Annotated in this window: 52 protein-coding genes (2 of these 52 running past the window's edge); 31 read left to right on the forward strand and 21 right to left on the reverse strand. The window is 62.6% G+C overall.

Annotation, left to right across the window (positions count from 1 at the left end; translation table 11 throughout):
• The 3 genes from AF337_RS26445 to AF337_RS26455 form a co-directional block, all read left to right on the forward strand.
• Positions 1-783: the 3' portion of a VOC family protein gene (locus tag AF337_RS26445; protein WP_193393662.1), read on the forward strand. Its footprint begins 183 nt before the window's first position; the window shows 783 of its 966 coding nt (coding positions 184-966); its start codon lies beyond the left edge, outside the window; the stop codon is at positions 781-783.
• Between the two features lie 144 nt (positions 784-927).
• On the forward strand, positions 928-2,094 hold the full coding sequence (locus AF337_RS26450) for an AI-2E family transporter (protein WP_049734450.1): 1,167 nt from the start codon (positions 928-930) through the stop codon (positions 2,092-2,094).
• 18 nt (positions 2,095-2,112) lie between these two features.
• On the forward strand, positions 2,113-3,405 hold the full coding sequence (locus AF337_RS26455; protein ID WP_049734451.1) for an NAD(P)/FAD-dependent oxidoreductase: 1,293 nt from the start codon (positions 2,113-2,115) through the stop codon (positions 3,403-3,405).
• Positions 3,406-3,448: 43 nt separating this feature from the next.
• Here AF337_RS26455 and AF337_RS26460 read toward each other — a convergent pair whose 3' ends face one another.
• Entirely contained in the window at positions 3,449-4,237 is a 789-nt protein-coding gene (locus AF337_RS26460) for a polysaccharide deacetylase family protein (RefSeq protein ID WP_049734452.1), read from the reverse strand.
• A gap of 100 nt (positions 4,238-4,337) precedes the next feature.
• Complete coding sequence (locus AF337_RS26465; protein ID WP_049734453.1) at positions 4,338-4,727, reverse strand: DUF930 domain-containing protein; 390 nt, start codon at positions 4,725-4,727, stop codon at positions 4,338-4,340.
• A 254-nt stretch (positions 4,728-4,981) separates the two neighbouring features.
• Between AF337_RS26465 and AF337_RS26470 the strand changes: the two genes are divergently transcribed.
• Both AF337_RS26470 and AF337_RS26475 read left to right on the forward strand, forming a co-directional pair.
• Entirely contained in the window at positions 4,982-7,090 is a 2,109-nt protein-coding gene (locus AF337_RS26470) for a S9 family peptidase (protein WP_049734454.1), read from the forward strand.
• A 270-nt stretch (positions 7,091-7,360) separates the two neighbouring features.
• On the forward strand, positions 7,361-7,879 hold the full coding sequence (locus AF337_RS26475; RefSeq protein WP_049734455.1) for a DUF1697 domain-containing protein: 519 nt from the start codon (positions 7,361-7,363) through the stop codon (positions 7,877-7,879).
• 63 nt (positions 7,880-7,942) lie between these two features.
• Here the strand turns inward: AF337_RS26475 and AF337_RS26480 are convergent, their stop codons facing one another.
• Positions 7,943-9,394: an MFS transporter gene (locus AF337_RS26480; protein WP_049734456.1), complete on the reverse strand. Its 1,452-nt coding sequence runs from the start codon at positions 9,392-9,394 to the stop codon at positions 7,943-7,945.
• A gap of 237 nt (positions 9,395-9,631) precedes the next feature.
• Between AF337_RS26480 and AF337_RS26485 the strand changes: the two genes are divergently transcribed.
• Both AF337_RS26485 and AF337_RS26490 read left to right on the forward strand, forming a co-directional pair.
• Positions 9,632-11,134, forward strand: coding sequence for a protein adenylyltransferase SelO (locus AF337_RS26485; RefSeq protein ID WP_049734581.1), 1,503 nt, complete (start codon positions 9,632-9,634; stop codon positions 11,132-11,134).
• 175 nt (positions 11,135-11,309) lie between these two features.
• On the forward strand, positions 11,310-13,649 hold the full coding sequence (locus AF337_RS26490) for a glucose/quinate/shikimate family membrane-bound PQQ-dependent dehydrogenase (RefSeq protein WP_049734457.1): 2,340 nt from the start codon (positions 11,310-11,312) through the stop codon (positions 13,647-13,649).
• 247 nt (positions 13,650-13,896) lie between these two features.
• Here AF337_RS26490 and bla read toward each other — a convergent pair whose 3' ends face one another.
• From bla to dmeR, 3 genes are all read right to left on the reverse strand, one after another.
• Positions 13,897-14,802, reverse strand: a complete 906-nt coding sequence (gene bla / locus AF337_RS26495) for a class A beta-lactamase (RefSeq protein WP_049734458.1) — start codon at positions 14,800-14,802, stop codon at positions 13,897-13,899.
• Positions 14,803-14,929: 127 nt separating this feature from the next.
• Positions 14,930-15,943: a CDF family Co(II)/Ni(II) efflux transporter DmeF gene (gene dmeF, locus AF337_RS26500; RefSeq protein WP_049734459.1), complete on the reverse strand. Its 1,014-nt coding sequence runs from the start codon at positions 15,941-15,943 to the stop codon at positions 14,930-14,932.
• Positions 15,944-15,966: 23 nt separating this feature from the next.
• Positions 15,967-16,239 (reverse strand): Ni(II)/Co(II)-sensing transcriptional repressor DmeR, encoded by a 273-nt coding sequence (gene dmeR / locus AF337_RS26505; protein ID WP_049734460.1) that lies wholly within the window; start codon positions 16,237-16,239, stop codon positions 15,967-15,969.
• A gap of 236 nt (positions 16,240-16,475) precedes the next feature.
• Here dmeR and AF337_RS26510 point away from each other — a divergent pair, with 236 nt between their 5' ends.
• Positions 16,476-16,970 carry a GNAT family N-acetyltransferase gene (locus tag AF337_RS26510; protein ID WP_049734461.1) on the forward strand — a complete coding sequence of 165 codons (495 nt, stop codon included), beginning with the start codon at positions 16,476-16,478 and terminating at the stop codon, positions 16,968-16,970.
• Between the two features lie 12 nt (positions 16,971-16,982).
• Here AF337_RS26510 and AF337_RS26515 read toward each other — a convergent pair whose 3' ends face one another.
• From AF337_RS26515 to AF337_RS26525, 3 genes are all read right to left on the reverse strand, one after another.
• Positions 16,983-17,897 (reverse strand): c-type cytochrome, encoded by a 915-nt coding sequence (locus AF337_RS26515; protein WP_049734462.1) that lies wholly within the window; start codon positions 17,895-17,897, stop codon positions 16,983-16,985.
• A 190-nt stretch (positions 17,898-18,087) separates the two neighbouring features.
• A complete protein-coding gene (locus AF337_RS26520; RefSeq protein WP_049734463.1) occupies positions 18,088-18,528 on the reverse strand; it encodes a c-type cytochrome in 441 nt (146 codons plus the stop codon).
• Between the two features lie 139 nt (positions 18,529-18,667).
• Entirely contained in the window at positions 18,668-19,702 is a 1,035-nt protein-coding gene (locus tag AF337_RS26525) for a LacI family DNA-binding transcriptional regulator (protein WP_049734464.1), read from the reverse strand.
• Between the two features lie 160 nt (positions 19,703-19,862).
• Here AF337_RS26525 and AF337_RS26530 point away from each other — a divergent pair, with 160 nt between their 5' ends.
• From AF337_RS26530 to AF337_RS45665, 6 genes are all read left to right on the forward strand, one after another.
• The gene (locus AF337_RS26530; RefSeq protein WP_049734465.1) at positions 19,863-21,437 is read left to right on the forward strand and encodes a sugar ABC transporter ATP-binding protein; all 1,575 of its coding nucleotides are present in this window, start codon (positions 19,863-19,865) and stop codon (positions 21,435-21,437) included.
• Positions 21,437-22,447, forward strand: a complete 1,011-nt coding sequence (locus AF337_RS26535; RefSeq protein WP_049734466.1) for an ABC transporter permease — start codon at positions 21,437-21,439, stop codon at positions 22,445-22,447. Before AF337_RS26530 ends, AF337_RS26535 begins: the two co-directional genes overlap by 1 nt.
• A gap of 101 nt (positions 22,448-22,548) precedes the next feature.
• The gene (locus tag AF337_RS26540) at positions 22,549-23,472 is read left to right on the forward strand and encodes a sugar ABC transporter substrate-binding protein (protein ID WP_049734467.1); all 924 of its coding nucleotides are present in this window, start codon (positions 22,549-22,551) and stop codon (positions 23,470-23,472) included.
• A 110-nt stretch (positions 23,473-23,582) separates the two neighbouring features.
• A complete protein-coding gene (locus AF337_RS26545) occupies positions 23,583-24,587 on the forward strand; it encodes a Gfo/Idh/MocA family oxidoreductase (RefSeq protein ID WP_049734582.1) in 1,005 nt (334 codons plus the stop codon).
• Positions 24,584-25,543, forward strand: a complete 960-nt coding sequence (locus AF337_RS26550) for a sugar phosphate isomerase/epimerase family protein (protein WP_049734468.1) — start codon at positions 24,584-24,586, stop codon at positions 25,541-25,543. Before AF337_RS26545 ends, AF337_RS26550 begins: the two co-directional genes overlap by 4 nt.
• An 88-nt stretch (positions 25,544-25,631) precedes the next feature.
• The gene (locus tag AF337_RS45665) at positions 25,632-25,916 is read left to right on the forward strand and encodes a MurR/RpiR family transcriptional regulator (protein WP_082336871.1); all 285 of its coding nucleotides are present in this window, start codon (positions 25,632-25,634) and stop codon (positions 25,914-25,916) included.
• A 41-nt stretch (positions 25,917-25,957) separates the two neighbouring features.
• Here the strand turns inward: AF337_RS45665 and AF337_RS26555 are convergent, their stop codons facing one another.
• On the reverse strand, positions 25,958-26,593 hold the full coding sequence (locus AF337_RS26555) for a LysE family translocator (RefSeq protein WP_049734469.1): 636 nt from the start codon (positions 26,591-26,593) through the stop codon (positions 25,958-25,960).
• A 130-nt stretch (positions 26,594-26,723) separates the two neighbouring features.
• On the opposite strand from AF337_RS26555, the gene AF337_RS26560 reads away from it, so the two are divergent.
• Positions 26,724-27,416, forward strand: a complete 693-nt coding sequence (locus tag AF337_RS26560; RefSeq protein ID WP_049734470.1) for a helix-turn-helix transcriptional regulator — start codon at positions 26,724-26,726, stop codon at positions 27,414-27,416.
• A gap of 199 nt (positions 27,417-27,615) precedes the next feature.
• Here AF337_RS26560 and AF337_RS26565 read toward each other — a convergent pair whose 3' ends face one another.
• Both AF337_RS26565 and AF337_RS26570 read right to left on the reverse strand, forming a co-directional pair.
• Positions 27,616-28,353, reverse strand: a complete 738-nt coding sequence (locus tag AF337_RS26565; protein WP_049734471.1) for a metallophosphoesterase — start codon at positions 28,351-28,353, stop codon at positions 27,616-27,618.
• Between the two features lie 136 nt (positions 28,354-28,489).
• Positions 28,490-29,092, reverse strand: coding sequence for a superoxide dismutase (locus tag AF337_RS26570; RefSeq protein WP_003569477.1), 603 nt, complete (start codon positions 29,090-29,092; stop codon positions 28,490-28,492).
• Positions 29,093-29,302: 210 nt separating this feature from the next.
• On the opposite strand from AF337_RS26570, the gene AF337_RS26575 reads away from it, so the two are divergent.
• The 3 genes from AF337_RS26575 (at position 29,303) to AF337_RS26585 (ending at position 31,179) form a co-directional block, all read left to right on the forward strand.
• Positions 29,303-29,629 carry a hypothetical protein gene (locus AF337_RS26575; RefSeq protein WP_049734583.1) on the forward strand — a complete coding sequence of 109 codons (327 nt, stop codon included), beginning with the start codon at positions 29,303-29,305 and terminating at the stop codon, positions 29,627-29,629.
• A 106-nt stretch (positions 29,630-29,735) separates the two neighbouring features.
• Positions 29,736-30,389, forward strand: coding sequence for a class I SAM-dependent methyltransferase (locus tag AF337_RS26580; protein ID WP_049734472.1), 654 nt, complete (start codon positions 29,736-29,738; stop codon positions 30,387-30,389).
• A gap of 58 nt (positions 30,390-30,447) precedes the next feature.
• Entirely contained in the window at positions 30,448-31,179 is a 732-nt protein-coding gene (locus AF337_RS26585; protein ID WP_049734473.1) for a sulfite exporter TauE/SafE family protein, read from the forward strand.
• Positions 31,180-31,194: 15 nt separating this feature from the next.
• Here AF337_RS26585 and AF337_RS26590 read toward each other — a convergent pair whose 3' ends face one another.
• Complete coding sequence (locus tag AF337_RS26590) at positions 31,195-31,536, reverse strand: nuclear transport factor 2 family protein (RefSeq protein WP_049734474.1); 342 nt, start codon at positions 31,534-31,536, stop codon at positions 31,195-31,197.
• A gap of 115 nt (positions 31,537-31,651) precedes the next feature.
• Here AF337_RS26590 and AF337_RS26595 point away from each other — a divergent pair, with 115 nt between their 5' ends.
• Complete coding sequence (locus AF337_RS26595) at positions 31,652-32,887, forward strand: multidrug efflux MFS transporter (protein ID WP_049734475.1); 1,236 nt, start codon at positions 31,652-31,654, stop codon at positions 32,885-32,887.
• A gap of 2 nt (positions 32,888-32,889) precedes the next feature.
• On the opposite strand, the gene AF337_RS26600 is transcribed toward AF337_RS26595, so the two are convergent.
• On the reverse strand, positions 32,890-33,501 hold the full coding sequence (locus AF337_RS26600) for a TetR/AcrR family transcriptional regulator (protein ID WP_049734476.1): 612 nt from the start codon (positions 33,499-33,501) through the stop codon (positions 32,890-32,892).
• A 128-nt stretch (positions 33,502-33,629) separates the two neighbouring features.
• Here AF337_RS26600 and gstA point away from each other — a divergent pair, with 128 nt between their 5' ends.
• Positions 33,630-34,313, forward strand: a complete 684-nt coding sequence (gstA, locus tag AF337_RS26605; RefSeq protein WP_049734477.1) for a glutathione transferase GstA — start codon at positions 33,630-33,632, stop codon at positions 34,311-34,313.
• 9 nt (positions 34,314-34,322) lie between these two features.
• Here the strand turns inward: gstA and nadE are convergent, their stop codons facing one another.
• From nadE to AF337_RS26625, 4 genes are all read right to left on the reverse strand, one after another.
• Positions 34,323-35,156 carry an ammonia-dependent NAD(+) synthetase gene (nadE, locus tag AF337_RS26610; protein WP_049734478.1) on the reverse strand — a complete coding sequence of 278 codons (834 nt, stop codon included), beginning with the start codon at positions 35,154-35,156 and terminating at the stop codon, positions 34,323-34,325.
• A 127-nt stretch (positions 35,157-35,283) separates the two neighbouring features.
• Positions 35,284-36,489 (reverse strand): adenylate/guanylate cyclase domain-containing protein, encoded by a 1,206-nt coding sequence (locus AF337_RS26615; RefSeq protein WP_049734479.1) that lies wholly within the window; start codon positions 36,487-36,489, stop codon positions 35,284-35,286.
• Between the two features lie 29 nt (positions 36,490-36,518).
• Complete coding sequence (locus tag AF337_RS26620; RefSeq protein ID WP_049734480.1) at positions 36,519-38,138, reverse strand: MDR family MFS transporter; 1,620 nt, start codon at positions 38,136-38,138, stop codon at positions 36,519-36,521.
• Positions 38,139-38,210: 72 nt separating this feature from the next.
• Entirely contained in the window at positions 38,211-39,452 is a 1,242-nt protein-coding gene (locus AF337_RS26625) for an HlyD family secretion protein (RefSeq protein ID WP_049734481.1), read from the reverse strand.
• 138 nt (positions 39,453-39,590) lie between these two features.
• Between AF337_RS26625 and AF337_RS26630 the strand changes: the two genes are divergently transcribed.
• Positions 39,591-40,493, forward strand: a complete 903-nt coding sequence (locus AF337_RS26630; protein ID WP_049734482.1) for a LysR family transcriptional regulator — start codon at positions 39,591-39,593, stop codon at positions 40,491-40,493.
• Entirely contained in the window at positions 40,481-41,188 is a 708-nt protein-coding gene (locus AF337_RS26635) for a hypothetical protein (RefSeq protein ID WP_225881132.1), read from the forward strand. Before AF337_RS26630 ends, AF337_RS26635 begins: the two co-directional genes overlap by 13 nt.
• A 151-nt stretch (positions 41,189-41,339) precedes the next feature.
• On the opposite strand, the gene AF337_RS26640 is transcribed toward AF337_RS26635, so the two are convergent.
• Positions 41,340-42,227 (reverse strand): branched-chain amino acid aminotransferase, encoded by an 888-nt coding sequence (locus tag AF337_RS26640; protein ID WP_049734483.1) that lies wholly within the window; start codon positions 42,225-42,227, stop codon positions 41,340-41,342.
• Between the two features lie 249 nt (positions 42,228-42,476).
• On the opposite strand from AF337_RS26640, the gene AF337_RS26645 reads away from it, so the two are divergent.
• The 5 genes from AF337_RS26645 (at position 42,477) to zwf (ending at position 48,777) form a co-directional block, all read left to right on the forward strand.
• The gene (locus tag AF337_RS26645) at positions 42,477-43,520 is read left to right on the forward strand and encodes a zinc-dependent alcohol dehydrogenase family protein (protein WP_049734484.1); all 1,044 of its coding nucleotides are present in this window, start codon (positions 42,477-42,479) and stop codon (positions 43,518-43,520) included.
• A gap of 342 nt (positions 43,521-43,862) precedes the next feature.
• Positions 43,863-44,330: a cupin domain-containing protein gene (locus AF337_RS26650; RefSeq protein ID WP_049734485.1), complete on the forward strand. Its 468-nt coding sequence runs from the start codon at positions 43,863-43,865 to the stop codon at positions 44,328-44,330.
• A gap of 470 nt (positions 44,331-44,800) precedes the next feature.
• Entirely contained in the window at positions 44,801-46,075 is a 1,275-nt protein-coding gene (locus AF337_RS26655; protein WP_049734486.1) for a hemolysin family protein, read from the forward strand.
• A 111-nt stretch (positions 46,076-46,186) separates the two neighbouring features.
• Entirely contained in the window at positions 46,187-46,957 is a 771-nt protein-coding gene (tam, locus tag AF337_RS26660) for a trans-aconitate 2-methyltransferase (RefSeq protein WP_049734487.1), read from the forward strand.
• A 302-nt stretch (positions 46,958-47,259) separates the two neighbouring features.
• The gene (gene zwf / locus AF337_RS26665) at positions 47,260-48,777 is read left to right on the forward strand and encodes a glucose-6-phosphate dehydrogenase (RefSeq protein WP_049734585.1); all 1,518 of its coding nucleotides are present in this window, start codon (positions 47,260-47,262) and stop codon (positions 48,775-48,777) included.
• Positions 48,778-48,789: 12 nt separating this feature from the next.
• Here the strand turns inward: zwf and AF337_RS26670 are convergent, their stop codons facing one another.
• Positions 48,790-49,104, reverse strand: coding sequence for a hypothetical protein (locus AF337_RS26670; protein ID WP_049734488.1), 315 nt, complete (start codon positions 49,102-49,104; stop codon positions 48,790-48,792).
• A 147-nt stretch (positions 49,105-49,251) separates the two neighbouring features.
• The gene (locus AF337_RS26675; RefSeq protein WP_049734489.1) at positions 49,252-49,647 is read right to left on the reverse strand and encodes a hypothetical protein; all 396 of its coding nucleotides are present in this window, start codon (positions 49,645-49,647) and stop codon (positions 49,252-49,254) included.
• A gap of 199 nt (positions 49,648-49,846) precedes the next feature.
• On the opposite strand from AF337_RS26675, the gene AF337_RS26680 reads away from it, so the two are divergent.
• The 4 genes from AF337_RS26680 to AF337_RS26695 all read left to right on the forward strand — a co-directional run.
• Complete coding sequence (locus AF337_RS26680) at positions 49,847-51,412, forward strand: helicase HerA-like C-terminal domain-containing protein (RefSeq protein ID WP_049734490.1); 1,566 nt, start codon at positions 49,847-49,849, stop codon at positions 51,410-51,412.
• Between the two features lie 354 nt (positions 51,413-51,766).
• Positions 51,767-53,359: an ABC-F family ATP-binding cassette domain-containing protein gene (locus AF337_RS26685; protein ID WP_049734491.1), complete on the forward strand. Its 1,593-nt coding sequence runs from the start codon at positions 51,767-51,769 to the stop codon at positions 53,357-53,359.
• 460 nt (positions 53,360-53,819) lie between these two features.
• Positions 53,820-54,422 carry a hypothetical protein gene (locus tag AF337_RS26690; protein WP_128146184.1) on the forward strand — a complete coding sequence of 201 codons (603 nt, stop codon included), beginning with the start codon at positions 53,820-53,822 and terminating at the stop codon, positions 54,420-54,422.
• A gap of 563 nt (positions 54,423-54,985) precedes the next feature.
• Positions 54,986-56,354: the 5' portion of an ABC-F family ATP-binding cassette domain-containing protein gene (locus AF337_RS26695; RefSeq protein ID WP_049734493.1), read on the forward strand. Its footprint extends 152 nt past the window's final position; 1,369 of the gene's 1,521 nt are visible here — the first part of the coding sequence; its start codon is at positions 54,986-54,988; the stop codon falls past the right edge of the window.

Genomic DNA, 56,354 nt, shown 5'->3' on the forward strand with positions numbered 1-56,354 from the left:
CTTGTTTCAGGCTTCTATCAATCGATGCTCGGCCTGAAGGTCATCGAGAAGACGGCGAGCGGGCAAGTGTTGGGGGTCGGCGATCTGCCGCTGCTGACGCTGACGACCGCCAAAGATGCCGCCATCGCGCCGCGCAATGCCGCCGGTCTCTTCCACACCGCCTTCCTGATGCCGGATCGGGGCGAACTCGCACGCTGGCTGCGCCATGCGGCTCACAACAATGTCGTGCTCGACGGCGCCTCGGACCACCTCGTCAGCGAGGCGATCTATCTGTCCGACCCCGAAGGCAACGGCATCGAAATCTATGCCGACCGGCCGCATGAACAATGGAAGTTCCAGCAGGACGGCATGGTGGAGATGGCGACGCTGCGCCTCGACCTGCAGGCGCTCTATGACAGCGCACCTGACGAGCGCTGGGGCGGCATGGCTGATGGAACGGCGATCGGCCACCTGCATCTGCAGGTCGGCGATATTCCACAAGCGGACGCCTTTTACCGCGACGTGCTCGGACTCAAGCTGATGGCGAGCCGTCCCGGCGCAAGTTTCTTTGCGACCGGCGGCTACCATCATCATATCGCCGCCAATATCTGGAACAGCCGGGGTGCTACGGCACGCGCCGACAATATGACCGGGCTTTCGGACTACAAGCTCCGGTTCAACGACAAGGCGACGCTGGATGCGGCGATCTCCAAGCTCGATGCGCTGGAGATCAAGAGCGAGACGCGCGATGGCGGTACCTTCCTCAGGGACCCCTGGGGGATCGGCCTGACGCTTTCGGCGTAATTTCCGTGCCATGACAGTCGTTCACGCGGGATAATGCCATCCGCGTGAAGACACGCGGCAAGCGCCCTGGCGGCCCCCACGGAACCGGAACCGCGTCGGCGCGTTTCCGTCACGAAGCAATGGGGCTTCGGGGAACCTCACCGCATGGGCATCGCCAATGGCATCCGCAAACAGGCCAAGAAGATCGCGATCGGCGAACGCCGCACCAGCGCCTGGGCGCAGACGCTGAGGGAGGCAGCCGAAGAGCTGCCGGCGGCACCGCTGCATCGGCTGGAGAAGGACGGGCTGGATATCAGCATGGCCTGGGCGATCATCGGCATCTTCGGCATTCTGGGGCTGGCCGCCGTCTACCTGATGTCGCTGATCCTGATCCCGATCACGCTTGCCGTCGTCGTCGGCATGATCCTCGGCATGGCGGCGGAAAAACTCAGCCGGATGGGCGTGCCGCGGCTTGCCAACGCCGTCATGCTGTCGAGCAGCGTGGCTCTGGTGATCTTCCTGCTGATCAACTCGCTCGCCGGCCCGCTGATGACGCTTGCCAATGAGGGGCCGGCTTTTGCCGAGCGGACCATCAACCGCGTCATGCCTTATCTCGAGCGCATCGAATGGCTGCATATCACCCCGGCGACGTTCGAAAGCGGGCCGATGTCGATCGGCGCATTGCTCGAAAACACCGGCAACGTGCTGCATGTGGTGACAACAAGCCTGACGCCGGCGCTGGTGCAGGGGCTGATCTTCTTTGCGGCGCTGCTGCTCTTCCTCGCCAGCCGGGTCAACCTGCGCAAGACCGTCATCATGACCTTCCGTACCCGCACGCAGCGGCTGGCAGCGATCCGCGTCATCAATGCCGTCGAGCAGGTGCTCGGCTTCTATTTCGCCACCGCCTCGCTGATCTATGTCGGGCTCGGCGTCGTCATGACGATCATCGCCTATGCGGGCGGGCTGGCGGCGCCGGTGCTCTGGGGCTTCTTCGCCTTCCTGTCGAGCTTCATTCCCTATCTCGGCATCACGCTGATGACGTTTGCGGTCGCGGTCGCCGGCATCCTCACCCATGATGACCTCGTCATCGGGCTGATGCCGGCCGCGGCCTTCTTTACCGTGCATCTCGTCATGGAAAACCTGATCTTCCCGGCGGTGATGGGACGGCGGCTGGAAATCAATCCCTTTATCGTCTTCCTCGCCATCCTGTTCTGGACATGGATGTGGGGGGCCGTCGGCGCCATGCTGGCCCTGCCGCTGTCGCTGATCGTCATCACCATCATCGAGGAATTGCTGATCGAGGAAAAGCCGCAGCCGCAATTGCCGAAATGAGCAACCGGGGAGACGTCCGTGGCATCTGATCTCGATCTCGAGGACTCCGATCACGACCAGATGGTCAGCGGCCGCTCTCTCTGGGGGGAAAGCGGGGTTCGGCCGGAATGGCGGCCGATCGAGCAGAGTTTTTCCGCCGACGTCGCCGTGATCGGCGGCGGCATCACCGGCGCATTGGTTGCCGAACATCTGACGGCGCGCGGCTTTTCCGTTGTCATCATCGACCGAGAGCAACCCGGTTTCGGCAGTACCGCGGCGAGCACGGCGATGCTGCAATGGGAAATCGACAGCACGCTCACCGAGCTGGAGGATTATTACGGCTTCGAACGCGCCGCCGGCATCTACCGCCGCAGCGGAGCAGCGGTCGCCGGCCTTTCCAAGCTGATCGCCGCACACGGGATTGCCTGCGGCTTCCGGCCGCGCAACACGCTCTATCTCGCCGCCAACCAGGAAGGGGCGCGCGATCTGCTGGAGGAGCGCCAGTTGCGCCGCCGGGCCGGTCTGCCCGGCGTCTACCTCGAACATCCCGATCTCTTCACCCAGTTCGAATTGGACCGGGACGGCGCGATCTATTCGCCGGGTTCGGCCGAGGCCGATCCGCTGCTGCTGACCTGGGCATTGCTCGAAATGTCCGTCCGCCGCGGCGCGCGGCTGGTCAACGCTTCCGTCACGGCGCTTCACAGCGAAGGCGATCACGTCACCGCGGAGACGGACGCAGGCCATGTCATCGAGGCGCGGCGCGCCGTGCTTGCGACCGGCTATTCGATGCCGGGCATCGATATGCCGAAGCTGCACCGCACCAGTTCGAGCTGGGCGCTCGCCACCGTACCCCAGGACCCCGAAAATTTCTGGCGCGACAGGGCGCTGATCTGGGAGGACAGCCACCCCTATCTCTACATGCGCACGACCGAGGATGATCGCATCGTCGCCGGCGGCGAGGATGACGGCACGGCCGATCCCGAAGCCCGCGACCACAAGCTGCCGGCAAAGATCATGGCAATTCGCGAGAAGATGAAGCGGCTATGGCCGAAAGCCGATACGCGGGTGGAACACGCCTGGTGCGGAACCTTCGGCGAAACCGCCGACGGCCTGCCGCTGATCGGTCCCGTGCCCGGCATGCCGCATGTCCTTGCCGCCTACGGCTACGGCGGCAACGGCATCACCTTCTCCTATCTCGCCGCCCAGATGATCGGCGCCATGCTGGCCGGCATGCATCGCGACTGGTTCGAGGATTTCGCGCTCGACCGGGATGGGCCGGGCCTGCGGCGGTTTGGGGAGGATAGGCTGGGGGCTGGGAGTGAGTTGAGGTAAAGGCTTGGGATTAACGAGCGTGCCGTGGCAGCCCTTACAGAATTTACTCCGTCGTCCGATCGTCGCCCATATCCTCGACGTCCTCCAGACGAACAAATTCCGTGCCCTTCGCCTTCAGATCAACTAGCGCCTTCGCTACCCCCTCGCCTGCCGCATGGGTCGGCTGGTTGATGTGGGAGATGACGACATCGCCGTCCTTGGCCGAGGCGATGCGTTTTTCGGTGATCACGGCGCCGAGCAGCGAGCCGCCATCGCCGTTTACCGAATAACCGGCGATGCGATAGCCCATGGCGCGGATTTCGCCGATGGCGGAAAGGTCGTATTTGGCGGTTGAGCCGCGGAACCAGTGGGGTGCCGGAATGCCGGCCGCGGTCATCGCCGCGGCGCCGCCCTCGACTTCCTGCTTCACCGCCTGCGGCGAGCCGGCCGAGGCGATGCCGTAAATCAGCGTCGGCGTATCGACGGCCGGAATATGGTTCTCTCCGTGATTTTCCAGTTCGAACAGATCGGGATTCTGCAGGAACACGGCAAGGGCAGCGGGGTTGTGCCTCAGCCAGCGGGCGGTGACGAAGATCGTCGCCGGGATGCGCTCGCGCACCAGGGTCGACAGGATGCGCTCGTCTGCCTGCCCCATGCAGGCATCGAAGGTCAGCGCGATGCGGGCATGGCCGGCAAGGTTGGAGCGGGCGATATGCAGATGCGGCTCGACGAGTTTTACTTCAGGCGTCTTTGTTGCCGGAAGTGCGGCCGGCGGCGCTGGCGGCATTTCATCCGCCAAGGCGGCTGAGAGGGCGGCGAAAAGCAACGCCGAAGCGAGCAGGATACGGTTCATATGGAACTTCTACGATTTCGTCGGCCGATTTTAGCGGCTGCTTCTCTATGGCGCCATGTGGCCGGATGTCACCGCGGCTGCTCGAACAAAGGCAAAGGCATTAATCGTAGAGATAATATTTGTCCCACTTCTCGCGCGGCACCTTGTCGCCGATCTGGTAATTGAGCTCGCGCACATTGATATGCTGCGGGCCGGTGATGCAATTGTAGGAGAGATGGTACCAGTCGCCCTTGCTGCGGAAGACCGCGCCCGGCGCCTGCAGCGAATTGTCGCCGGGGATCGGGTCCTTGAAGGTATAGGCGATCACCTTGTCGGGCTTGAAACCGGTGCTGTCCTGGTTGATGCGGCTCATCGCCTCGGTGTCGCAGCTCTGCTCCAGACGCGTCGAGGGATCGAGTTTTTCCAGCTGCTTCTTGATGGCCGGATCGACGGCAAAGGCGGGGGCGGCAAGGCCGATGAGGGATACGAACAGGAGCAGACGTTTCGGCATTGCTGAGAAAATCCCTTGCTGTTGTCCATTCTTCACCCTGCCCCGGGCAGCTTGCCGGGGGCTTGGCACGTGCAATTTTCGCTCTGCGATAGCGGACATTCTTAAATATTGTGGTGACATCAAGGCAGGGCGAGCCGAGCCGCCGCCTTGCCTGTGGAAGGTCACCCGCACCCTTGGCGCAGTCTTGCCGCTTGATCCGGCGGCGGCGCGCCTCTATCTCTTGCCAACACGATATCCCGATCCGGAGCCATTCCTTGTCCGTTTTCAAGAGCCTGCCGACACCGCCCGCCGCCCCGAAGAAGCCCGTCTCCGATACGCGCCACGGCATTACCCGCACGGACGATTATGCCTGGCTGCGCGCCGATAACTGGCAGGCGATGTTCAAGGATCCTTCGATCCTCGATCCCGAGATCCGCCAGCATCTCGAAGCCGAAAACGCCTATATGAACGCGGCGATGGAGGACACCAAGCCGCTGCAGAAGGTGCTGTTTTCCGAAATGCGCGGCCGCATCAAGGAAGATGACAGCTCGGTGCCGATGAAGGACGGCGCCTATGCCTATGGCACGTTTTATGTCACCGGCGGCGAACAGCCGCGCTATTTCCGCATCGCCCGCGACGGCGACGTTGCCGACGAGACGATCCGCACGGTGCTGCTCGACGGCGACAAGGAAGCCGCCGGCAAAGCGTATTTCCGCCTCGCCGGCCTCGACCATACGAGCGATCACAGCCACGGCATCTGGGGCTATGACGACAAGGGCTCGGAGTTCTTCACGCTGAAGGTGCGCGACCTCTCGAGCGGCCAGGATCTCGACGACGTGATCGAGAATACCGGCGGCGGCGGCGTCTGGGCGCCTGACGGCAAGAGCTTCTTCTATTCGGCGCTCGACGAGAACCACCGGCCCTCGAAGGTGTTCCACCATATTGTCGGCCAGCCGCAATCGGCGGACCGGCTGGTCTATGAGGAAGCCGATGCCGGCTTCTTCATGGGCGTCGGCGGCTCGCTGCTCGACGATGTCATCTATATCGACATTCACGACCACGAAACCAGCGAATACCGGCTGCTGTCGACCAAGGATCTGACGGCGGAGCCAAAGTTGGTGGCGGCGCGCGAGGAAGGCATCGAATATTCGCTGACCGAGGGCGGCGACATCTTCTACATTCTCACCAATGACGGCGGCGCCAAGGATTTCAAGATCATGGAAGCGCCGGTGGACAATCCGGGCAAGGAAAACTGGCGCGAAGTGGTCGCCCACAAGCCCGGCACGCTTGTTATCAGCCATATGGCCTATGCCCGCCATCTCCTCTGGCTGGAGCGCAAGGACGGGCTGCCGCAGATCATGATCCGCGACCGCAAGACCGGCGAGGAACATGCGATCGCCTTTGCCGAGGAAGCCTATTCGCTGGGGCTTTCGGGTGCCGCCGAATACGACACCGATGTCATCCGCTTCTCCTATTCCTCGATGACGACGCCGTCGCAGCTCTACGACTACAATATGGTGACGCGTGAGCGCACGCTGTTGAAGACGCAGGAGGTGCCGTCGGGCCACAATCCCGACGACTACGTCACCCGCCGCGTCTTCGCCCCGGCATGGGACGGCGAGACGGTGCCGGTCACCCTGCTCTATCGCAAGGACACGCCGCTCGACGGCACCGCGCCCTGCCTGCTCTATGGCTACGGCGCCTACGGCATCACCATTCCGGCCGGCTTCAACACCAATTGCCTGTCGCTCGCCGACCGCGGCTTCGTCTATGCCATCGCCCATATCCGTGGCGGCAAGGACAAGGGTTTCGCCTGGTACGAAGACGGCAAGATGGAGAAGAAGACGAATACCTTCAAGGATTTCGTCGCCGCGGCCGATTATCTGAATCAACAGAAGTTCACCTCTTACGCGAAGATCATCGCCGAGGGCGGCTCGGCCGGCGGCATGCTGATGGGCGCGGTCGCCAACATGGCGCCGGAGAAGTTTTCCGGCATCATCGCCGCCGTTCCCTTCGTCGACGTGCTCAACACCATGCTCGACGACACATTGCCGCTCACCCCGCCGGAATGGCCGGAATGGGGCAACCCGATCGACAGCCGCGAAGAATACGAGCAGATCGCCGCCTATTCGCCCTACGACAATGTCGGCGCCAAAGCCTACCCGCCGATCCTGGCGCTCGGCGGCCTGACCGACCCGCGCGTCACCTATTGGGAGCCGGCCAAATGGGTGGCCAAGCTGCGTGAGGAGACCACCGGCGCCGCACCGATCCTGCTCAAGACCAATATGGACGCCGGCCACGGCGGCGCGTCCGGGCGCTTCCAGCGGCTGGAGGAGATTGCGTTTGAGTATGCGTTTGCGATCAAGGTGGCGGGGAAGATGTGAGGGGTTGATAGAGGGGAATAGCGTAAGGCGTGCCGTGGTTGCCCCCCTCTGCCCTGCCGGGCCCGGGGCGAGCCACGGGTCTCGCCCGTCCTTCGGACCCCCCACAGGTGGGGAGATCGGCAAGTCGCCAAACCTTCGCGTCCGTCTATCGTTTCACCGGGCCGCGACGTCACTTGTTTGGGCAAGCCAGCGCTCCCAGCCAATCTCCCCACCTGTGGGGCCGGCAGGGCAGAGGGGGCTGGCACGGTACAACAGCCGAGGGAAGAGGAAATGCCAATTTACATCGCCCTCCTGCGTGCTGTGAACGTCGGCGGCACCGGCTCCTTGCCGATGGCCGAGCTGAAGGCAACCTGCGAAGACCTCGGCTTCACGGATGTGAAAACCTACATCCAGAGCGGCAATGTGCTGTTCCGCTCGGGTGATTCCGCAACGGTCGTAGAGGAAAAGCTCGACGCGGCGCTCGGTCAGAAGATGGGCAAGCGGCCGGGCGTGATGGTGCGGAGCGCTAAGGAACTCGACGCGATTGCCGCCAACGCGCCCTTCCCCGACGCCAAGCCGAATTTTCTGCTCGTCTATTTCCTCCCCGAAAATCCGCCCGCCGATGCACTCGAAAAGATGGTGGCGCCCGATGGCGAGGAAGCGAAGCTCGGGACCTGCGAAATCTATGTGCATTATCCCAACGGTTCCGGCCGCTCGAAGCTGAAGCTGCCGGCGCTGAAGCCCGGAACCTCGCGCAACCTCAACACCGTGCGCAAGCTTGCGGACATGGCGGCAACGATGGAAGGCTGAGGGACCGGCGCAGAGTTTGATTCAAGCGAGGGACCTCAAGCCTTTGTTTTCACGCGCGTCGCGTCAGCCTTCAGCGGCAGGTTTCGTTCGCTTCGCCTTGTAACCGCTGATCTCCTCGCCGGCGGTCGCGGAGAAGCGCAAGTTCCAGAAGGTGGCGGTGATCGAGATGATGGTGACGACGATGAAGGCGGTGGAGAAATCGCTGAGCTCAGGCGTTTCGACATTGTTGAAGGCCATCGAGCCGTGCAGCGCCAAGGCCCCGATGCAAATGCCGAGCGACAGCATCAGCTGCTGGAAGGTGGTGTAGAAGCTCGTGGCCGAGCTCATCCGCTCCTTGTCGATCTCGTCATAGGCGATGGTGTTATAGGCGGTGAACTGGAACGACAGGAAGAAGGCGCTGAGCACCAGGACGATGAAGATCAGCGGCATCGGCCAATCCGGCCGGAAGGCGGCGCAGAGGCCGTAACCGACGGTGCCGAAGATGCCGTTGAGGACGAGGCTGCGGCGGAAGCCCAGCCGGCGGAAGACGAACTTCGCCATCGGCTTCATGGCGAGCGCGCCGAGCGCCGTGGCGATGACGATCTGGCCGGCCGCGGCAGCCGACAGGCCGAAGCCGATCTGGAAGAGCAGCGGCAGCAGGAAGGGCTGCGCGCCTTGGGTGATGCGCGTCAGCGAACCTGCAATGACCGATGTACCGAAGCTCGGCACCTTCATCAGCGAGAAATCCATGATCGGCGACGGATGCCGGCGGGCATGCCTGAGATAGGCGATGCCGAAGAGCAGGCCGAGGGCGATCAGGAAGATCGAGAAGGCGCCCTCGCCTTCGTGGCTCGACATTTCGAAGCCGAAAAGCAGCGAGCCGAGCGAGAGGCCGGAGAGCACGAAGCCGATCGTATCGAAGGGACCACTCGCCTTGCCCTTGACCTCGTCGATATAGATCGAGACGAAGATCATGCCGATGATGCCGACCGGCACGTTGATGTAGAAGATCCAGCGCCAGTCGAGATAGGTGACGAAGAAGCCGCCGAGCGGCGGGCCGACGATCGGGCCGATCAGCGCCGGCACCAGCAGCCAGGACATGGCGCTGACCATATCCTTGCGGGCGACGCTGCGCATCAGCACCAGGCGTCCGACCGGCATCATCATCGCGCCGCCCAGGCCCTGCAGCAGCCGCGCCAGCACCAGGAAGGACAGCGTCGGCGCCAGCGCACAGAGGATCGAGCCGATCACGAAGACGGCGATCGCCGCGCGGAAGACGGTGCGGGAGCCGAAACTGTCGGCCATCCGGCCGCTCGCCGGAATGAAGATCGCCAGGCTGAGGAGATAGGAGGTGAGCGCAATCGACATGGCAGGCGCGCTGACGGCGAAATCGCGCGCCATGGTGGGAAGCGCGGTCGCCAGCACGGTTGCGTCGATGTTTTCCATCAGCATCGCGCTCGCGACGATCATCGCAATCACCCGGAAATTGGGCGCGACGCGCCGAACCATCGGCGCCTGGTAAATCTGATCCGACATCGTCCGGAATCACTCGCGGTGGCGCGGCGGAGCACACGAGGCTGCAGGGCCGCGGGGGATGACATGGCGTAATGCCAAGGGGAGACGATTTGGTATACGCCTGCGATCATGGCGGCGCTATGTCCTTTATGGCAAAGCAGCTTTGACGAGAGGGAAAAGCAGATCACGATTGCTTGCATCGGCCTCATGCTTTGTGAAGAGCTTGCGCCGCAGACCACCCGGCCCTACCTATCGATCATGACCTCCGCTCTTGAGAAAAACCGGCCCCGCGCGGCCTTTGCCTTCGACAACAGCTATGCCGGCCTGCCGCAGCGTTTCTTTGCGGCGCAGGCGCCGACTCAAGTGGCGGAGCCCTGGCTGATCAAGCTCAACGAACCGCTGGCGGCCGAACTCGGGCTCGACGTCGAGGCGCTGCGGCGCGACGGCGCGGCGATCTTTTCCGGCAATCTCGTTCCCGAAGGCGCGCAACCGCTGGCGATGGCCTATGCCGGCCATCAGTTCGGCGGTTTCTCGCCGCAACTCGGCGACGGGCGGGCGATCCTGCTCGGCGAGGTGATCGACCGGAGCGGCAGGCGCTTCGATATCCAGCTGAAGGGCGCCGGGCCGACCCCGTTTTCCCGCCGCGGCGACGGGCGGGCGGCAATCGGGCCGGTGCTGCGCGAATATATCGTCAGCGAGGCGATGTTTGCCCTCGGCATTCCCGCCACGCGGGCGCTGGCGGCGGTGACCACGGGCGAGCCTGTCTATCGCGAAGAGGTGCTGCCGGGTGCGGTCTTCACCCGGGTGGCGGCCAGCCACATCCGGGTCGGCACCTTCCAGTATTTTGCGGCGCGGGGCGATACCGACGGTGTGCGGGCGCTTGCAGATTATGTCATCGACCGGCACTATCCCGCGCTGAAAGATGCTGACAATCCCTACCTTTCCCTGTTCGAGGCAGTCTCCGAGCGCCAGGCGGCACTGATTGCCCGCTGGCTGCATGTCGGCTTCATCCATGGGGTGATGAACACCGACAATATGACGGTTTCCGGCGAGACGATCGATTTCGGCCCCTGCGCCTTCATGGATGCCTATGATCCGGCGACCGTCTTCTCGTCGATCGACCAGCATGGCCGCTACGCCTATGCCAACCAGCCCGGCATCGGCCAATGGAACCTCGCAAGGCTCGGCGAGACGCTGCTGCCGCTGATCGACGAAGAGCCGGACGGCGCGGTCGACAAGGCGAATGGCGTGATCCGCGCCTATGGCGAACGCTTCCAGGCGCGTTGGCTGGCTGGGATGCGTGAGAAAATCGGCCTTGCCGGCGAAGAGGATGGCGATCTTGAACTGGTGCAGGCGCTGCTGTCGCTGATGCAGGCGCAAAGTGCCGATTTCACCCTGACTTTCCGCCGCCTGTCGGATCTTGCCGGTGATGAGGCGGCGGTGTCCGCCTTTGCCGCAAGTTTCCGCGAGGCGGAGGCCAGCCGTACCTGGCTCTCGCAATGGCGCGAGCGGCTGTCACGCGATCCACAGACCGCCGGCGAGCGCGCCGCCGCCATGCGCAGCGTCAACCCGGCCTTCATACCGCGCAATCACCGGGTCGAACAGGCGATCGAGGCGGCGGTCGAAAACGGCGATTTCTCGCGCTTCGAGGCGCTGCTTTCGGTGCTCGCCAGGCCCTATGAGGACCAGCCCGATTTTGCCCCCTATAGCGAGCCGCCGAAGCCGCACGAGAGGGTGCTCGCGACCTTCTGCGGGACGTGAGCGCCGTTAGATCCCTATCGGTTCGAGCCGGCGGCCGTCATTACTACAACCGCGCCGTGATTTCACCCTGCGGCAAATGCGGCCGTTGAAAGGCATCTCCCTCGCGCTATCTGGCTGATCGGCGGCGATTTTCCGCCGCCCCTTCACCCGGCTAAATCAAGCGGGAGACAGCCTTATGGCGATCGTCATCACCTCTATCCTCTTCATCATCATCGGGCTTACGCTCGGCGGCGGAGGGCTCTGGCTCGTCACGCTCGGCGGCAGCGTCTTCTATCTGTTCGCCGGGCTGATGTTCCTGATCACCGCCGGGCTGCTTCTGATGCGCAAGGCGGTGGCGCTCTGGGTCTATGCGGTGCTCGTCGTCGCGGCACTCGCCTGGGCGATCTGGGAGGTCGGCTTCGACTGGTGGCAGCTTGGGCCTCGCGGCGGCATGATCATTCTGCTCGGGCTCTGGCTGCTGACGCCCTGGATCCGCCGGCCGCTCGGCTTTCGCAGCCCGACCGGGATCACCTATGGCGCCAATCCCTGGCCGCTCGCCGTGCCGGTTCTTCTCGCCATCCTCGTCGCCCTCTATTCGATGACCACGGATCCGCACGATCTTGCCGGAGAGCTGCCGAAGGATCAGGTCGCCGCCAATCCCGCTTTCGGCGGCAATGTGCCGGATGGCGAATGGCATCAATATGGCCGCACGCCCTTCGGCCAGCGTTATTCGCCGCTCGACCAGATCACCACGGAGAATGTCGCCAGCCTGAAGGAGGCGTGGCGATACCAGACCGGCGACGTCAAGCGGCCTGAGGATGTCGGCGAGACGACCTATCAGGTGACGCCGCTGAAGGTGAAGGACACGCTTTATCTCTGCACCCCGCACAATTGGGCGATCGCCCTCGACGCCAAGACCGGCAAGGAGAAATGGAAATACGACGCCAACTCCGGCATGAACCCCGACCGGCAGCACCAGACCTGCCGCGGCGTCACCTACTATGCCGATCCCGATGTCGCCGCCGGCCAGCCCTGCGCCGAACGCGTCTACCTGCCGACCTCGGATGCCCGGCTGATCGCGCTCGATGCGGCGGACGGCAAGGTCTGCACCGGCTTTGCCGATCAGGGCGTGCTGCATCTGGAAGCCGGCATGCGCTATAATCCGGCCGGTTATTATTATTCCACCTCGCCGCCGGTGGCGGTGGCGGGCAAGATCATCGTCGGCGGGGCAGTGAACGACAATTATTCGACCGAGGAGCAATCCGGTGTCATCCGCGCCTTCGACATCAAGACCGGCGCGCTGATCTGGAACTGGGATTCCGGCAATCCCGATGTGACGACACCGCTTGCCGCCGGCCAGACCTATACGACCAATTCGCCGAACAGCTGGTCGGTCTTCAGCGTCGATGAGGGCCTCGGCATGGTCTACATCCCGCTCGGCAACCAGGTGCCCGACCAGCTCGGCATCAACCGCAGCGACAATGTCGAGAAATTCTCCTCGTCGATCGTCGCCCTCGATATCGCCACCGGCCAGCTGCGCTGGGTGCGCCAGACGGTGCATCACGATCTCTGGGATATGGACGTGCCGGCCCAGCCGGCGCTGATCGACCTGACGAAGCCTGATGGCACGGTGGTTCCCGCCCTCGTCGGCCCGACCAAGCAGGGCGATCTCTATGTGCTCGACCGGCGCAGCGGCGAGCCGATCATCCCGGTCAAGGAGATCCCGGCACCCGGCGGCGCGATTTCGGGCGATCATACCGCGCCGACGCAGCCGATCTCCGACCTCACCTTTTCGCCCGAGCCGCTCAAGGAAAAGGACATGTGGGGCGTGTCGCTGTTCGACCAACTCGCCTGTCGCATCGATTTTCACCGCTACCGCTACGAGGGCCGCTATACGCCGCCGTCGCTTGAAGGCACGATCGTCTATCCTGGCAATTTCGGAACCTTCAACTGGGGCAGCGTCGCGGTCGATCCCGAGCGGCAGATCATGTTCGGCATGCCGACCTATCTCGCCTTCACCTCGCGTCTGGTGCCGGCCGCCGACATTCCGCCGCGCGGCCAGGACGAGAAGGGCAGCGAACAGGGGCTGAACCGCAATGACGGCGCACCCTACGGCGTCTTCATGGGGCCGTTCCTCGGGCTCTTGAAAATCCCCTGCCAGGCGCCGCCATGGGGCTATGTCGCCGGCGTCGACCTGCGCACCGGCAAGATCGCCTATATGCACAAGAACGGCACCGTGCACGACATGACGCCCCTGCCCCTGCCCTTCAAGGTGGGCGTGCCCGGCATCGGCGGACCGATGCTGACCAAGGGCGGCGTCGCCTTCCTCGGCGCCGCGGTCGACAACTATCTGCGCGCCTATGACGTGACGAACGGGCGAGAACTCTGGCAGGCGCGGCTTCCCGCCGGCGGCCAGGCGACACCGATGACCTACACGACAAGCGACAACAAACAATATGTCGTCATGGTCGCCGGCGGCCACGGCTCGGTCGGCACCAAGCCCGGTGATTATGTGATTGCTTATACGCTGCCGTGATGGGAGGCTGCCCTCTCGTTGCGGAAGGAAAACCCCTCCCCAACCCCTCCCCACAAGTGGGAGGGGCTAAGATGCCGCACCGCTTCACATAAACTCTATCGTATCAATCCGTCGAACGGTAACAGCCAGCAAGACCTCTGCTTTTGGTTGCCGCCGGACAACACAGCTTAGTCCCTCCCCCTTGTGGGGAGGGGTTGGGGAGGGGTTTTCACTTGCACACCGAACAGCCGTCGTATCCTCTCCCGATTCAAACCATCTCGACAATCATCCGCCCAACCTCGGCAAAGACCGGGTTGAGCTCCTTCACCGGCGCGGTCGCCTCTGCGATATAGACGGCGGCGACGATCGGGCCGCGGTCGGGGGGCCAGATCACGGCGATATCGCCGAGGGAGCCGTTCGGGCCGGTTCCGGTCTTGTCGCCGACTTTCCACTCCTTAGGCAGGCCGGCCCGCAGCCGCTCTCCGCCGGTCGTGCTTGCCACCAGCCAGGCGATCAGCCGGTCCGAGGAGGCTTCCGTGAGGATCGAGCCGAGGGTCAGGTTGCCGAGCGTGTCGAGCATCGCGTCCGGTGTCGTCGTGTCGCGCGGATCGTCCTTTTTGCCCTCGTTCAGCGTCGGTTCGGTGCGGTCGAGGCGGGTGGTACCGTCGCCGATCGAACGCAGCCAGTCGGTCAGCCCGGCCGGGCCGCCAAAACTTTCGAGCAGCAGGTTGCCGGCGGTATTGTCGCTGACGGTCACTGCCGCCTCGCAGAGTTCTGTGATGGTCATGCCGTCGGCGCCGGCGTGTTTTTCGCTGAGCGGCGAATAGTCGACGAGCTTGTCCCTGCCGTAGGTCACCCGCCGGTCGAGGCTCTCCTGACCCTTGTCGGCGCGGGCAAGCGCGAAGCCCGCGGCCAGCGCCTTGAAGGTGCTGCACATCGGAAAGGCCTCGCTGCCGCGATAGTTGAAGGAGATGCTCGTCTGGGTATCGAGCACCGAGACGCCGAGGCGGCCGCCGGTGCGTTTTTCCAGCGCCGCAAGGCGCTTCTCGATATCGTCGTCGCCCTCCCCGGCCTTCTCCTCGGCACGGACGGGAAGCGTGAGCACAGGCAGGCCCAAGGTAGGCAGACAAAGCGCCGAGCCTATCAGCATGCGGCGGGTAAGATTGAGATCCATGATTCCTCCGGCGGTGAGGAGGATAGGGCTAAAGGGCGATTGCGGCGGCATCTCGTCACCGCGGCAACTCTGTTGTCCGCCGAGCGACGAAGTCGTCCGCCGAGCAATCCATCGTGCGCCGCGGCGATTACGCGGCGCGCGTGACCTCGACCGTCACATGCGACAATTCCGTCAGCGCCGACAGCCGGCCCTTGTAAAAAGCCGGTTCGCGTGGGCTCGGGGTGACGACGGCAACGATGGCGGCGTGGTGGCCGGGGCCGACCTGCCAGACATGCAGATCGGTGATCCGGTCCTCCTCGGTCTCGATCGCGTCGCGGATTTCTGCCGGCAACGTCTCGCCGTGCGGCACGACGTCGAGAAGGACGCCGCCCGAGGATTTCATCAGACTCCAGGACCAGTTGGCAATAACCAGGCCGCCGACGATGCCCATGATCGGATCGAGCCATAGCCAGCCATAGAGGCTGCCGAGCGTCAGCGCCGCGATGGCGAGCACGGAGGTCATGGCATCGGCCATGACATGCAGATAGGCGGCTCGGATATTGTTGTCGCCGCGCTTTGCGTGGTGGTCTTGGGAGTGATGATCATGGGCATGGGCACCATGACCGTGATGGGCATGGTCGCCGTGATGGTGCGCATGGTGACCATGCGCGTGGTGGCCGTGGTGATGTGCGTGGCCGCCGCCAAGCAGCCAGGCGCTGGCGAGGTTGACGGCAAGGCCGATCACCGCGACGGCGATCGCCTGGGCAAAGCCGATCGGCACCGGGTTCGAAAGGCGCAGCCAGCTTTCCCAGGCCATCAGCAGGGCGATCAAGGCGAGGATGATAGCGCTGGCGAAGCCGGCGAGATCGCCGAGCTTGCCGGTGCCGAAGGTGAAACGCGGATTGCGCGCCTGTTTGCGGGCGAAGAGATAGGCAAGCGCCGAAATCAAAAGCGCGCTGGCATGGGTCGACATGTGCCAACCATCGGCAACCAGCGCCATGGAGCCGTACGCCGTGCCGGCGGCGATTTCCGCCACCATCATCACCGCCGTCAGCGCGATCACAAGCCAGATGCGCCGCTCGTTCACCGCATGATCGGCACCGAGGAAGATATGATCATGCTCCAGGGCGTTCGTTCCAGCCTTCTCGATGCCAGCACTCATTACAGGTTCCTTCGTCACGGCACTCAGCGGATATAGGTTCTCAGCACTTCCGATATCTCCTCGACCGCCTCTGCTCTCGCGGCATCGTCATCGGCATTCAGCACATGTTCGCGCAGATGATCGTCCAGCACCTCGCCGGTCAGCCCGGTCAGGGCGCCGCGGACGGAGGCGAGCAACTGCAATATCTCGCCGCAGGGGCGCTCGGCCTCGAGCGCGCGTTCGACGGCTTCCATCTGACCCTTCAAGCGGCTGACGCGGGCGATGAGTTTCTTTTTCTGCAGGGTGGTGTGGGACATGGGCTCTTATGTAGCATAGGGGGGTATACTATCAAGACAGAAAATCGGCCATTGACAAAGACCGCGTTTCCGACGATTGATGCGTCATGATCAAAAACGCGCACCAGAGCCGCTCGTATTTTTGGCTGTACCTGTAAAGGGCGGCCGGACAGATCATATTGTCAACAAGCCGCCGTCAGGCGGCTTTGTTGTATCGGCAGCGTCCTGACGGCAGACTATCAAAGGACGCGAAGACCATGACCGAAATCGAAGACAGCGAAATTTCATTGATGCGCCCGTCGGTGGTGACGATCCGTACCGCCAAGCCGCGCGACCTGCCCGAACTCAACGCGATGATCGCCCTGCTGGCCGCCCATCACGGCGATGCGGCCGGGACGACGCCCGAACAATTGGAGCGCGATCTGTTCGGCCCCCTGCCCTGGATCCAGGCGCTGGTCGCCGAAACCGGCGAAGGGCTGATCGGCTACGCCATTCTCGTGCCGCTCTACAGGGCGCAGGAGGGCAAGCGCGGCATGGACCTGCACCATCTCTTCGTGCGCGACGGCCATCGCGGCCACGGCACCGGCCAGTTGCTCGTCGACCGCGCCCGCGAGACCGCGCGCAATGCCGGCTGCGGTTATCTCTCCGTCAGCGCCGCGACCGGCAACGTGCTGGCGCACCGCTTCTACGAACAGCTGGATTTCACCCCGCGGCCGGTCACCGGCATGCGCTACATGCAGTCGATCGCTTGAGGCAAATCTGTCCTACCGTCCCGGCACCGCCTTCAGATAGGCGGCAATCGCCTCGCGATCGGCGGCCGGCAGATGGGCGATGTTCTGCTGCACATCGACCATCGAGCCGCCGACGCTATCGAAATCGGGGGTGAAGCCGGTTTCGAGATAGCTGGCGATATCGGTCTCGCTCCAGCCGCCGATGCTTTTCGACGCCGGGGTGATATCGGGTATGCGGCCCTTGCCTTCCGGATTGGGCGCGCCGGCGAGCCACTGACCGGCCTCAAAGCCGCCGAGCGCATCGCGCGGCGTGTGACATTCGCCGCAATGACCGGGGCCTTCGACGAGATACTGCCCGCGCTTGATCTTGTCGTCACTCTTGGAAAGAGCGACGCGCGGCTGGTCGTTGAAATAGAGGAATTTCCAGCCGCCGAGCGCCAGCCGGATGCTGAAGGGGAACGGCAGCTCATGCGGGGGCGCGACGTTGGCGCTCTTCGGCAGCGTCTTCAGGAAGGCGAAGAGATCGTTGACGTCCTTGTCGCTCATCCGGGAATAGGAGCCATAGGGAAAAGACGGATAGAGATGCTGGCCATCAGGATCGACGCCGCGCTTCATCGCGTTGCCGAACTCGGCGAGCGTCCAGGCGCCGATGCCGGCCTTTTCATCCGGCGAGATGTTCGGCACGTGGAAGGTGCCGAAAGGGCTCTTCAGCGCCAGGCCGCCTGACAGCGTCAACCTGGCATCGCCTTCGGAACCGGGGGCTGAATGACAGCTGACACAGCCGCCCGCCCAGAAAACCATCTCACCGTTTGCCGGATCCGGCGCGCCGAGACCGGCCCAATGGCTCTCCGGCAGCGGATCGGGCGCGGTCACCAGATAGAAGGCGCCTCCGCCGAGCACGGCGACGCCGATCAGACAGAGCAGAAACCGGATGAACCTGCGGATCATGCTCCGCCTCCCCTTTTGCCGAGATTTCCCGGGCCGAACGATTCTGCCACCAACCCGCACGGGCGGAGAATAAGGTGATCCGCGCCAGCGGCAAGGCCGGCGCGGATCGATGTCTTTGCCTGCGCAATTCCGGACGCAAAACCGCTGCACACTTTTGCTGGAATTGCTCCTGATCAAAACGGCCTATCGCTCACTCCTTGATGCGATAGGCCTTATGACAGCCGCCGCAGCTGGCGCCGAGCGTGTTGACTGTGGCGCCGACAGCCGCGGCATCGGCCGGAAGCTGGGCGAGCGCGGTTTCGGCATCGGCGGAGAGCTTCGCGGCGCGCGCCTTGAAATCATCCATGTTTTCCCAGATTTTCGGGCTCGCTTCTGCGTCGCCCGTTTCCGTGCCCGGCTTGAACTGATCGGGGAAAACCTTGGCCGTTGCGGCGATCGTCGTCAGCGCCGTCTTCACCGCTTCCGCATCGTAAGGCTTGGTGCCCTTGGCGATGGCTCCCAAGGCGCCGGCCGCCCCGCCGATCTGCTTCATCAGGGCAATGCGCGAATCATGCGTGCCGTCGGCGGCGGTCACCGAACCCAAGGCTATTCCTGCCATCGCTGCGGCGGCAGCTACTGCTTTCCAATTCATATTTCCTCTCCAATATTCTGAAGGCCAAGGCGGCCGGTGGCCAATCTGCACCGGGAGCATGACAAAATCCATGCCCTCCGGGCAGTCACGTTTTGCCGGATCACCATAAAAACAATGTGATACGCAGCTGAAAGAAGCTTCAAATATTCGTGGCAGTGTAAAATTCAAACGGGACAATGTGCTGCGAAACTGTTGCCGATCGGCCGGTATCGAGAGCTTCCGCCATTGCGTGCACCAGAGTCTCTCCCAGCAACTTTGCCGGATGAGACAGGACGACCTTGATCAGCCCCTCGGCAAGCCCGGCTCTCGTTTCGTTCGTGAGCTCGTGTGCGATGACTACCAGGCGTTTAGCTGCGGGCCCGCCATCCTCCCGCAGGGCTCGCATCACGCCCGTGATGCCGCCGCCGGCAACGTAGAGTCCGACCCAATTCGGCTCGGTCTGCAGAAGGCGGCGCGTCGCCTCGTAGGCAATTTCGGGCTCTTCAAGAGTAGCAACGGTCTCCAGCATCTGTAAGCCCGGCGCACTCTCCCGGAAATACGACCGAAAGCCCATTTCGTTCAGGTCCTGGGCCAGATATCGGTGACTTCCGACGAAGACTGAAACTTTGCCACCGTTGCCATTCAGCCCGGCTATGAACCACGCGGCCGTGCGGCCCTTTTTGACGCAGTCGTTGCCGACATAGGCCGCACGGGAGGCGGTGGAAATATCGGAAATCATGGTCACAACCGGAATGTTTTCTGCCGCCAGACCATCGACGGCGTGGTTCACCTGCGGATGGTCGGAGGTGATCATGCCTATGACGTCGGCTTCGCGACTGAGAGCGTAGATCGCCTCGGCAGCCTTGTCGGGCGCAAGGTCATCCATGAATCTGACGATTGCTCGTCCATGAGCTTCGGGAAACGCCTCGGTCGCTGCAACGAGGACGTCGCTCCACATTTGATAGAGCTTGCGGTGAGACTGCTTGAGAAGAAAACCGAATTTGATCACCGGCTTGTCGTGCTCAAGTCGGCGAGCGATGGCGGTCACCCCGTGAAAGCCGATCTGGCGGGCCGCGCTAAGAACCCGTTCCGCCGTCTGCGGACGCACGGGATCGCGACCATTCAGCACACGATCGACCGTTGAAATGCTCACATTTGCGGCCTTTGCCAAGTCGGGGATCGTTGCACGAGACATCGGGAACCTCTCATTATCTGATGTTATTTATGAGAGGTTTTGGGAGAAAAATCCACCAGTTCGTTGACACGTTGTGAAATTTTCGCAATTTCGTCTTCCAGTAAAAGCCAGTTTGGCAGGAGGGCTTGGGAGAGCTCTCTCATCTGGAGGAAATACTCTCATGTCTGCGACCTTTCAAAAGGTGGCGCCGCCTTCGGGCGGCGAAGGCCATCGCACGCCTATGGATAGCGGAGCCGGTTTCGTTCTTGAAATGCGCTCAATCACCAAGGCGTTCCCTGGTGTTCTCGCGCTCGATGGCATGAGTCTGAAGGTTCGTGCCGGCACGGTCCATGTCCTCGTTGGGGAAAATGGCGCGGGCAAGTCGACGCTCATGAAGATTCTGAGCGGCATCTACGCCATCGACGGCGGAGAGATCCTTTTCAGAGGCGAGAAGCTCGACCACCAGAACGCCGCAGCCGCGCTGGATCGAGGGATCTCGATGATCCATCAGGAACTCAGCCCGGTGCTAGACATGACCATCGCCGAAAACATCTTTCTCGGCCGCGAACCCGCTTATGGCCGGACGGGCATTTTGTCCCGGTTCGTCGATTTCGATCGCATGAATTCGGACACGCAGGCGCTCCTCGATCGTCTGGGTCTGAAATACAGCCCCCAAACCAAGATGCGAGATCTGTCCATCGCGACGACGCAACTCATCGAGATCGTCAAGGCGATTTCGCGCGAGGCCTCTCTCGTCATCATGGACGAACCGACATCGGCGATCAGCGACACGGAAGTTACGATGCTCTTCAGGCAGATCGCAGACCTGAAAGCAGCGGGCGTCGCGATCATCTACATCACCCATAAGATGGACGAGATCTTTCAGATCGCCGACGACATCACGGTGATGCGTGATGGCCAGTTCGTCGCTGCCGCGCCGGCGAGCGACTACGAGCCCGCAAAGCTGATTTCTCAGATGGTTGGCCGCACGATCTCCAGCATCTTTCCGAAAGAGGAGGTGCCGATCGGCGAGATCGTCCTTTCCGTCGAGAACCTCTCTCGTGACGGCGTTTTCGAAAATGTCAGCTTCGAGGTGCGTGCCTGCGAGATCGTTGGCCTTTCCGGCCTGATCGGCGCCGGGCGGACGGAGGTAGCCCGGGTGATCTTCGGCCTGGACGCGGCGGACGCCGGTGTGATCCGCCTGAATGGACAACCGCTAAAGCTCACGTCGCCGAAGGATGCCATCGCCAACGGCATCGCCATGGTCTCGGAAGATCGCAAGGCGGAAGGCCTGGTGCTTTGCCGGTCCGTCGGCGAGAACATTTCGCTTGCGAACCTTAAGAAGTTTGCCTCCGGCCTTTTCATCAGCGAGCGGCAGGAAGAGGCAGCCTCGCAGCGCATGATCAGTATGCTCCAGATCAAGACGCCCGATACGGCAATGATCGTGGAGAACCTCAGCGGCGGCAATCAACAGAAAATCGTCCTGGCCAAATGGCTATTGGGTGATCTGAAGCTGCTCATTCTCGACGAACCCACGCGCGGCATCGATGTCGGGTCGAAATCTGAAATTCACAGACTGATGACCGAGTTCGCGCGTCAGGGACTCGCGATCGTCATGATCTCGTCCGAGCTGCCCGAGATCCTCGGCATGAGTGATCGCGTGGTGGTGATGAGCGAAGGCCGGATCACCGGCGAACTAACAAGAGACGAGGCCGATCAGGAAAACATCATGCGCCTCGCCACGGGAGGACACTGATGAGCATCGAACGCGCAGACGCGGCTGTGAAACGAGAAGGTCAGGTCACGTCACTCCCTCGGACCATCAGCTTCTCCCAGATTTACCGCAAGTACGGCACAATCCTGATCTTCGTCGGCATCTGCGTCCTTGCCTCGATCTTGAGCCCGACATTTCTGACAGAGGCCAATCTAACCAACGTCCTGCGTCAAGTCGTCGTGGTGAGCCTGCTTGCCTGCGGCGTTACCTTCATCATCATTCTGGGGCATATCGACGTCTCGCTGGGATCTGTCCTGGCGCTCTGCGGCGTCTTGGCGGCCAGCGTGATGGCGATGACCGGAAGCATCGTTCTCGCGGTTACTGCGGGTGTTGCGGTCGGGATCGTCACCGGCGTCATCAACGGCTTCGTCATCACCTTTTTCCGCATCCCGTCATTCATCATGACTTTGGCCATGACGACGGTGGCACGCGGCGCTGTGCTGCTTTACACGGGCGGTTCGCCAGTGACGGGACTAGGCGACTTCAAGGTGATCGGCCAGGGCTCGCTTGGCCCGGTGCCGATTTCCGTGACCATTCTTGCGGCCATCGTCGTCCTATCCTGGATTCTTCTCAACAAGACCAAGTTCGGCCGATACGTCTATGCGGTCGGCGGTAATGAGCGAGCCGCACGCGCTTCCGGAATCAATCCGGACAGTATCGTCGTGAAGGCTTTCATCTTCAACGGCATCCTGTGCGCTGTCGCAGGCATCGTCCTGATGTCTCGCATCAACTCCGGTCAGCCGGCTGGCGGCGTCGGCTACGAGTTCGATGCGATCACCGCTGTCGTCGTCGGCGGCACCAGCCTGATGGGCGGTACCGGAACCATCACCGGCACGATCATCGGATCGATGATCATCGGCGTCATCAACAACATGCTCAATCTCATGAATGTCAGCTCGTACTGGCAGCAGATCATCAAGGGTCTGATCATAGCGATCGCCGTGATCCTCGATGTCTGGACCAAATCTGCCCGCAGCAAAAAGAAGGCATGACCGACGTTCTTCGGCAGGCCAGCGCCTGCTTCCGAACCACCTCTTTGTCGGCGGGGATTTCCCGCATCTGGAATGAACCTGAAACTCTATGGGAGGATCCTATGAAAGCCATTTCCAAACTCGCTCTCGCCTGCGCCATATCCCTTGCTGCCATCTCCACCGGCGCCGCATTCGCCGCAGATAAATTCGTCGTCGGATACGCCAACATGGCGGATACGGACGTCTTCGTCATGGCGCGCAAGAACGCCTTCATCGAAGCGTCGAAATCCGATCCGGCCGTCGAAGTGAACTTCTCCGACGCCAACAACGACGTCAGCAAGCAACTCGATCAGATCGACAACTTCATAGCGCAGAAAGTCAACGCGATCGTCGTCGTGCCGGTCGACTACCAAGGCATCGTACCGGGCGTCGAGAAGGCGAACCAGGCCGGCATTCCCGTCATCGCTCTCGGCATCCAATCGGCAGGCGGCAAGTACACCTTCGTCGGCTCGAAGAATATCGATGCCGGCCGCCTTCAGGGCGAGTACATGAAGGAACACCTGCCGAAGGACGCCAAGATCCTTTACCTCGAAGGCACACCGGGGCTCTCCCACACGCAGGAGCGCAAAAAGGGCTTCGAGGATGCGCTCGGCCGTTCTGACGTGGCCACTCTCGCCAGTCTCTCAGCCAATTACGACCGCGCAGAAGGCATGAAGGTCACGGAAGACTGGATCCAGAGCTTTCCGAAATTCGATGCGATCGTCGCAGCCAACGACCAGATGGCGCTGGGGGCGCTGGAAGCACTTCAGGGCGCTGACCGCCTCAAGGGCGTGATGATCTCCGGTGTCGATGGCACGGCCGATGCTCTGAATGCGATCAAGGCCGGCACCATGTCCCAGACGATCTTCCAGGACGCTGCAGGCCAGGCGAAGACCGCCTTCGAGGTCGTGGAAGGGCTGAAAAAGGGGGAGGATGCTCCGGCCGAAAAGCTGGTGCCGTTCGCTTCGATCACCAAGGACAACGTTGACCAGTACGCAAAGAAGTAAGCCCTCCCAAGGGTGCGTGCCGGGATGGGGCTACCGGCACGCGTTTCCCACCAGGGGTCATGCTTGCAAGCCGCAAATCGCTGGTTCTCCAAACGACAGGAAATATCGAAATGACAGTAAGGATCGCCGTCATCGGGGCGGGACTGATGGGAGCCGATCACGCGCGGATCATCGCCGAAGATCTGCCAGGAGCAAGCCTCCAGGTCGTCTGCGACATGGATGCGGACCGCGCCCGCAAAGTGGCAGACGCCTACTGTGCTCATGATGTCGACTCCGACCCCGGCCGGGTCGCCGCTCGTCGGGACGTGGACGCCGTTATCATCGCAAGCCCCGATTTCACGCACGCGCCCTTGTCGCTCTCCTGCATAAAGTTCGGCAAACGGGCTCTCTGCGAAAAGCCGCTGTCGCAATCCTCGCAAGAATGCGTGGAGATCATGCAGGCGGAAGAAGCCGCGGGATCGAAGTTCATAATGCTCGGCTTCATGCGCCGCTTCGACCAGTCCTATGTCGAAATGAAACGGGCTTTAGAGCACGGTGCGATTGGCCGCGCGCTGATGATGCACAATTTTCATCGCAATGTCGCAACTCCCGCGTCGGACTTTACCGGAGCGATGGCGATCACCAATTCCGCCCCGCACGAGTTCGATGTCGTCCGACACGTCCTCGACACCGAATACGTCTCGATCTCCGCCTTCCAGCCGAAGCGTTCAGACGCGCTGGTCGCACCGGTCTATATGGTGCTCGAAACGGCGGATGACCAACTCGTCAATATCGAGATCAACAACAACGCGGCCTACGGCTACGATGTTCGCGCGGAGCTGGTGGGCGAGAAGGCGACGATCGCCATGAACGCCGTCAACTACACCCGCGTCGACCGGGAACTCGGCCAGAGCACAAGCTACGAGGCGGATTGGCGCAGCCGCTACGCCGAAGCCTATCGCCGCCAGAACCGCGCTTTTGTCCGGTTCGTCGAAACAGGGGTATTCCCGAACATCGCTTCGAGCAGTTGGGATGGATATTGCGCCGCAAAGGTCGCCGAAGCCGGCGTCAGAGCCTTGAACGACCGCCGCAAGATCCCCGTCGAAATGATTGCCAAACCGGAGTTTTACGCATGAAGCTTGGATTCGTATCAGACAGCCTCGGCGCGCTGCCCTTCGAGGCGATGCTGGATCACGCTCGAAGACTGGGTGTCTCCGGCGTCGAGGTCAACACCTGCGGCTGGTCGACGGCACCGCATTTCAATCTGTCGACAATCCTTCGGGACAAGAATGCGCAGAAGTCATTCCTGGGCGCTTTCGCCGATCGCGAATTGGAAGTGATAAGTCTGAACGCCAACGGAAATCCGCTGCATCCGACCGATCCTGCCCAGGGGCAGGGTCTTGAGGATACGATCCGCGCGGCGGGCGAACTGGGTATCAAGACCGTCTGCGCGATGTCGGGACTTCCGGCCGGAAATGCCACCGATACCATGCCGAACTGGGTGGTCTCCTCGTGGCCGCCGGAGACGCAGGCGATCCTTCGCTACCAGTGGGAGGAGAAACTCCTGCCTTACTGGACCAAGATCGTGGCACTCGCCAGGGATCACGGCGTGGAACGTATCGCGCTGGAACTCCATGGCAACCAGTGCGTCTATAACGTGCCTTCGCTGCTGAAGCTGCGCCAAGCCGTGGGCCCGATCGTCGGAGCGAACCTGGATCCGTCCCATCTCTTCTGGATGGGCGCCGATCCCCTTGTCGCCGCAGAAGCGCTCGGCGACGCCATATACCACGTTCATGCCAAGGATACCCTCCTCAACGCTCCGAAGCAGGCCGTCACAAGCCTTCTGGAGAACGGCAGCCTGATGGACATCCCGGCGCGTAGCTGGTCCTACATCACGCTGGGCTTCGGGCATGGCGAAGAATGGTGGCGGCAGTTCTGCTACAGGCTGAAAATGGCCGGTTACGATGGCTGGCTTTCGATCGAGCATGAGGACGTGCTTCTGAACAGTCTGGAAGGGCTGGAGAAGTCCGTCGCTCTGTTGCAGGGCGTCATGCCGGTTGCGGCCAGCGATTTCAAGCCGCAGGCGATCTAGCCGAGCGGAACGCACTAGATTTCACTTCGACCGCCGCAAGAGATCGTGACGCGCTTGCCCGAAAGGAGTTCTTTCGAAAGTGATTGCAATGCTACAGCATCAGCCCTCTCCTCCCTCAACACTGCACGAACTGAAGTGCCTGATCGCCCGCCGACAGCTCGTATTTCCCATTACTCTCGAAGGCGTCGCCAGGGAGATCCTGGAAAGGCCGGAGATGACGGCCTTTGAAAGTGCGGCAGCGGTTGCGCGCAGGTGCCGCGTTTCTCCAACGACGGTCCACCGAGTTATACGGCACATTGGGTTCCAGACATTCGGTGAGTTTCGCGCGATGATAAGAGAACATCTCCGCAGGACTGCCGCCGGTCACTGCTGAAGATGTCGCAATTTTTGCCGCCGCGTCGGGGACGCGAAGGCTCAGGCGCTTTTCCACCCCTGCCAGAGGCTGAAGGCGGAAACCGCAACCAGCAGCAGCCCGGCGAAGCGGCCGACAAAGGCCGTGGCGTCGGGATTGGCGACGAGAATATCGCGGCTGCGGCCGGCGGTCATCGCCAGCGTGCCGTAGATGGCGAACTGGGTGGCCACCGTCATAGCGCCCATGATCAGGCCCTGCATCCAGACCGGGCCGTATTCCGGCTTCAGGAACTGCGGATAGACGGCGAACATGAAGATATAGGCCTTCGGATTGACGAGACAGGTGACCGCACCCTGGCGGAAGGCGCGCCAGCCGGAGCGTGCCGTTCCCGGCCCGACCGCCTCGACGGTGATCGAACTGCGGATCAGCGAAATGCCGATCCAGATCATATAGGCGACGCCGGCGAGGAGCAGCACGTTGAAAAGCTGCGGCAGCATGGTGACGAGCAAGCCGACGCCGGCCGCGCCATAGGCCGAATGCACCGCGCCGCCGGCCATGATGCCGCCGGTCGCCGCCAGCCCCCGCCTGATGCCGCCGGTCAGTGAATTGGCGAGCACGAAGAGCATATCCATCCCGGGCACGATAATGATGCCGAAGAGAAGGGTGAAGAAGAGCCAGAGGTTTTCGTGGTAGTTCATGTCAGTTACCGCCTTGTCGGTCCATGGGCCGTTTTGAAAGACCCTGATTGATTTCAATTCGATAGGCGGCTCTATACGCAAACCCAACTGACAGTGTATTGTCAGGAGCCTAAGGGATGGGAGAGGCAAAATGCGCAAGGCCTCACGGCTTTTCGAGATCATTCAGATCCTGCGGCTCGCCAGAAAACCGATGACGGCGGCTGCGATGGCCGAGACGCTTGAGGTGACGGTGCGCTCGATCTATCGCGATATCGCCGCCCTTCAGGCGATGCGGGTGCCGATCGAGGGCGGGCGCGGCATCGGCTACATCATGCGGCCGGGCTTCGACCTGCCGCCGCTGATGTTCTCGATCGAGGAGATGGAGGCGATCGTGCTGTCGCTGGCGCTGCTCGAACGCACCGCCGACGAAGAGCTGAAGCAGGCCGCCCGCCGGGTCAACCGGAAGATATCCGGCGCCGTGCCGGCGCCGCTTCGCCAGGCGATGGACAGCAAGGCGCTCTATGCCTGGGGCTCGACCGCCCAGCCGGCGGGCTTCGACCTTGCGATCGTGCGCCGGGCGATCCGCGACGAATGCAAGCTGATGCTCGGCTACCGCGACGAACTCGGCCGCGCGAGCGAGCGGACGATCCAGCCGATCGCGCTGATCTACTATTCGCAGACCGCCAATATCGTCGCCTGGTGCGAGCTGCGCCAGGCAATCCGCAATTTCCGCAGCGACCGGGTGGAACACTGCGCGGCGCGTGACGAATTCTTCAAGGGCGATGGCGACAGGCTGCGGGAGTTGTGGACCAGCGGCTGGACGGAGAAGGCTGTGCCGGGGTGAAATGTGAGGACTGCGATCGCCGCCTGCCCCTCATCCGCCTGCCGGCACCTTCTCCCCGTAAACGGGGCGAAGGGGGCAAGCCGCAAGCTCTCCATTTTTCACCAACGTCGCGTAGGGCACGTCCCCTCTCCCCGTCAGAACGGGGAGAGGGTTAGGGTGAGGGGCAGCCATCGCACGAACCGGGCGTGCGAATCATCACCTAATAAGCCAGCGTCCGGCTCTCTTCCCGGCCGAAGCCGCGGATTTCGATTCGGTCGGGATGGACGTCGACGATGGCGAAGGCGTTTTCGCTCTCGGTGTCGACCACGCCCTTGAAATTGACGAAATGGCAGGCGCCGACCTTGCCGTAATTGCCGGCGTGGTTATGGCCGTTCAAATAGGCGACGACGTTGTCGTGCGCGGCGAGCAGCGCGACGATGTGGTCGCAGTCCCACATATCGTGCTCGCCGGCGGGATAGACCGGATAGTGGTTCATGACGATTACCTTCTCGCCGGCCGCGGCGGCGCTTGCGATCTCATCGCCGAGCCAGGCGAACTGCTCGTCGCTCAGCGCGCCGTTCCACGGATGGGCGTTTCTTTCGCCCCTCGCCCGCAGTTCCGCCAGCATCTTTGCCGCCAGGACGCGATGCGGATGCTCTTCGGGGGGCGCGAAGGTGCTGACCTCGTTGCCGTCGAGCACGATGAAGCGCCAGCCGTGGCGGTGGAAGCTGTAATAGGGCGACGGCATGCCGAGACGTGCGGCGACTTCGGAGACGATGACATCGCCGAGCGTCATGACGAAGCTCAACTCCTCGCCATTGAAGACCTCGATCGCCTCGGCGAGTTTGGCAAGGCTGTTGGCGTAATAGCGGTCCATGGTCGCATGCGGCGGGACTGCCGCATATTGCGGGTCGGCGATGATGCCGAAGCGGAACAGGGGAAGAGCGGAAGATGACATGGAGCGTGATTAGGAGCGGCGGGTGACAGGGATGTGACGGCTTTCATACGAAACGAAACACCCGGCGTTTGGGCGCCGGGTGCTGAACTAAAAAGGCTGAGACATCGCCGCCCGTGGGCTGCGAGTCCGGGGCCGCTTACTTCGTGGCTTCTTCGTAGCGCTCCAGGACATAGTCCCAGTTGATCAGGCTATCGACGAAAGCCTCGAGGTATTTCGGGCGGGCGTTGCGATAGTCGATGTAGTAGGAGTGTTCCCAGACGTCGACGCCGAGGATCGGGGTGGCGCCGTGGACGAGCGGGTTTTCGCCGTTCGGGGTCTTGGAGATTTCGAGCTTGCCGTTCTTGACGGAAACCCAGGCCCAGCCGGAGCCGAACTGGGTGGCGCCGGCATTGGCGAAATCGGCCTTGAACTTGTCGTAGCCGCCGAGATCGGAGGCGAAGGCTGCTTCGAGCTTGCCCGGCAGCTTGTTGCCGCCGCCGCCCTTCTTCATCCACTTCCAGAAATGGATGTGGTTGTAATGCTGGGCGGCGTTGTTGAAGAGGCCGGCATTGGTGCCGAAGGACTTCTTCACGACGTCTTCGAGCGACAGATCCGAAAGGCCGGCTTCGGCGGCGAGCTTGTTGCCGTTGTCGACATAGGCCTTGTGGTGCTTGTCGTGGTGAAACTCCAGCGTTTCCTTCGACATGAAGGGAGCAAGCGCTTCGTAATCATAGGGAAGTTCAGGCAATTCGAAAGCCATATCAGATCTCCTCTTGCAATAGATTGCGTCATCGGCAGGTGAGGCGGAACATAGGAGGGGAAAGGGGGAGAGGCAACCGGCGAAATGTCAAAAAACGATCCGTCGGAGGAAAATTTGCCTCAGTTGCAGGGCTGGAATCGGGCGGGAAAATCGCCCGGGATGCCCGCCCCGAAAACCGCTTCCCGGCGACACACCGCAATGGAGATCAATATGAACAGGAATATAATCCCGCTTCTGGCGATGGCCACGCTTCCACTGCTTTCGGGGCCAGTGCATGCCTCTTCGGACGATGCCTGGAAACGGCTGGCGGCCGACGTCGAGGCCAAGTGCAAGACGGCGGCTGTCGCGATCGAAAACCCTGCGGCCAGTGTCGATCCCTTCGGCACCAGCCATTACGGACTGGCTTTGGTGACGGGCAAGCCGAAAGGCGCCAAGGGCCTGGTCGTCCAGATCTGCGTCTACGACAAGCAGACGAAAACCGTCGAGATCGGCAGCGAGCTCGACCCCAAGAAACTTGGTCTCGCGCCGGCAAGATAGGCTGCCCGGTACGATCCGCTCTGCGAATATGTGCCTTCCGTCACATTTCTGGGGGAACCGGACGCTACCCTTAGGAGTTGAGGACTGGGCTTCAGGGAGGTGCGGGATGGCAGCGATTCGCGGCAGGGCGGACGATCAGCAGAAAATCTATCAGCGCTGGGCGCCGGTCTATGACCGCGTCTATCGCGGCATTCTCAGCGACGGCCATCGCAAGCTGGCCGCACTCGCCGCTGCGGCCGGCACCGATATTCTGGAAGTCGGCGTCGGCACCGGCCTGACGCTCGGTCACTATCCCAGCCGCTGCCGGGTGACCGGCATCGATATTTCCGAACACATGATCGCGCGGGCACGCGAAAAGGTACGCCGCGCCAAGCTGCAGCATGTCAAGTCGCTGGAGGTGATGGATGCGCATGCGCTGAGCTTTGCCGACCGGTCTTTCGATGCGGTTTGCCTGCCCTTCGTCATCACGCTCATCCCCGAGCCCGAGCGGGCGCTCGACGAATGCGCCAGGGTGCTGCGGCCGGGCGGCGAGATCATTCTCGCCAGCAAGCTCGGCGACGGCGCAGGCCTGCAGGGCGCGATCGAGGCGGCGGTGGCGCCGCTCGTGCGTCACATCGGCTGGTCCTCCGCCTTTCGCATCCATCGCATCCTCGCATGGGCGGAGCGGCGCGGTGATTTTTCCGCGACCGATATAATGCCGGTCTTTCCAAACGGCTTCTTCAAGATCGTCCGGCTGAAGCAGCGCGGACTTTCCGCCTGACATCAGAATTTTTCCCGCATCGCAGATTCTGATGCTACCGTTCGTCTGAGGGGACCGTATGACATCGGACATCTTCTTTTTCATCGTGGTGGGCTTCTGTGCGCAGATCGTCGATGGCGCACTCGGCATGGCATTCGGCGTGCTGTCGACGACGAGCCTTCTCGCCTTCGGCGTGCCGGCGGCCAATGCCAGCGCCATGACGCATGTGACGGAGATGTTCACGACCGCCGCATCGGGGATCTCGCATGCCTATCATCGCAATGTCGACTGGCGGCTGGTGGCGCGGCTGGCACCGGCCGGCATGATCGGCGGCGCGATCGGCGCCTATCTGCTGGCCAATATCGACGGCAAGGTGATCGCGCCCTTCGTGTCGGCCTATCTGATCGCCATCGGCCTGTTGATCCTCTACAAGGCCTTTCGGCCACCGGGCAAGCGTGAGGTGCGCGACTGGGCGGTGCCGCCCGTCGGCTTTTGCGGCGGCATTCTCGATGCGATCGGCGGCGGCGGATGGGGACCCGTCGTCACCAGCACGCTCGTCGGCCGCGGCCATGATCTCAAGCGGGTGATCGGTTCCACCAATTTCACCGAATTCGCGGTGACGCTGACGATTTCGCTGACCTTCATCCTGACGCTCGGCTGGTCGGAGCTCAATTCGGCGATCGGCCTGATCATCGGCGGCGTCATCGCCGCCCCTTTCGGCGCCATCCTCGTCAAGCGGCTGCCGGTGCGGGCGCTGATGGTGGCGGTCTCGATGGTCATCATCGCCACTTCGGCGATAAGGCTTCTTTAAACGGTACCGCCCGGACTACAGATTCCGGCCGAAATAGACCTCCACGGAAGCAATCTTATCACCACGGAAGCGCAGGCTCTCAACGTTGCCGAAGCTGCCGCCGTCGAGTTTATCGGCACGGTAGCGAACAACCGCCTCGTCGCCTTCGACCGCCAGGAATTCGATTGTGATAGCGCGGAAGACCGGCTGCTTCGGCCAGCAGCGCTCGAAATAGGTCGCCCGGTCGATATGATCGTCACGCGGACTGGAGAAGGTGAAATCCTCCGTCAGCATGGCGCCGACTTTATCCTTGCGGTCAGCCAGATAGGCGGCGTAGAGATCGCGGACGATCTGCCGCCTCGTGCGCATATCGTTCATGGCAATATCCTCCGATTAACCGATTGCATCTTGCAATCAGTATATCTAGCACTTTTATCCGAGATGATCCAGTTTCGGCGCAATCGCGCCCTCATGATCGATGCCGAGGCAAGGAATGACCGATACGCAATTGGACGCGGCGAGCGTCAGGACAGGCTCGATCTACTGGAAGCGCAACCTCGCCATCTCGCTGATCGGCTCCTTCACCACCATCGTGGCGATGACGCTGCTGCTGCCCTTCCTGCCGCTCTATGTCGAGGAACTCGGCGTCAGCGACCATGCGGCAATCGTGCAATGGTCGGGCATTGCCTATGGCGCCACCTTCCTGGCCGCGGCGCTCGTTGCGCCGCTCTGGGGCCGGCTCGGCGATATTTACGGGCGCAAGCTGATGCTGGTGCGCGCCAGCCTCGGCATGACGGTGGCGATTTCACTGATGGGCATGGCGGGCAATGTCTGGCAGCTGGTGGCACTGCGCCTCTTCGTCGGGCTTGCCGGCGGCTATTCCTCCGGATCGATGGTGCTGGTGGCGACGCAGACGCCGAAAGACCGCTCGGCCTGGGCGCTCGGCGTGCTTTCTTCCGGCATCATGGCCGGCAATCTTGTCGGGCCGCTGATCGGCGGGGTGCTGCCGCCGGTTATCGGCATCCGCGGCACGTTTCTCGCCGCCGGGGCGATGATCTTCCTCGCCTTTCTCGCCACCGCCCTGCTGATCAAGGAGGAGAAATCGCCGGCCCGCAAACAGGCCGCCAAGGCAAGCGGCGGCTGGAAATCCATCAGCGATAGGCGGCCTGTGATCGCCATGCTGGCGACCGGCATGCTGTTGATGTTCGCCAATATGTCGATCGAGCCGATCATCACCGTCTATGTCGCGCAGATCGTGCCGGCCGCCGATGAGGTGACAATGATCTCCGGCATCGTCATGTCGGCGGCCGCCCTCGGCAGCATTCTTTCGGCCTCATGGCTCGGCCGGCTTGCCGACAGGATCGGCCACTGGCCGGTGATCTCAGGGGCGCTCGCCGTCGCCGGGCTGCTGCTGATCCCGCAGGCCTTCGTCACCAGCTCCTGGCAGCTGATCGTCCTGCGTTTCCTGATGGGGGCAGCGCTTGGTGGGCTGCTGCCCTGCATCGCCGCCGTCATCCGCCACAGCGTGCCGGACAGTGCGGCGGGCAGCATTCTCGGCTTTTCCATTTCCTCGCAATATGTCGGCCAGGTGGCCGGCCCTATCCTCGGCGGCTTCGTCGGCGGGCATATCGGCATGCGGGCGGTTTTCCTCGGTACCTCGGTGCTGCTTGTCGTGGGTGCTGCCTATGCCTGGCTGGTGCGGCCGCGCGATCAGAAGACCCCAGGCTGAGTTTAGGCGGGTCCGCAGATCAGTTCGACGCCGGAGCGGGCGATCGCTTCCAGCGTCTCGCGGCTGTCGCCGGCGCGGGCGCGCACGGCAAGCGAATGCATGACAGCGGAGGCAAGCCTTGCCAGCATCTGCGGATCGGCGCCTTCGGCAAGCTCGCCGCGTTCCACCGCAAGGCGCATGCGCTTTTCGATCTCGCCGTCGAAATCGCCGAGGCTGCGGCCGAGCACCTCGCGGACCCGTTCACGCTCGACCGCCTCGACCGTCGCCGTGCCGATCAGCAGACAGCCGCGGGCGGCGGTTTCACCATGCAGATAAACCGCCAACGCGCCGGCATAGACGCGGGCGAGATTGTCGCGCAGCGGAAGCGACGGATCGAGTGCTTCGGCGAGCGCATCCATGCCGTCCTGCCGATAACCTTCCAGCGTATCGAGATAAAGATCCTCCTTGTCGCCGAAGGCGCCGTAAAGGCTCGGGCGGTTGAGATTGGTCGCCGCACTCAGATTGTCGAGCGAGGCGGCGGCGAAGCCCTTGTCCCAGAAGACGTCGCGCGCCTTGCCGAGTGCGGCCTTGGCGTCGAAAGCCCTCGGGCGGCCACGCTTCCTTCCATCCTTCATATTTTGTACCGTTTCGCATTAAATTCTTGACGAGAGTTATTTTATGCGGAACAGTACAAATATTCAATGGGATCGACAGGCGGCATCGACCGGCTGCGCCAAGAGAGGAACAGAGAGAGGAAATCGCCATGAAACTCTATATGAACGCCGCAGCCTGCTCGCTTTCGCCGCATATCGTCTGCCGCGAGCTGGGGCTCGATATCGAACTCGTCGAGGTCGACCGGCAAACCCACAAAGCGAGCGACGGCGAGGATTACCTCGCCGTCAACGGCAACGGATATGTGCCGGCGCTGGTGCTCGACGACGGCAAGGTGCTGACCGAAGGGCCGGCGATCGTGCAGTTCCTCGCCGACAGCGTGCCGCAGGGATCAGCCATGCTGCCCGAAGTCGGCAATCTCAGCCGCAACGAGGTGCAATCCTATCTGAATTTCATCACCGCCGAGCTGCACAAGCCGATGGTGCTGCTCTTCAACCCGCTTTATGCGAGCGTGCATGCCGAGATTCGCGCGTTGATATCGAAGCGGCTCGCCTGGCTGAACGGCCGTCTTGCCGTACCCTATCTCACCGGCGAGGCCTTCACGGTGGCAGACGCCTATCTCTTCGTCTGCCTGAACTGGTCGCCCTGGATCGAAATCGATCTCAGAAAATGGCCGGCGCTGCACGCCTTCATGGCCCGTGTGGCGGCGCGACCGAAGGTGCGCGAGGCGATGCAGGCCGAAGACCTCGAAGCCTTCGATGCCGGTGGCGTCTACTTCGCCCCGCATGCCTACGTCGCATCGTCCGGTCGGACCGGCTCGCCGGTTCGACCGTAAACCAAACCCTCAGAGGGCGTTGACGGCCACCGGCAGCGCGCGCTTGTGGCCGGTGGCGCGATAGGCGGCGAGGATGCGGCGGCGGGCGATCTCGCCGACCGGCCTGCCTTCGAGGAAATCGTCGATCTCGTCATAGCTGACGCCATAGGCCTCCTCGTCGGGGCGCAGCGGCCGCTGGTCCTCAAGATCGGCTGTGGGAACCTTGAAGACCAGCTCGTCCGGGGCACCGAGCCGCTTGGCCAGCAGGCGGACGCGGCGCTTGTTGAGGCCGGCGAGCGGCAGGATATCGGCGGCGCCATCGCCGAATTTGGTGAAGAAGCCCATCACCGCCTCGGCGGCATGATCGGTGCCGATGACGAGGCTGCCGAGCGCCCCGGCAAGCGCGAACTGGGCGATCATGCGCTGGCGGGCCTTGATGTTGCCAAGGATGAAATCCTGCCGGCCGGCATCGGCGAAAGCGAGGCCGCCGTCCTGAGCGGCGGCCAGCATCGCATCCGCCGCGGCCTTGATGTTGACCACTACCGAACGATCGGCGCCGATCGTTGCGAGCGCCCTCTGCGCATCGGCCTCATCAGCCTGGACGCCATAGGGAAGACGCACGGCGATAAATTCAGCAGTATGGCCGCTGTCACGCAGTTCGCGCACGGCCTTCTGCGCCAGCAAGGCGGCCGTCAGCGAATCGACGCCGCCGCTGATGCCGAGCACATAGCCGCGCAGCCCTGAGGCGACGAGATAATCCTTGAGGAAATTGGTGCGCCGCGCGATCTCGCGCTCGGGATCGATCTCGGCGGCAACGCCCAGTTCACGGATGATCTCGCCTTGTTCGTCGGACAGCACGGTCATAGGCCTTTTCCTCGGTATCTGAGTCGCGGGCACTATGGCGGAAAGCTATGGGGAAGCGAAGCCGTTTTGGGGCAAGCCTGCCCTGCGTTTCGTGCAGGTGCGCGCTGGTGGGCGGAGCACCGCACACCTACCGCACGATCGTAAATAGCTTCACCGGCTCGGCAAACCCCTTCAACCCATGCGCCCCGACCGACACCACATCCCCTGCCCCGGCCTCTTGGCAGAACGGCGCCGACATCAGCAGGGCCTCTCCCAATTCGCTGCAGGCGGTCTGGATGCGGCTGACCAGATTGACGTCGCCGCCGATCAGGGTGAAGTCGAGGCGGCGGCCGGAGCCGACATTGCCGTAGCTGACCTCGCCGTAATGCAGCGCGATGCCCGCCTTCACGCCGATGCCTTCATATTGGAAACGGTCGATCTCATCGAGCATGGCGCGGGCCGAGGCGAGAGCGGCGCCGCAGGAATGGGCGGCATCGTAGCCCGGGAAGAAGGCCAGTACGGCGTCGCCCATGAATTTCAGCAGTTCGCCGCCCTCGCGGGTGATGGCCGGTACGATCCTGTCGAAATAGGCATTGAGCAGGCCGAGCACGGTGCTGCCCGGCAGCCGGTTCGACAGTTCGGTAAAGCCGCGCAGATCGCAGAGCAGAAGGGCCGCCTGCATCGATTCGATCTCACCGCGGCGAATGCGGCCGGCCAGAATCCGGCTTGCCGTCAGCGGGCCAATATAGGTGTCGAGCAGGCTGAGCTCGACCTGGCGAAGAATGCGCAGCTCGCTGGTATTGCGCAGGGCCGGCAGGATGCGTTCGATCAGTTGCCGCTCGGAGGCGGTGAAACCGCCCGGCCGCGTGGTGCCGAAGACGGCGGCGCTGACCGGGCCGTCGCCATTGCAGAGCGGCGCGATGACGAGCTGCATCAGGCCGCGATCGGCAAAGACATCGATATGCTGCCAGCGGCCATGTGCGCTTTCGCCGGCGCCGACGACCAGCGGTTCGCGGGTGTCCATGACCTTGCGCAGCGGCGTATTGGCAATCGCAACGCGGGCGCCGTGTTCGCGGTCGTGGATCTCGACCGGCTCGCCCGGCGCCCAGGCGATGGTGCGGCCGATGAACTCCGGATGCAGCGTCATCAGATGCAGGGTCAACCGGTCCACCGGCAGGCCAAACGCCTGAAGCCTGCGGCCAAGGCCGGAGACAAGGCCCGCCTCGTCGAGCGCATGGCATTCGTCGCCGGAGAGCCATTCGATGATGGAGAGCAACGCGCCGGTGCTGACGGCATTGCCGGCAGCCCTTGGCTGAAACCGGTCGAGATCGGGGGCATGGATCGCAGTTGTCATCGTGTTCTCCTCCTTTCGGGCAGGCGGCGTTAGTGAGCGCCGCCACCGGAGAGTTGGCCGGGTTTCCGGAGCAGCAGGCTTGCCAGCAGGGCGACGACAAGGGCGACGCCGAGCAGGAAGAAGGTGTCGCTGAAGGCCATGATATTGGCCTGCCTGCGTATTTTGAGGGCGATGGCGACGACGGCCTTGTGGCTGGCGAGCGCCTGATCGCTGACGCCGTGGTTCATGAAATAGGCCGTCAACCTCGCGACACGATCGCGGGTCGCCTCCTCGAAGACCGAGACCGAGTTGGTCAGGATGTTCGAATGGAACTGTTCGCGCTTCGACAGGAAGGTCTGCAGCGAGGCAATGCCGACCGCCCCGCCGAGATTGCGCATCATGTTGAAGAGGGCGGACGCCGAGCCGGCATTCTCCTGCTCGATGCCAGATGTGGCGATCGCCGACAGCGGCGTGAAGACGAGCGCCTGACCGATGGCGCGCACGATATTCGGCCAGAACAGCTGGTCGCTGGCATAGTCGCCGGTCATATGCACGTTCATGAAGTTCGAGGCGGCAAACAGGGCAAAGCCGACGACGATCAGCAGGCGGACGTCGAAACGCTTCATCAGCCGCGGCACCAGCGGGATCAGCAGCAGCTGCGGGATGCCTGTCCATGCAAGCACCATGCCGATCTGCTCGGAATTATAGCCCTGGATACGGGTGAGGTAGATCGGCAGTACGAAGACCGAACCATAAAGCGCGATGCCGAGCAGGAAGTTGGCGACGATGCCGAAGCCGAAATTGCGGCGCAGCAGCAGACGCAGGTTCAGGAGCGGATGAGCCGCTCTCAGCTCGATGACGATGAACAGCGTCAGCGAGACAGCGGCGACAACCGTCAGCCGCAGGATGAAATCGGAGCCGAACCAGTCTTCCTTGTTGCCCTCTTCCAGCACGGTCTGCAAAGCGGCCAGGCCGATCGCCATGGTGACGATACCAGGCCAGTCGCCGTTGAAAAGCAGCTTCAGGTTCATCGGCGCCCGGTCGAGCGAGGCAAAGAGCAGGCCGACCATCAGCGCGCCGGGCACCAGATTGACGTAAAAGATATATTCCCAGCCCCAGTTCTCGGTGAGGTAACCGCCGATCGTCGGGCCGATCGCCGGTGCGAAGGTGGCCGACAGGGCAAAGAGGGCAAGGCCGATCGGCTGCTTCGCCTTGGGCAGCAGGGTGATGATGATGGTGAAGGCCATCGGGATCAGCACGCCGCCGGCAAAGCCCTGAATGGCGCGCAGGATAATCATCTGCTGCAGGTTTGCCGCGAAGGCGCAGGCAACGGAAAAGATCAGGAACAGGATGGCGTTGGCCAGCAGATAGCTGCGCAGCGAAAAGACGCGCGCCAGCCAGGCGCTGAGCGGAATGACGACGATCTCGGCGATCAGATAGGAGGTCGAGATCCAGCCGCCGTCATCCGTGCCGGCGCCGATGGCGCCCTGGATATCGGCAAGCGAGGCATTGACGATCTGGATGTTGAGCACCGCCATGAAGGCGCCGAGCGTCGAGCCGACAACAGCCATCCACACGCGTAGCGGGCTCATGACGGCAGGCGTCGCGGGCACTGCAGCGGCGGGGCGCGCAAGCGAATTGCCGTTTGCTGCGATCTGAAGAGTGGCCATGACCTATCTCCTTCCGACTGTTGCGGAAACTTTCCGACGATGGGGTTCGGCGATATTTCGGGAGGAGAAGGATCATCCAGCGTGGCTGGATAATTCCTCCTCGGCTTGTCCGGAGGCCTGGGAAGCCTCGCTCTGGGCAGCCTTGGTATCGACTTCAGGCTCGACCGACATGCCCGAGCGCAGCAGCCCGCTCAAAGCCTCGTCATCGATGACGATCTTGACGGGGATACGCTGGACGATCTTGGTGAAGTTGCCGGTGGCATTGTCCGGCGGCAGCAGCGAGAATTCCAGACCGCTTGCCGGCGAAACGCTGTCGACATGACCCTTGATGGCGATATCGGGAAAGCTGTCGACCTTGATCTCGACCGACTGGCCGGGACGGACATAGGTCAGCTGCGTTTCCTTGAAATTGGCGACGACATAGACGGCATGTAGCGGCACGACGGCCATCAGTTGCGTACCCGATGTGACATATTGGCCGACGCGGATCGAACGGGCGCCGACCGTGCCGTCGACAGCGGCGACGATATCCGTATAGGAGAGGTTGAGTTCGGCCTGCTGCGCGGCCGCGGCCGCCCGGTCGCGCTCGGCAGCTGCCTGCTGGCGCTGGCTGTTGAGCACCGGCACCTTGTTCTCAGCCGCAACGAGAGCCGCCCGGTCGCGCTCGACGGCGGCGGCGGCCTGGTCGCGGGCCGACTGGCTCTGTTCGGCGCGGGACTGGGTGCCGGCGCCGTTGGTGATCAGGCGGGCGGAGCGGGCGGCATCGGACACAGCAAAATCCAGCGAGGCCTGCGAGGCATCGATCGTCGCCTTGGCCTGGCCGATGACGGATTGCTGCAGGGCAATCTGGGCGTCGATATTGGTAATGGCGGCCTCGGCCGCCTTCACATCGGCCCTCGCCTGCGACAATGCGGCCTGAAAGTCGCGGTCGTCGATGCGGGCGAGAACCTGGCCTGATTTGACCTGGTCATTGTCATTGACCAGCACCTGCCTGATATAGCCGGCAACCTTCGGGGCGACGGTGGTATAGTCGGCCTTCACATAGGCATCGTCGGTGGATTCGATGAAGCGACCGACCGTCCAGTAGCGATGGCCGAAATCGCCCGCGAAAGCGGCGCCGGCAAGCAGTGCTGCGGCGATGACCGCACGCTTGAGCATCCGGCGGCCGGTCTTCTCAGGCGCTTGCGCAACCGGGGTTCCGGCCACGGGCATCGCGGGTGCCTCAGCGGTGGGCGCTCTAGCGGCCTCCTCGGCCAAGATCCGCTCGGCCTCTCCAGCGCTTTCGAAAACCTGCTTGCGGGGTAGCTCGACCATCGTCCGTTTCCTTCGTCTGTCACCCCGTTTCTGCGAGGCCCTGTTCGATGCGACGGAAAATGCACCCTGCCATTCCTTTTGATAATCTGCTTATATCGGGAAGGATCATCAACTCTCAGCGGATAATCCGGAGACAATATGGACCGACTGACAAGCCTCGCCGTCTTTGGCCGGGTGGTAGAATGCGGCGGTTTTTCCGCTGCCGCGCGCCGGCTGAACATGTCCGTGACCATGGTCGGCAATCACGTGCAATCGCTGGAGGACCGGCTCGGCGTGCGGCTGCTCAACCGCACCACACGCAAGGTCAGCCTGACGGAAACCGGCAAATATTACTATGAGCGCTCGTCGCAGATCCTGGCAGAACTCGATGAGGCGGATCGCACGGCCGGGGCGCTGAACACCACGCCGCGCGGCACGCTGAAGGTCTATACCAGCAGCGCCATCGTGCGCTTCCTGCTGCCCGTCGTCAGCGAATATATGGCGCTTTACCCATCGATCGCGCTCGATTTCAGTGTCGGCGAGCGGATGGTCGACATGATCGAGGATGGCTACGACCTGGTGATGCGCACCGTACCACCGCCGGATTCCTCGCTGGTCGCCCGCAAGCTGACGCCCTGGCGCCATATGCTGGTCTGCTCGCCGGCCTATTTCGAGAGCCATCCGATGCCGAAAAGGCCGGCCGAGATCGCCGATCACAATTGCCTGCAATATGCCTATTACCCCTATGGCGACGAATGGCGCTTCGAGGATGGCGAGGGCAAACAGGAGAGCGTCAAGATCGGCGGCAACGTCGTCTCCAACAGCGCGGAAATGCTGCGTTTTCTGACGCTGAACGGACAGGGCATCTTCCTGGCGCCGAGCTTCGTGGTGTTCGACGACATCGCCGACGGGCGGCTGGTGAAGATCATGCCGGACTACCGGCCGGTGGAATTCAACATCAACGCCGTCTACCCCAACCGCAGCCACCTGCCGACCAAGGTGCGGCTGTTCATCGACCTCCTGGCGGAGAGATTTGCGGAGCATCGGAAGTGGATGACCTGAGGGGAATTCACACAGCGGAGCTCGGCAGGAATGCCGATCGGACATCAAAATGCCTCGACTTCGCTGGACACCATTCGACGTTAAAAAACAATGAGGTGAATGTGTCGGTTGAGCGCATAGACATTTGGAATGTTCGGCGAATGGTCATCGCCGCTATTCTTGGCACCGCGTGGGCCGCCTACGGTCGCGCCTTAGATTTTTGGCCGCTTGATTTTGCCTTTGGGCTACGAGGAGTCTTCGATTTATTGGTAGGGCCGCTGCTCGTTCTTTCGATCGTGGGCATGCTGCTCGTTTGGTTTATCAGCGCGCTTGTCGCGCTATTTCGTCGTCGTCTCCGTGGGATGGCGAGTAGCTTCATCGCCATCATCATTGTTCCGGTTTGCTTTGGGACGATCGTCACCGTGCCACTATTCGATCCTTGGCTATGGTACGCCATTTTCAATAAATCGAGTTTCGAAGCTGCCACTGCCACGAGCGGCTCTTCACAGAACAGTCCAAAGTTTGCCATCATCGATGCGCGCGACGTGTCGACGGGCATCGTCGGCTCGGGTTACAATCATTTCGTCGCTCTCATTTACAGCGAAGGCGATCCACACAAACATGTTTATAGCGACAGCGATGAAGAAAAACTGGCATCCAATTCGGTGCTGACGCACCTCTACGGCAATTTCTACAGGCGGGATGAGTACTGGTGAGGCCCCATCGTTTTGAAGTTGTCATTGGTGGCTTTGCAGATGGCTCCAAGGGGAACGACCGCGCCAGCCCTGCGCTTGCGCTTCGGGCGTTCGTCACTGCAATCGATTCACTGGATCGATTGCTCCCGCTGCGCGGGACCATTCCTCACCCTCACTCCTCACTCTCGCTTCTGCCGTGGGCCCAGTCCATGTAGAGGTCCAGCGCCTTGCGGGTGACCGGGCCTTCCTGGAAATCGCAGCTGTCGAGGCGGGTGACGCCGACGACTTTGGAGTAGTTGCCGGTGGTGAAGATCTCATCGGCGGCGAGGAAATCCTCGACGGACAGCGTTGCTTCGACGACGTCGAAACCGGCCTTGCGCAAGAGGTCCATGACGCGGGCGCGGGTGATGCCGGCGAGGAAGGTGCGGTTGGCGGCCGGCGTCATCACCACGCCGTCGCGCACCAGGAAGACGTTCGACGAGGCGGTTTCGACGACATTGCCGTTGAGATCGCGCACAAGCGCATTGTCGAAGCCGCGGCCGCGGGCTTCGGCGATCATGCGGCCGCTGTTCGGATAGAGCGAGCCGGTCTTTGCCTCGGTCATCGCCGTCTCAGGCGACGGGCGGCGATAGGGCGAAACGGTGAGGCTGGTGCCGGCATGACCGCCCATCGGCGCCTCGAACAGGCAGAGCGCGAAGCGGGTCGATTCGGCATCGACGGAGACAATGCTGCCCGGTGCGCCGTGTTCGCCCCAATACATCGGCTTGATGTAGATCGCCGTCGCGCCATCGAATTTGCCAACGCCTTCCCAGGCGAGCGCAGCAATTTCCTCTGATGATTTCACCGGCTTCAGCCCCATGGCGAGCGCCGAGCGGTTGATGCGCTGGCAATGCAGGTCGAGATCGGGCGCTATGCCGTCGAACCAGCGGGCGCCGTCGAAGACCGTGGAGCCGAGCCACATGGCATGCGAGGTCGGCCCGATCAGCGGCGGATTGCCGGAAAGCCACTCCCCGTCGACATGAGTCCAGGTGGTTGAACGCGGTGATGTATCGACGGCCATGCTGCCCTCCCCTGTAAAGCTCGGAAGCAAAAACCGCCGCAGCGGGCGGGGTCAAGGACAAATCCGGATGGGAAATGCGGAAGCAAGAAAATGCCGGAGGATGGGTCCAGCCCGCAATATTCGTGCGCGACGCCCACGCCTTCAGCGATGGGTGCATCAGCAAAAATGATGGAATGGGATGTTGGAACGGCGGCCTGCCGCGTGCGATCATAGAGAAAAATCGCGGGACAGCAGCAAAGGAAGACGCCGATGAAAGCGATGTATTACGAAGCCTTCGAACAGGCGCCCGAAATCCGTACCCTGCCCGATCCGACACCTTCCGAGGACGGCGTCGTCATATCGGTCGGCGCCAGCGGGCTCTGCCGCAGCGACTGGCACGGCTGGATGGGACACGATCCCGATATCCGCCTGCCGCATGTGCCGGGGCACGAGCTTGCCGGGCAGGTCGTCGCCACCGGCCGCGGCGTGATGCGTTTCAAGGTGGGCGACCGGGTGACCGTGCCCTTCGTTTCCGGCTGCGGCCATTGCGGGGAGTGCCATTCCGGCAACCAGCAGGTCTGCCCGAACCAATTCCAGCCGGGCTTCACCCATTGGGGATCCTTCGCCGAATATGTGGCGATCGATTATGCCGATACCAATCTGGTGCATCTGCCCGACACGATCGACGATGCGACGGCGGCGAGCCTCGGCTGCCGCTTCGCCACTTCGTTCCGCGCCGTTGCCGATCAGGCGCGCACCAGGCCCGGCGAATGGATCGCCGTGCATGGCTGCGGCGGGGTCGGCCTGTCGGCGATCATGATCGCCACCGCCCTCGGCGCCAATGCGATCGGCATCGACATATCGGAGGAGAAACTCGCCTTCGCCAGAGAATGCGGCGCAGTGGCGACGGTCAATGCCTCTGGCGTCGCCGACGTCTCGGAGGCGGTGCGCGAGATCACAAAGGGCGGCGCGCATGTCTCGATCGACGCACTCGGCCACCCCGCCACCTGCTTCAACTCGATCAAGAATCTGCGCCGGCGCGGCCGGCATGTGCAGGTGGGGCTGATGCTCGGCGAACATGCCACGCCGCAGATCCCGATGGCCCAAGTGATCGGCCACGAGTTGGAGATCTACGGCAGCCACGGCATGCAGGCCTGGCGCTACGACGCCATGCTGTCGATGCTGGCAGCCGGCAAGATCGCCCCGCAGAAGCTGATCGGACGCCGTATCAGCCTGGAGGAAGCAGTGCCGGCGCTAATGACGCTCGACAAGGCGGAGGCGACGGGCATCAGCGTGATCACGCGGTTTTCGTGAGGCAATTCCGCTTCTCGTTCCTCCGATATGCTATGGCCAAAGAGAGCCGGCAATGCGTTGCCACGACTCCCCTTCTCCCCCAGCGGGGGTCCGAAGGACGGAGCCAAGCCGTGCCCCTAGCCATCGCTCTCTGGCTTCCCGCTTTGGCACGAACGCATGGCAAGGGCAGGCGGAGCGAACAACCAGCTCTTGCCACCGCCTGGCAGGTCTTGCGAAAGCGTCCCGCCGCACCGATATCGGGGCCATTGGTTTGCCAACACGCATTATTGCGGTGGTTGCCAAAGACGGCACAAAGGCCTAACGGCTGCGTCCGCAAGAAAAAGCCAAGAAGAAGAAAGAGACATGATGTCCAACTCATTTGTGAAAACGCATGCCGACGACGAAGCGAAGCGCTTCTTCGTCCTCGGCGACCGGGTCGAACGACGGGTTCGTATCCGCGGAAACTGGCTCAACATCTTCGACGTCACCGTACCATCAGGCAGCCGGACGCCGAAACATGCGCATGCGAGCCCCGAGGTGTTCCGCATTCTCGAAGGACGGCTCACGATTTGGCGGCTGACCGACAACGGCCCTGAAGAGATCGAGGCCGGCGCCGGCGACATCGTCAGCATCCCGCCTTTCGTGGTGCACGGCTATTCCAATCGCGGGACCGCCCCCGCAATCTTTTCCGCGGTCGTCGATCGCGACATGGCCGAATTCATCGAAGCGGAAGGCGTGACGGAGCCTCCGAAGGCCAGCCCTTCGGCGGAGACCATCGCCCGTATGACGGCAGCCGCCAATGCCTACGGGATTACGATCCTGGCGGCCTGATGCGCGCATACATGATGCCGGACCGTTTCGAGCGGTTCGGCATCATGCAGAAATGCGAAAAATCCCGCAGAAATTGCCGGCCGGAACGTGGGCCCGCCGACCTTTTCGAAACTGTCATATCAATGCGGTACTATGATTTTTGCTGGACGCCTCTTGCGTCGGCACCGTTTCACCGCCAAAATTGCGACATGCCCGACAGCGACCCGTCCAGTACAAGCTCCGCCCGTTCCAGTCGGGATTTCCCGACCGAGGAAGGTGGCAACCGCTGTAGACCGTGCGATGATCTCCGCCTCGCCTTGAGCATATCCCGCAGGGAGCAGCCTTCTTCCAGATCATTGCGAATGACGGGCCGCCTCGATGTTAATACGACGATGGAAAGACGAAGGGCGATGCTGATATAGCGTCTCTTCGAATGCTTGGCCGCGTCGCCTGATCAATGCGGCATTGAAACCTCAACGAATAGGGTCCCCGTGTTTCTGGAAATTGGAATTGTGGTGCTTCTCACCATCCTCAATGGTGTGCTCGCCATGTCGGAGTTGGCTGTTGTGTCTTCTCGAACGGCCCGCCTGAAGGTTCTCTCCGACAATGGCAGCAAGGGGGCGGCGCAAGCCATCAAACTTGCCGAAAACCCCGGCCGCTTTCTCTCCACGGTGCAGATCGGCATTACGCTGGTCGGTGTTCTCTCCGGCGCTTTTTCGGGGGCCACGCTCGGGGGCCGCCTCGCGGGATGGCTGCAGACGCAGGGAATGTCGTCGACGGCCGCGGACGCCGTCGGCGTCGGTTCGGTCGTCGTCGCCATCACCTATCTTTCCTTGATCGTCGGCGAACTCGTGCCAAAGCAGATCGCGTTGCGGGAACCCGAAGCCGTTGCGGCGAAGGTCGCACCCGCCATGGCGGTGCTTTCCAAAATCGCGCTGCCGCTCGTCTGGCTTCTGAACGCCTCCGGAAATCTTGTGCTGAAGCTCCTCGGCCAAACAGGCAAAAGCGGCGACAATGTCTCCGACGAGGAGATCAAAACCGTTCTCGCCGAAGCGCAGTCGGCCGGCGTGATCGAAAGCGAAGAGTCGGCGATGATATCGGGCGTCATGCGGCTGGCGGACCGCACCGCCCGGGCGCTGATGACGCCCCGGCGCGACGTCGAAATTATCGATATCGACGACAGCCTTGATGAAATCCGGGCGCAGTTGCACCGGACGAAACGGTCTCGGCTGCCCGTTCGCAAAGGCAGTTCGGACGAGGTGATCGGCATCCTTCCGGTCAAGGACTTTTACGACTCGATGTCGGAACACGGCAGCGCCGATATCAAGGCTCTGACGCAGGACGTGCCGGTGGTTTCCGACCTTTCAACCGCCATCCATGTGATTGAAGCCATCCGGAAATCGCCGGTCCACATGGTGCTGGTTTTTGACGAGTACGGCCATTTCGAAGGGATCGTTTCCTCAGGCGACATTCTGGAAGCGATCATGGGCGCTCTCCAGGAGGGACCGGTGGATGAACAGGCCATCGCTCGCCGGGACGACGGTTCCTACCTGGTATCCGGCTGGACGCCGATCGACGAATTCGCCGAATTCCTGAACCTCAAGCTCGATGACGATCTCGAATATCAGACCGTGGCCGGCCTGGTGCTGGAAGAGCTGAAGCATCTGCCCGAACTGGGGGAGAGCTTCACGAGGGATGGATGGCGCTTCGAAGTCGTCGATCTCGACGGCAGACGCGTGGACAAGATACTCGTGTCCGCGGAGTGAAGGTTGCGGGCGCCTTATGTCGCGCCTCGAAGCGGTCCGACCCGGCCGCAACGTCGACAAGATCCGTATTCGCCAAAGGGAAGACGTGGCCCGACACCAGGAGGTACCGCCATGGCATGGTCCGCCACCCAATATGTGAAATTCGAGGACGAACGCACACGACCGGCACGCGACCTTCTGGCGCAAGTGCCGCTGCAGAGCATCCGCCGCGCCGTCGATCTCGGCTGCGGGCCGGGCAATTCGACCGAACTCATCATCGAGCGTTATGGTGCCGAGGGCGTCTCGGGCCTCGACAGCGATCTCAACATGCTGGAGGCAGCCCGCAAGCGGCTTCCGGGCACCGCCTTCGCCGAGGCCGATCTCGGCAGCTGGAAGCCGACCGAGCCCACGGACCTGCTCTTTGCCAATGCCGTCTTCCAGTGGCTGCCCGATCATCTCGATATTTTCGACCGGCTGATGGACGGGCTTTCCCCAGGCGGGGCGCTGGCGGTGCAGATGCCCGACAATCTTGGCGAACCCACTCATCTCCTGATGGAGGAGACGGCGAATAACGGCCCCTGGAAGAGCGCCTTCGAGGGAAAGAGCGTACGCCGCAAGGGTTTGCCTGCGCCGTCCGCCTACTACTCCAGACTGATTGGCAAAGCCTCGCGCGTCGATATCTGGCACACCATCTACAATCACCCGATGGCGGATGCGGCAGCGATCGTCGAATGGGTGAAGGGCACTGGGCTGATGCCTTATCTCGCCCGGGCCGGTGAGGAGTATCGCGAGGCCTTTCTGGCGGATTATCTTGCACGGGTGGAAAAGGCTTATCCGAAGATGTCGGACGGGCGGGTGCTGCTGCGGTTTCCGCGGATTTTCATGGTGGCGGTGAAGAGGTAGGCGGGCGCTGATCAGTGCTCCGGTTTAGGCCGATCCAAGACCCCTCCCCAACCACTCCCCACAAAGGGGAGGGACTAACATGCTGCAATGCTTCACATAATTTCCATCGCAGCAATTCGTAGAAGGGTAGCAGCCAGCGCAGCTTAGCCCCTCCCCCTTGTGGGGAGGGGTTGGGGAGGGGTCTTGGGCAGGCGGATGAGGGGCAGGCCCCGCAAGCTGTCAAATGCCTGTTATCCCTCGCTCTCATATGTTGCGGCGAAACCGGCGCGCATTATAGTCGGCCGGAAAAGGAGATGACACATATGGACGCTACCCCTACCCCGCCGGTCACCCTCGTCATCTTCGGCGCCACCGGCGACCTGACGCGCCGGCTGCTGGTGCCGGCGATCATCAATCTGACGCGCGGCCGCCTCGTCGGTGACGATCTCCACATTCTCGGCATCGGCATCGAGCCGGGCGATGACGAATTCCTGCGCAAGCGGCTCGACGAATTCCTAAAGCATCTGAGCGGTGAGGAGCAGACGCAACAGGACGAGGTCTGGGAGAGCCTGCGCCGGCGCATTTCCTATATGGCCGGGGATTTCACCAAGGACGATATCTTCCTCGAGATCGGCAAACGGCTGGGGCCGGATGCCAACGCCGCCTTCTATCTCGCCGTGCCGCCGTCCTTCTTCGGCTCGATCGTCGAGAAACTCGCCGCCCATGGCCTGACCGATGAAAAGGACGGCACCTTCCGCCGCGTCGCCATCGAGAAGCCGTTCGGCACCGATCTCGCCTCGGCGCGGGCGCTCAATGCGCAGATTCTCGCCCAGATCGGCGAAAGCCAAGTCTACCGGCTCGATCATTTCCTCGGCAAGGAGACGGTGCAGAACCTGATGACGGCGCGTTTTGCCAATATGATCATCGAGTCGCTGTGGAACAGCCGCTATATCGACCATGTGCAGATCACCGCCGCCGAGATCGTCGATGTCGGCGGCCGCGGCAAATTCTACGATGCGACAGGCGCGCTGCGCGACATGGTGCCGAACCATCTGTTCCAGCTGCTGGCGATGATTGCCATGGAACCGCCGAACAGTTTCGATGCCGAAGCGATCCGCAACGAGAAGAGCAAGGTGCTGAAGGCATTGCGCATCTATACGCCCGAAGAGGCGAAGACGCATGGCGTGCGCGGCGCCTATGGCGCAGGCCCGCTCAACGGCGCCGACCTTCCGGCCTATCGCGACAGCAAGGACGTTTCGCCCGACAGCCGGACCGAGACCTATGTGGCGCTGAAGCTTTATGCCGATACCTGGCGCTGGGCGGGCGTGCCCTTCTACTTGAGGACCGGCAAGGCGCTGACGGCGCGCGACACCGAAATCGTCATCACCTTCCAGCCGGTGCCCTTCGCGCAGTTCCGCGAGACCGAGGTCAATCGCCGCCTGCCGCCGAACCGGCTGGTGATCCAGGTGCAGCCGGACGAGGGCATGAGCATGGAAATCTCGATCAAGTCGCCGGGGCTTTCGGTCGATACCACGCCGGTTTCACTCGATTTCCGCTATGCCGACAAATTCGATATCGGCAAGACCACCGGTTATGAATCGCTGCTCTACGATCTCTTCATCGGCGACCAGACGCTGTTCCAGCGCGCCGACGGCATCGAGGCCGGCTGGGCGGCGGTGCAGCCCTTCCTCGATATCTGGGCGAAGGACCCGAGCACACCCGACGCTTACACGCCGGGCAGCATGGGACCGGACTGCGCCGATCACCTCATCGAGCGCGACGGGCGGCAATGGCACGAACTTGGCGTCCTGCTGCATCGCAACGGCAAGGACGGCAAATAGAACGCTCCTGTGTTATCGATCGCGGCAGGCCGCGCTGACGGAGGCGCCGCTATTGCCGCCTTCGGTGGCAAGCGCGCCACGGGCCTTGCGCGGCGGGCAGCGCGCCCAATCGACCCGTCCGTTCGGGGCGCCGTTGTCGACGCTGCCGGTTTCGATCGAGTCGAGCGGAATGACCAGCCCGCTTTGGGTCTCGGCGCCTGGTGCTGTGCCAAGCGGCGGCGTGCCGTCGATCCGGCCGCTGGCGTCCATGCCCATATTCGACTGGGCAAGAACCGGGGCGGAGAGGCTGAGGAGAGCGATCGTCGTTGCTGCAATAAACCTGCGCATGATCCTATTCCTTCTGGTGTCGGCGATGCGACAGAAACAGACGATATGCGTTCATTGTTCCCCATAGAGCGGGCGCAGATGATCAAAGTTTGGCGAGCAGTATAGAGCCCCGCAGCGACGCCGCGAGGCTCCTTTCGACTCTGTGTATCAGACGAACTGGCTGAGCCCCGGCACCGAAGCCACGACTTCGTCGACGACCTCTTCGCCGGCATATTGCTTGGCGATGGCGATGGTTTCCTTGGCGAGCGAGGTGATCTCGCCCATGCCGAGGCCTTCAGCCATCAGCTGCTGGCCGAGGCCCATGATGCCGCCGCCGCCGAGCGCGCTCATCAGCCCGCCGAGCAGACCGCCACCGCCGCCGGCACTTTCGCCGTTGAACTGGGCGACGAGATCGGCGCCGCCGGGGATTGCCTCGATCATCCGGGCGACCGGGCCGTCGGCCGCCTCGCGCTGCAGAAAGCCGAGCATCATGCCGAGCGCCTTTTCGGCCAGATCAGGCGCGATACCCACACGATCGGCGATCTGGGTCACAATTTCATTCATCGTCAGCCTCCTGCTATTTTTTGACGTTAACGTCAGCGTTAATCGAGATTCGAGCGCAACTCAATGTCCGGTTTTGCTTTCGATGCAAACAGTTGTCCGCATCCGCCTGCCTGCTTATAACAGAGAAACGATGGTTCGATGAAGGCGGCGCAAGCCAGTCTTCCGACAAAGAGCGGCAGCGCCGAAGGGAGAATTGCGGATGATCGAGGATGGCAAGATTTTCATCGGCGCGAGCCGCAATCCCGACGACAGCATCAACAAGCCTGAGTATCTCGACCTCAAATTCGGCAACCGCCACGGCCTAGTCACCGGCGCCACCGGCACCGGCAAGACGGTGACGCTGCAGGTGCTGGCCGAAGGCTTCTCCCGGGCCGGCGTGCCGGTCTTTGCCGCCGACATCAAGGGCGACCTTTCCGGCATCGCCGCCAGGGGCGAGGCCAAGGATTTCCTCACCAAGCGGGCCGAGCAGATCGGCTTCACCGATTATGAATTCGACCAGTTCCCGGTGATTTTCTGGGATCTGTTCGGTGAGAAGGGTCACCGGGTGCGCACTACCGTCGCCGAGATGGGGCCGCTGCTGCTCGCCCGGCTGATGGATGCCTCCGAACCGCAGGAAGGCGTCATCAACATCGCCTTCAAGATCGCCGACCAGGCCGGGCTGCCGCTGCTCGACCTCAAGGATTTCACCTCGCTGCTCAATTATATGGGCGAGAACGCCACCCAACTTTCCACCCAGTACGGGCTGATCTCCAAGGCCTCGGTCGGCTCGATCCAGCGGGCGCTGCTCGTTCTCGAACAGCAGGGCGCGGAACATTTCTTCGGCGAGCCGGCCCTGAAGATCTCCGACATCATGCGCACCAGCAATAATGGCTACGGTCAGATCTCGGTGCTTGCCGCCGACAAGCTGATGATGAACCCGCGCCTTTACGCCACTTTCCTGCTCTGGCTGCTCTCGGAACTGTTCGAGGAACTGCCGGAGGTCGGCGACCCTGAAAAACCGAAGCTCGTCTTCTTCTTCGACGAAGCGCATCTGCTGTTCAACGACGCGCCGAAGGTGCTGACGGAACGTGTCGAGCAAGTGGTACGGCTGATCCGCTCCAAGGGTGTCGGCGTCTATTTCGTGACGCAGAACCCGCTCGACGTGCCGGAAACGGTGCTCGCCCAGCTCGGCAATCGGGCGCAGCACGCGCTGCGCGCCTATTCGCCGCGCGAGCAGAAGGCGGTGAGGACGGCGGCCGATACCTTCCGCCCGAACCCGGCCTTCGATTGCGCCACCGTCATCACCAATCTCGGCACCGGCGAGGCCCTGGTCTCGACGCTGGAGGCCAAGGGGGCGCCATCGATCGTCGAGCGCACGCTGATCCGCCCGCCCTCCGGCCGCGTCGGCCCGCTGACGGATGGTGAACGCCAGCAGATCATGGACCGGAGCCCGGTGCTCGGCGTCTATGACGAGGACATCGACCGCGAATCCGCCTTCGAGATCCTGGCGACGCGCGCCAAGAAGGCGGCGAATGCCGACGCCGCCAAGCGGGCACAGGAGGAAGCGGCCGAGCAGCAGCCGGACAGCACATCCGGCTGGAGCCTGCCGGGCTTCGGCGGCAGCAATGACGACAACCAGCAGGGTCGCGGCCAATCGCGCGGCCGCTCTTCCGGCTACCAGCGCGAAACGGTGGTGGAGGCAGCGATGAAGAGCGTGGCGCGCACGGTGGCAACCCAGGTCGGCCGGGCGCTGGTGCGCGGGATCCTGGGGAGCTTGAAGCGGTAGTTATTCGCAGGCGGCGCGCTGTAAGCCCCTCATCCGCCTGCCGGCACTTCTCCCCGCTTGCGGGGCGAAGGAGGCTTGCCGCGACTCTCCGTACTCACCAGCGCCTCGCAGGGCACGTCCCCTCGCCCCGTTTACGGGGGTCCGAAGGACGGGTCGAGACAAGCGGCTCGACCCCGGCAGGGTTAGGGTGAGGGGCGGCTTTCTGGAAGAAAGCGTGATTGTTCCCTGCCTTGAATCACCTGCTTTCCTCCCCTAAATTACCCGCCATCGACCATTTCAACAGGATGTGTGCCGCAATGGATTTCAACCCGATCGCAATGCCAGTTCGCCTTGCCAACGGGGAAATCCACATCCATGCCTGCATCCATCACTCTCTCGCAAATTTCATGGGCCACGCCTGACGGACGGCCGCTTTTTTCCGATCTCGACCTGAGTTTCGGGACTGACCGCACTGGCCTCGTCGGGCGCAACGGCGTCGGCAAGACGACGCTGCTCAAGCTCGTCTCCGGCGGCATCCGGCCGCAGTCGGGGACGCTGTCCGTCAGCGGCAGCCTTGGCATCCTGCGCCAGAACGTGCAGGTGGCACCCGATGAAACCGTCGCCGATCTGTTCGGCGCGACCGATGCGCTCGCCGTCCTTCAGCGGGCCGAAACCGGCACGGCAACGGCCGACGAACTTTTATCCGCGGACTGGACGCTGGAGGCGCGCATGGCCGCTGCGCTTGATCGCACGGGGCTCAACGCAGAGCCGCAGACGCCGCTTGCCGCGCTCTCCGGCGGGCAGCGGACCCGGGCCGGGCTTGCCGCGTTGGTTTTCACCGAACCGGATTTTCTGCTGCTCGACGAACCGACGAACAATCTCGACCGCGACGGCCGCGAGGCGGTGATCGCACTGATATCGGGCTGGCGGGCCGGCGCGGTCATCGTCAGCCATGACCGGGAATTGCTCGAAAGCATGGATGCGATCGTCGAGCTGACCTCACTCGGCGCCACCCGCTATGGCGGCAACTGGAGCCATTACCGCGAGCGCAGGGCACTGGAACTTGCGGCCGCCCAACACGATCTCGCCGATGCCGAAAAGCGCATTTCCGAGGTAGCACGGAAGGCGCAGGCGACTGTGGAGCGTCAGGCGCACAGGGACAGCACTGGGCGCAAGATAGCCGCCAAGGGCGGCATCCCCCGCATCATGCTCGGCGGCATGAAGGAGCGGAGCGAAACGACCGGCGGCGACAACGCCCGTCTTGCCGAACGCCGGCGCTCGGCGGCACAGGAAGACGCAAAGGCGGCGCGCGAGAAGATCGAGGTCCTCCAGCCCTTGTCGGTGCTCCTGCCACGGACCGGGCTCGCCACCAATAAGACCGTGCTGAAGATGGAAGGCGTTGCAGTCGGCTATCGGCCGGGTGACCCGGTCATCCGCGATCTCTCCTTCGAGGTGAAAGGGCCGGAACGCATTGCCGTCACCGGGCCGAACGGCTCTGGCAAGACGACGCTGCTTTCGCTTCTCACCGGCGAACTCAAGCCCTGGGCCGGCACCGTCGCCGTGATGACCGGCTTTGCGATGCTCGATCAGAAGGTCAGCCTTCTCGATCCCTCAGCCTCGATCCGCGACAATTTCCGCCGGATCAACCCGCAGGCCGATGAAAACACCTGCCGGGCCGCCCTCGCCCGCTTCATGTTCAGGGCCGACGCGGCGCTGCAGGTTGTCTCGACGTTGAGCGGCGGACAATTGCTGCGCGCCGGCCTTGCCTGCGTTCTCGGCTCCGCACCGCCGCCGCTGCTGATCCTCGACGAGCCGACCAACCATCTCGACATAGATTCGATATCAGCGGTCGAGGCCGGGCTGCGTGCCTATGACGGCGCACTGCTGGTCGTCAGTCATGATGAGACGTTTCTCGAGAGCATCGGGATAGGGCGGCGGCTGGAGTTGGCTGGCGGTGTCGGTGGGTGATTTCAGAGGAAGCAGCAATGCCTCCGCCAGTGGCACCTGTCCATTCCCACCCGCCTTGGGGAGAGCGCGGCATCCTCCAACCTCCCCTCACGCTACGAAGCCCGGGAGGGCGTAGCCTCGAGTAAATGACGGTATCGATGGAAGGCTGCCTCGTATTGGCAGGGACGTGGTGCGCGACGTTCCATGCAAGCTTCAGCGCGCCCGGACTGCGGAAACCCTGTCACCACTTGCTTCCGCCAGATCGGCCAGCCTTCGCAGATCAGCGATGATGCTCTGACGGCTGCCCCGGGGTATTTTGCCTTTCGGCCTGCCATCAAGTCTTCGCTCAATCTCGATTGCTTCATTAGCCCGTTTCGCCATGAAAAGGCTTCATGTCCCCAGTTCGAAAGCGATGCCATACTTGCAAGATATAACGAATTCAACCTATGACAGCTACTGCGGCGACTTGGAGGAGAAGGGCATGACTATGGACGAGGCGATCGGGCATCGTGAGGCGCAAAGGTGGAGCCTTTGGAGAAGCGCCAATATTGGCGTTGGTCTCAGCGCTGCCATCTTGTTACTTCAGGCCGTGAACGGTCGAGGCTTTGAACTAGCAAACTACGCCCACACTCGGAGTGCGGAAACGATTAGCGCTTTAGGTGGGCAGGTTCTCGCCGCGCCATTATTATTTGTGGTGATTGCAGCCATACGAAACGTTTTCAAAAGGGAGCAAGCTAAGTCGAACGCAAGTGCCATCCGGGGGGCAGTCACGTTCGCGGCGCTCTTTGTCACAATTTTCGTCGGCCTTTTTGCCTACGGAGAGTTTGTGTTCTCTCGCGACGAAGCAATCGGTGGCGAAGCTCGAAAATCATTCATCGCCGACGCCCAGTTTGCTTGCGTTCGAAAGCAGGCCTCACTCAACCAAGCTATTACCCAGCAGCAAATCCAAACCTATTGCACCTGTTTCGCCGAAAAGATGGCCGACATCACGACGTACAAACAATTGGGTACTGAACTGGCTGCCAAAGCCCTTGCGGACCTGCAGCAAAAGGTTGGAGCAATAAGTAACCTTTGCCGTCAATGACTTCTGAACGGCGCATCGACGTTTCTCGAGAGCATCGGGAGCCTCCGCCAGCGGCACCTTTCCATTCCCCTACCTTTCGGGAGCGCGGCACCCTCCCTCATCCTGAGGCGCGTAGGCCAAAGGCCGGAGCCTCGAAGGACACGCTCCAGCGCTGCTCCTTGCGTCCAACCACCAGTGCACCCGCCTCGTCCTTCGAGGCCCCTGCGGGGCACCTCAGGATGAGGCTCTCTTGGGCGCCGGGCAACGGCGCCTCCCTTGCCTCCTACTCCAGGCAATGGTATTTCAATCCTGCAACCCTTTCGAGAAAGGAGGATCACGCCATGCAGTATTATTTCCGGTTTAATCGCCAGCGTGGTCCCGTCGACGCCCTGCAAATGCGTTTGCAGGGCTGACCCAGAGACCGTTTCCCGACATCTCTTCCTGGTCTGCCCTTCGTGGCCAATGCGGCGCCGTAACCTATGGTTGGCTCCCGCATTCCTGTAAACTTCCCGGGCCCGATAGGCGCAATTCCGTGATGGCTGAACGCCCCGGATCGCGTCCCCGGTCAAGACCAGAGAACGATCATGACCCTCATCAATATCCGCAATCTCGGCGTAACGCTGGGCAATCCGCTGTTTTCAAAACTCAATCTCGTCGTCAATTCAGGCGACCGCATCGGCCTCGTCGCCGCCAACGGACAAGGGAAATCGACGCTGCTTGCCTGCATCACCGGCGCGCTGGAGCCGAGCGCGGGTGAGATCACCAAGGCGCGCGGACTGACCGTCGGCCATGTCGCCCAGAATGTGCCGGCCGCCCTTTTCGACACGCTGTTCTACGATGCAGTGCTGCAGGCGTTGCCGGTCGATCAGGCCGAAAGCGAAAGCTGGCGCGTCGACGTGGTGCTGGAATCGCTCGAGGTGCCGGAGGTCATGCGTCGGCGGCCGCTGAAGCAGTTGAGCGGCGGATGGCAGCGGCTTGCCATGCTTGCCCGCAGCTGGGTCAGCGAACCCGACGTGCTGCTGCTCGACGAACCGACCAACCATCTCGACCTCGAAAAGATCGCCCAGCTGGAGGGTTGGCTGAACGCGCTGCCGCGCGACGTGCCGGTCATCCTCTCCAGCCATGACCGCGCCTTCCTCGATGCGACGACCAACCGGACGCTGTTCCTGCGGCCAGAGCAATCGCCGGTCTTCGCCCTGCCCTATAGCAGGGCGCGCGCCGCCCTCGACGAGGCCGACGCCTCCGAAGCCCGGCGCTACGAGCGCGACATGAAGGCGGCGGAGCAATTGCGCAAGCAGGCGGCCAAGCTCAACAATATCGGCATCAATTCCGGCAGCGATCTGCTCGTCGTCAAGACGAAACAGCTGAAGCAGCGGGCGGAGAAACTGGAGGATGCGGCAAAACCGGCGCATCTGGAACGCACTGCCGGCGCCATCCGGCTTTCCAACCGCGGCACCCATGCCAAGGTGCTGGTGACGCTGGAGGATGCGGCGGTGACGACGCCGGATGGCACGCTGCTCGTCAAGACCGGCCGGCAGTTCATCTGCCAGGGGGACCGGATCGTGCTTCTCGGTCTCAACGGCACCGGCAAATCGCGGCTGGTCTTGATGCTGAAGCAGGCGATCGAAAGACCGGAGACCGCTCGGGATGGCATCAAGACGACGCCGTCGCTGGTTCTCGGCTATGGCGATCAGGCGCTTGCCGACCTTGCCGATACCGACACGCCGATCGGCACGATCATCCGCCGCTTCGATGTCGGCGATCAGCGGGCGCGCGCGCTGCTGGCCGGGGCCGGCATGACGATCGACATGCAGGCAAAACCGATCGGCCAGCTTTCCGGCGGCCAGAAGGCGCGGCTCGGCATGCTGGTGCTCAGGCTGACGGAGCCGAATTTTTATCTGCTCGACGAGCCGACCAATCACCTCGACATCGACGGACAGGAAGCACTCGAAA

Origin of the sequence: Rhizobium ecuadorense, assembly GCF_001187535.1 — a bacterium.
Lineage (GTDB): Bacteria > Pseudomonadota > Alphaproteobacteria > Rhizobiales > Rhizobiaceae > Rhizobium > Rhizobium ecuadorense.

Excerpts from the sequence above, each read along its gene's own strand:
- AF337_RS26450 (WP_049734450.1), top strand. The coding sequence starts at position 928 with ATGGGCATCGCCAATGGCATCCGCAAACAGGCCAAGAAGATCGCGATC.
- AF337_RS26460 (WP_049734452.1), bottom strand. The coding sequence starts at position 4,237 with ATGAACCGTATCCTGCTCGCTTCGGCGTTGCTTTTCGCCGCCCTCTCA.
- AF337_RS26465 (WP_049734453.1), bottom strand. The coding sequence starts at position 4,727 with ATGCCGAAACGTCTGCTCCTGTTCGTATCCCTCATCGGCCTTGCCGCC.
- AF337_RS26475 (WP_049734455.1), top strand. The coding sequence starts at position 7,361 with ATGCCAATTTACATCGCCCTCCTGCGTGCTGTGAACGTCGGCGGCACC.
- AF337_RS26480 (WP_049734456.1), bottom strand. The coding sequence starts at position 9,394 with ATGTCGGATCAGATTTACCAGGCGCCGATGGTTCGGCGCGTCGCGCCC.
- AF337_RS26485 (WP_049734581.1), top strand. The coding sequence starts at position 9,632 with ATGACCTCCGCTCTTGAGAAAAACCGGCCCCGCGCGGCCTTTGCCTTC.
- AF337_RS26490 (WP_049734457.1), top strand. The coding sequence starts at position 11,310 with ATGGCGATCGTCATCACCTCTATCCTCTTCATCATCATCGGGCTTACG.
- bla (WP_049734458.1), bottom strand. The coding sequence starts at position 14,802 with ATGGATCTCAATCTTACCCGCCGCATGCTGATAGGCTCGGCGCTTTGT.
- dmeF (WP_049734459.1), bottom strand. The coding sequence starts at position 15,943 with ATGAGTGCTGGCATCGAGAAGGCTGGAACGAACGCCCTGGAGCATGAT.
- dmeR (WP_049734460.1), bottom strand. The coding sequence starts at position 16,239 with ATGTCCCACACCACCCTGCAGAAAAAGAAACTCATCGCCCGCGTCAGC.
- AF337_RS26510 (WP_049734461.1), top strand. The coding sequence starts at position 16,476 with ATGACCGAAATCGAAGACAGCGAAATTTCATTGATGCGCCCGTCGGTG.
- AF337_RS26515 (WP_049734462.1), bottom strand. The coding sequence starts at position 17,897 with ATGATCCGCAGGTTCATCCGGTTTCTGCTCTGTCTGATCGGCGTCGCC.
- AF337_RS26520 (WP_049734463.1), bottom strand. The coding sequence starts at position 18,528 with ATGAATTGGAAAGCAGTAGCTGCCGCCGCAGCGATGGCAGGAATAGCC.
- AF337_RS26525 (WP_049734464.1), bottom strand. The coding sequence starts at position 19,702 with ATGTCTCGTGCAACGATCCCCGACTTGGCAAAGGCCGCAAATGTGAGC.
- AF337_RS26530 (WP_049734465.1), top strand. The coding sequence starts at position 19,863 with ATGTCTGCGACCTTTCAAAAGGTGGCGCCGCCTTCGGGCGGCGAAGGC.
- AF337_RS26535 (WP_049734466.1), top strand. The coding sequence starts at position 21,437 with ATGAGCATCGAACGCGCAGACGCGGCTGTGAAACGAGAAGGTCAGGTC.
- AF337_RS26540 (WP_049734467.1), top strand. The coding sequence starts at position 22,549 with ATGAAAGCCATTTCCAAACTCGCTCTCGCCTGCGCCATATCCCTTGCT.
- AF337_RS26545 (WP_049734582.1), top strand. The coding sequence starts at position 23,583 with ATGACAGTAAGGATCGCCGTCATCGGGGCGGGACTGATGGGAGCCGAT.
- AF337_RS26550 (WP_049734468.1), top strand. The coding sequence starts at position 24,584 with ATGAAGCTTGGATTCGTATCAGACAGCCTCGGCGCGCTGCCCTTCGAG.
- AF337_RS45665 (WP_082336871.1), top strand. The coding sequence starts at position 25,632 with ATGCTACAGCATCAGCCCTCTCCTCCCTCAACACTGCACGAACTGAAG.
- AF337_RS26555 (WP_049734469.1), bottom strand. The coding sequence starts at position 26,593 with ATGAACTACCACGAAAACCTCTGGCTCTTCTTCACCCTTCTCTTCGGC.
- AF337_RS26560 (WP_049734470.1), top strand. The coding sequence starts at position 26,724 with ATGCGCAAGGCCTCACGGCTTTTCGAGATCATTCAGATCCTGCGGCTC.
- AF337_RS26565 (WP_049734471.1), bottom strand. The coding sequence starts at position 28,353 with ATGTCATCTTCCGCTCTTCCCCTGTTCCGCTTCGGCATCATCGCCGAC.
- AF337_RS26570 (WP_003569477.1), bottom strand. The coding sequence starts at position 29,092 with ATGGCTTTCGAATTGCCTGAACTTCCCTATGATTACGAAGCGCTTGCT.
- AF337_RS26575 (WP_049734583.1), top strand. The coding sequence starts at position 29,303 with ATGAACAGGAATATAATCCCGCTTCTGGCGATGGCCACGCTTCCACTG.
- AF337_RS26580 (WP_049734472.1), top strand. The coding sequence starts at position 29,736 with ATGGCAGCGATTCGCGGCAGGGCGGACGATCAGCAGAAAATCTATCAG.
- AF337_RS26585 (WP_049734473.1), top strand. The coding sequence starts at position 30,448 with ATGACATCGGACATCTTCTTTTTCATCGTGGTGGGCTTCTGTGCGCAG.
- AF337_RS26590 (WP_049734474.1), bottom strand. The coding sequence starts at position 31,536 with ATGAACGATATGCGCACGAGGCGGCAGATCGTCCGCGATCTCTACGCC.
- AF337_RS26595 (WP_049734475.1), top strand. The coding sequence starts at position 31,652 with ATGACCGATACGCAATTGGACGCGGCGAGCGTCAGGACAGGCTCGATC.
- AF337_RS26600 (WP_049734476.1), bottom strand. The coding sequence starts at position 33,501 with ATGAAGGATGGAAGGAAGCGTGGCCGCCCGAGGGCTTTCGACGCCAAG.
- gstA (WP_049734477.1), top strand. The coding sequence starts at position 33,630 with ATGAAACTCTATATGAACGCCGCAGCCTGCTCGCTTTCGCCGCATATC.
- nadE (WP_049734478.1), bottom strand. The coding sequence starts at position 35,156 with ATGACCGTGCTGTCCGACGAACAAGGCGAGATCATCCGTGAACTGGGC.
- AF337_RS26615 (WP_049734479.1), bottom strand. The coding sequence starts at position 36,489 with ATGACAACTGCGATCCATGCCCCCGATCTCGACCGGTTTCAGCCAAGG.
- AF337_RS26620 (WP_049734480.1), bottom strand. The coding sequence starts at position 38,138 with ATGGCCACTCTTCAGATCGCAGCAAACGGCAATTCGCTTGCGCGCCCC.
- AF337_RS26625 (WP_049734481.1), bottom strand. The coding sequence starts at position 39,452 with ATGGTCGAGCTACCCCGCAAGCAGGTTTTCGAAAGCGCTGGAGAGGCC.
- AF337_RS26630 (WP_049734482.1), top strand. The coding sequence starts at position 39,591 with ATGGACCGACTGACAAGCCTCGCCGTCTTTGGCCGGGTGGTAGAATGC.
- AF337_RS26640 (WP_049734483.1), bottom strand. The coding sequence starts at position 42,227 with ATGGCCGTCGATACATCACCGCGTTCAACCACCTGGACTCATGTCGAC.
- AF337_RS26645 (WP_049734484.1), top strand. The coding sequence starts at position 42,477 with ATGAAAGCGATGTATTACGAAGCCTTCGAACAGGCGCCCGAAATCCGT.
- AF337_RS26650 (WP_049734485.1), top strand. The coding sequence starts at position 43,863 with ATGATGTCCAACTCATTTGTGAAAACGCATGCCGACGACGAAGCGAAG.
- tam (WP_049734487.1), top strand. The coding sequence starts at position 46,187 with ATGGCATGGTCCGCCACCCAATATGTGAAATTCGAGGACGAACGCACA.
- zwf (WP_049734585.1), top strand. The coding sequence starts at position 47,260 with ATGGACGCTACCCCTACCCCGCCGGTCACCCTCGTCATCTTCGGCGCC.
- AF337_RS26670 (WP_049734488.1), bottom strand. The coding sequence starts at position 49,104 with ATGCGCAGGTTTATTGCAGCAACGACGATCGCTCTCCTCAGCCTCTCC.
- AF337_RS26675 (WP_049734489.1), bottom strand. The coding sequence starts at position 49,647 with ATGAATGAAATTGTGACCCAGATCGCCGATCGTGTGGGTATCGCGCCT.
- AF337_RS26680 (WP_049734490.1), top strand. The coding sequence starts at position 49,847 with ATGATCGAGGATGGCAAGATTTTCATCGGCGCGAGCCGCAATCCCGAC.
- AF337_RS26685 (WP_049734491.1), top strand. The coding sequence starts at position 51,767 with ATGCCTGCATCCATCACTCTCTCGCAAATTTCATGGGCCACGCCTGAC.
- AF337_RS26690 (WP_128146184.1), top strand. The coding sequence starts at position 53,820 with ATGACTATGGACGAGGCGATCGGGCATCGTGAGGCGCAAAGGTGGAGC.